Here is a 43,086-nt window from a genome sequence, read left to right on the forward strand (position 1 = left end):
CAGACGCCCACCCGCACCTCCGGGCCCACGCCCAGCCGGACCAGGTGCCGCGCCAGGCGGTTCGCCCGACCGTTCAGCTCCGCGTAGGTGAGCGGCACCCCGCCCGACACCACGGCTACGGCGTCCGGCGTCCGCGCCGCCCGCGCTTCGACCAGCGTGTGGACGCACGCGTCCGCGGGGTACGCCGCTTCCGTGCGGTTCCACGCCTCCACCACCGTCCGCCGCTCCTCGTCCCCCAGCAGCTCCAGCCGGCTGACGGCGAGATCCGCGTCCACAGACACCTGCTCCAGCACCCGCACAAAGTGCCGAATCATCCGCTGCACGGTGCCGCGCTCGAACAGGTCCGTGCTGTACTCCAGCGACCCCGTCACCCCGCTCGCGTCACCCGCCAGCGCCAGCGCCAGGTCGAACTTGGCGGTGGTGCCGCCTGCGTGGGCGTGCTGCACCCGCACCGGGCCCAGGCGCGGCGCCGGGGCGGCGGGGACCAGGGTGAACAGCACCTGGAATAGAGGGGCGTGGCTCAGGCTGCGCTCCGGCTGCAGTTCCTCCACCAGCCGCTCGAACGGCACGTCCTGGTGCTCGTACGCGCCCAGCGTGGCGGCGCGCACCCGGCGCAGCACCTCGCGGAACCCCGGATCGCCGGACAGGTCCGTCCGCATCACCAGCGTGTTGACGAAAAAGCCGATCAGCCCCTCTACCTCGGGGCGCGTGCGCCCGGCGATGGGGCTGCCCACCACCACGTCGTCGCCGCCGGAGTAGCGGGCCAGCAGCGTCTGAAAGGCGGCCAGCACCACCATGTACAGCGTGGCGCCCTCCGCGCGGGCAAGGGCCTGCAGCGGCGCCAGCAGCTCCGTCGGCAGCGCCACGGGCTCTTCGGCGCCGCGGCTGGACTGCACCGCCGGGCGCGGATGGTCGGTGGGCAGCTCCAGCAGCGCGGGCGCGCCGGAAAGCCGGCCCTTCCAGTAGCCGATCTGCCGCTCCAGCACCTCGCCCCGCAGCTGCTCGCGCTGCCACACGGCGTAGTCCGCGTACTGCACCGCCGGCTCCGCCAGCGGCGACGCGCGATGGTCCGCGTACGCCTCGTACAGCGCCGACAGCTCGCGGTACAGCACGCCCATGCTCCACCCGTCGGTCGCGGCGTGGTGCAGGGTCAGCAGCAGCACGTGCGCGTCCGCCGCCAGCCGCAGCAGCCGCGCGCGAAAGAGCGGGCCCGCCGCCAGGTCGAACGGGCGCGCCGCCTCGTCCGCCACGCGGCGCGACGCCTCCCCCTCGCGCTCCGCCGCGCCCAGCGCGGACAGGTCCTCCACCGGCAGCGCAAAGCCCAGGGGAAGGGCCAGGCCAAAGGGCGCGATCACCTGCACGGCGCGGCCGTCGCGCTGGCGCAGGGTGGTGCGCAGCACCTCGTGGCGGCGCACGATCTCGCCCAGGGCGCGCTCCAGCGCCGGCACGTTCAGCGCGCCGGAAAGCCGCAGCGCCTCGGCGACGTTGTAGAAGGCGCTGCCGGGCTGCATCTGGTCCAGAAACCACAGCCGCTCCTGCGCAAAGGACAGCGGCATGGCGTCCTTGCGCTGCACCCGGACCACCGGCGCCATCCGCGGCGCGTCCGTCCCGCGCGACCGCTCCACCCGCTCCGCCAGCCGGGCAATGGTGGGCGCCTCCAGCACCGCGCGCACCGACACCCCGGTGCCGAACACGTCACCCATGCGCCACGCCAGGCGCGTCGCCAGCAGCGAATGCCCGCCCAGGGCAAAGAAGTCGTCGTGAACGCCCACACGCTCCAGGCGCAGCATCTCGGCCCAGATCCCCGCCAGCACCTCTTCGGTCACGGTGCGGGGCGCGACGTAGCACGCCTCCGCGGCGGCGTACTCGGGCGCGGGGAGCGCCTTGCGGTCCAGCTTGCCGTTGGCGTTCAGCGGCAGCGTGTCGAGGGCGACGAACGCCGCCGGCACCATGTACTCGGGGAGGCTCAGCCGCAGGTGCGCGCGCAGCGCCTCCGCGCCGGCGTCGGCCGCCACGTAGGCCACCAGGCGGCGGTCGCCGGGCACGTCCTCGCGCGCCACCACGGCGCAGTCGCGCACGGCGGGGTGGCGGCGCAGGGTGGCGTCGATCTCGCCCAGCTCGATGCGGTAGCCGCGGATCTTGACCTGCGCGTCCAGGCGGCCCAGGTACTCCAGCGTGCCGTCCGCCAGCCAGCGGACGCGGTCGCCCGTGCGGTACAGCCGCGCGCCGGGCTCGCCGCCCAGCGCGTCGGGGACAAAGCACCGGGCCGTGAGCGACGGGCGGCCCAGGTAGCCGCGCGCCAGCTGCACGCCGCCCACGTACAGCTCGCCCGGCACACCCACCGGCGACGGCGTGCCCGCGGCGTCCAGCACGTACAGCCGCGTGTTCGCCATCGGCCGGCCGATCGCCGGCTTGCCCTGCCCCGGCGCACACACGGCGGCGCTCACGCGCACCGTGGCTTCCGTGGGCCCGTAGACGTTCACGAAGCGCCGGTCCCCGCCCCAGCGCGACACCAGGTCGGCCGTGCACGCCTCGCCGCCCACGACCAGCGTGGCCAGCGCGGGAAGCTCGGCCGCCGGCAGCGCGGCGAGGGCGGAGGGGGTGAACTTGGTGTGGGTGATGCACTCGCGGCGCAGCAGTTCCAGCATCTCCGGCCCCGGCACCGCCTCGGCGGGGTCGGGCAGGTAGAGCGCGGCACCGGCGGCCAGCGCGGCAAAGATCTCCGCCACCGACGCGTCAAAGTGCAGCGGCGCCAGCAGCAGCGAGCGCGAGCCCGGTTCCAGCGACAGGATGCGCACCAGCTCGGGGACCAGGTTGCAGGCGGAGCGGTGCTCCACGCCCACGCCCTTGGGGACGCCGGTGCTGCCGGAGGTGTAGATGACGTACGCCAGCGAGCGCGGCCCCGCGCCGCCGTCCACACGCGCCGCGGATTCCACGGCGATCTCCGCCGCCTCGCCGTCCACGGCCACCACGCGCACGCCCCCGGGCACGGGGAGCGTGCCGCGCAGCGCGTCCTGCGTAAGCACCGCCGCCACGCCGGAATCCCGCAGCATCATCCGCAGCCGCTCCACCGGCGAGCCGGGGTCCAGCGGCACGTACGCGCCGCCCGCCTTGAGCACGGCCAGAACGGAGACGATCATCTCCGCGCCGGGGTGCAGGCAGATCGCCACCCGCACTTCGGGGGCGATCCCCATCCGCACCAGGTGGTTCGCCAGGCGGTTGGCCCGCGCGTCCAGCTGCGCGTACGTCACCGTCCCGGCCCCGTAAACCACCGCCGCCGCGTCGGGCGTGCGCTCCGCCTGCGCCTCGAACCATCGGTGGAGGGCCGATTCCGCCGGATACGCCGCCTCCGTGCGGTTCCACTCGCCCACGACCCGCGCGCGCTCGTCGTCGTCCAGCAGCCGCACGCGGGACAGGGTGAGGCCGGGATCCGTCGACACCTGCTCCAGCAGGGTGCGCAGGTGGCCCACCATCCGCCGCGCGGTGGCCGCGTGAAACAGGTCGGTGCCGTACTCCAGGTAGCCGCTCAGCCCGTCCGCCTCGCGGGTGATGGAGAGCGTCAGGTCCAGCTTGGAGGTGCCCGGATGGGTCTCGCTGATGCGCGCTGCGACGCCGGGGAGCCGCGGCCCCGCCCCGCCCGTCTGCAGCACGAACATCACCTGGAACACGGGGGCGTGGGCCAGCGAGCGGCCGGGGTGCACCGCGCGCACCACCTGCTCCAGCGGCACGTCCTGGTGCTCGTACGCGTCGAGCGTGACCTCGCGCACCCGCCGCAGCAGCTCGCCAAAGCGGGGGTCGCCGGACAGGTCGGTGCGCAGGACCAGCGTGTTGGTAAAGAAGCCGATGACGTCCTGCACCTCGCCGCGCGTGCGCCCCGCGATGGGGCTGGCGACCACCACGTCGTCCGTGCCGGCGTAGCGGCCCAGCAGGGCCTGAAAGGCGGCCAGCAGCACCATGTACAGCGACCCGCCCTCGCGGCGCGCCAGCGTCTCCAGCCGCTCCGCCAGCTCCAGCGGAAAGGCGATCGTCTCGCGGGCGCCCGCGTACGTCTGCACGGCGGGGCGCGAACAATCGGTGGGCAGCTCCAGCAGCGCGGGCGCGCCGGCCAGCCGCTCCTTCCACCACGCCACACCCTCCCGCAGCCAGGGGCCGCGCAGGTGCGCCTGCTGCCAGGCCGCGTAATCGGCGTACTGCAGCGCGGGCTCCGCCAGCGGCGACTCGCGCCCCTCCACGAAGGCCGTGTAGATCTCCCCCAGCTCGCGGTACAGCACGTCCATGCTCCACCCGTCGCTCAGGGCGTGGTGCATGCTCATCATCAGCACGTGCTCGCCGTCCGCCAGCCGCAGCAGCCGCGGACGGAAGAGCGGCCCGGCGGCCAGGTCGAACGGCAGCGCCGCCTCGGCCTCCACGCGGCGCGCGGCCTCGGCCTCGGCGGCGTCCATCGCCAGCGAGGACAGGTCCTCCAACGGCAGGGCAAGGCCGGTGAACGGCGCGATCGCCTGCACCGCCCCGCCGTCGCGCTCGCGGAACGTGGTGCGCAGCGCCTGGTGGCGGCGCTGGATCTCGCCCAGCGCGCGCTCCAGCGCGGGAACGTCCAGCGGGCCGGACAGCCGGGCGACGGCGGCCACGTTGTAGGCGGCCTTGCCGGGCTCCACCCGGTCCAGGTACCACAGCCGCTCCTGACCAAAGGAGAGCGGCGCTTCGCCCGTGCGCGGCAGGGGAACGATCGGGGGCAGCGCGGGGCGCCCCGCATGGCGGGCGGCCTCTACCCGCTCCGCCTGCTCCGCCACCGTGCGCGCCTCGAACATCGTGCGCACCGACAGTTCCACACCGAACGCCTGGCGAATGGCGGACGCGGCGCGCGTGGCCACCAGCGACTCCGCGCCCAGGGCGAACACGTTGTCGGTAATGCCGACGCGCTCCAGCCCCAGCGCCTGCGCCCAGATCCCCGCCAGCACCTCTTCCGCGGGGGTGCGCGGGGCCTCGTACGCCTCCCGCGCCGCGCTCAGGTCGGGCGCGGGCAGGGCCTTGCGGTCCAGCTTGCCGTTGGGCGTCAGCGGCATCTCGTCCAGCGTGACGAACGCCGCGGGAACAAAGTGCTCCGGCAGCGTGCGGCGCAGGTGCGCGCGCAGCGCCTCCGCGTCGCCGTCGCCGCCCACAAGGTACGCGGCCAGGCGCTTTTCGCCCGGCACGTCCTCGCGCGCCACCACCACGCAGTCGCGTACGCCGGGATAGCCGCGCAGCGCGCTCTCGATCTCGCCCAGCTCCACGCGAAAGCCCCGGATCTTTACCTGGTGGTCGAAGCGACCCAGGTACTCCAGGTTTCCCTCGGCATTCCACCGCACGCGGTCGCCGGTGCGGTACATCCGCCCGCCCGCCACCGCGCCAAAGGGATCGGGGATAAAGCGGTCGGCCGTGAGCCCCGGGCGCCCCAGGTAGCCGCGGGCCAGGCCCAGCCCGGCCAGGTACAGCTCGCCGATCACGCCTACGCCGACGGGCCGCATGCGCTCGTCCAGCACGTACGCCCGCGTGTTGCTGATCGGCCGGCCGATGGTGGGGGGCGCGCCGGCGCGGCGCAGGGTGTACGTGCTGTAGGTGGTGTCTTCGGAAGGGCCGTACAGGTCGTACACGCGCCCGACGCCCCCGGCGTAGAGCGCGTCCACCAGCTCGGTGCGCAGCGGCTCGCCGGCCAGGTTCACCGTCGTCACCCCTGCGGGGATGCCGCCGGTCTTGACCAGCGCCCAGGCCGCGGAAGGGACGGAGTTGATCAGCCGCACCTGGTCCGCCGCCCTGGACGCGGGCAGGGCCAGCGCGTTGTCGACGATGATCATCCGTCCGCCCCGGGAGAGGGGGAGAAAGATCTCGTAGATGGACAGGTCGAAGCAGATGGAGGTGGAGGCCAGCATCCCCCCCAGCTCCTCGGCCGTGTGCAAATCGGCCGCCCAGCACAGCAGGACGACGGCGCTCTCGTGCTCGATGGCGACGCCCTTGGGGACGCCGGTCGATCCCGAGGTGTAGATCAGGTAGCCCAGGTTGCGGGCCGACACGCCGCTGCGCGGATCGTCCGCCCGCTCGCGCGCGATCCGGTCCGCGGCCTCGTCCACGCATACCACCTGCACGCCGTCGGGAACGGGCACCAGGCCGCGCAGCGCGGTGTCGGTCAGCAGCACCGCCACCCGCGCGTCGCGCAGGGTGAACGCCAGGCGGTCGGCGGGATAGGCGGGGTCCAGCGGCACGTAGGCGCCGCCGGCCTTGAGCACGGCCAGCAGCGAGACCAGCAGCTCCAGCCCGCGCGTCTGGCAGATCCCCACGCGCACCTCGGGGCCCACGCCCACGGCGCGCAGGTGGTGCGCCAGTCGGTTGGCCGCCGCGTTGAGCCCGGCGTAGGTGAGCGTGCGGTCCTCGCAGGTGGCGGCGGGGGCGTCGGGCGTGCGCGCCACCTGCTCCTCGAACAGCTGGTGCATGCACACGCCCGCGCGGAACGGGGCGTCCGTGCGGTTGAACTCCACCATCACCAGGCGGCGGTCGGCCTCGCTCAACGGCAACGGCTCCGGCGCGGCCGGCGGGCCGGAGAACACCGCGTCAACGGGCATGATCATCCGGCGTCCTCCACCGTCCGCTCCGCGTCGCGGTTAAAGCACAGCACGCAGCAAACCCGCGCGCCGGCGGCGTCGGCCAGGGGCTCCGCGGCCGCGCGCGTTTCGGCGTGGCGCCGGCGCTCGCGGCCGATCAGCTCGCCCAGGCTCGCCGAGCCCGCGTCCTGGTCCTCCGGCGCGGCGTCCACCGCCGCGGACGGTTGGCCGCCGTCCGCCGGGGTCACGATCCCGCCGGGAAGGTAGATACGGGCCGTCGAGACGGTGGCCGGGTCTGCCGCGGCTGCGCCGCGATCGTTGGAGCTGACCATACGGTTTTCCTCACCTTCGTTGGATTGCGCGGGCCTGCTCAGGCCCGCGCCGAAACGCGCCATCCCGGTGCTGCCCGTCCTTCCCGCTCCGCCCGGGGCGAATCCGCGCCCCACGCCCCAGCCGACGCAGCGCCACGCGCCGTCACGCGCCGTCACGCGCCGTCACGCGAAGCGTAGTACCTGGTCCGCAAATCCACTCCGTATTCCCCAACTGCAGGTTGTCACGCAGCGGGAGCAGAGGAAGCAGAGGTTTCTACCTGCAGTTCTCTGCTTCCTCCGCTTCCTCTGCGTGCCCAATCTTTTTGCGGATTCGGTACAAGACCAGCAGTGCACGCGGCGGGCTTTCCATCCAGCAAATCAAACAAAGTTCGTCCCGGCGCCCCTCGCCCAGCGGTGGTTCCCGCGCAGCCCCGGGCAAACCGTTCCGGACAACACGGGGCCCCGGACCACGGGATCGGGGAAACGGCCGCACGCCGGCCGAATGCCACGCGATCGTGGTTCGGGAACAGCCGGCCCGCGCCGCGCCTCACGGACGCGCACGGGCCGGAGCACCGATGATCTTGGGGGAGATGGTGCACGCGAGCTGCCGCGCGGGGCTGCCGAGGTGCCAGTGCCCCGGCGTTCAGCGGCCCTTCGACCCCTGTTCCTCCACACCTCCACACCTTCACACCTCCACACCTCCACACCTCCACACCTTCACGGCACGGCGATGAGCGGCGTCGTGGTTCACCGCGGCTGGCTACGAACCCGGTCGGGAGCGACATCCGCCGCCGCCGCGATCCCGGAACGGGCCCGCTCACGGGCGTGCACTACTCCTGATCGACATGAATGAAACAATCACACGGCCCGTGTCGCGGCGCCGCGCGAGGGCTGATCCACCCGGACCAGCCCTCCCCCGGATTCATGGGCGGCACGCCTGCCGCCGTGCGGCGTGGGGCTCTGCCGAAAACCCTGAGCCGCGTACTGCGGCGGGTAAACTTCCCCCGCCGCGGCACCGTCCACGGCCCCGCGACCGGGCCGCGCCATCCCGTCCGTCAGACCCCGGCGGGCACCTCCAGGCGCGCCCGCACTTCGGCCACCGCTTCGGCCATGTGCTGCGCGAGCACGCGGACGTGCGGCTCCGAGCCCAGGCTGGCGTGGTTCCCGGGCACGGGAAACACCTGCACGGGGGTGGACGCGTGCCGGCACCACCCCATCGTCGACCGCTCCTCGGGCGTGAAGGGGGCGAAGTACGCGTCCCAGCGCTCGCGGTCGAAGGTCGCGCGGAAGAGCGTGATGGTGCATGCGAGCTTGCGGGGGACGTTCCCCTTGAGCGACTGCGCCCGGTCGCGGATGATCTGGTACAGCTCGCGGAACAGGTCCACCGTAAAGCTGGCCGGGGCGGCGTTCTGGGCGTGAAGCTCCTCCACCGCGCGGTCCAGCGCCTGGTCCAGGCTCAGCCCCTCGAACATCTCGAGTGTGGCCGTGAACGGGCGCTCCATGCGCCAGGCGACGTTCAGCGAAAGCGAATGGACGAGCTCCGCGTCCGGAGGCGACGGGCGCAGCTGCGCGATATCCACCGACATCGCGTCCATCAGCCCCAGGAACGCCACCGTTTCCCCGGCCGCTTCCAGCTGCAGCGCCATCTCCGACGCCACGTGCCCGCCAAAGCACCAGCCCACCAGGTAATACGGACCCTCGGGCTGCACGGTCCGGATCGTCTCGATGTGCTCGGACGCGATCTGCGCCAGCGGGCGGGCGGTATCGCCCACGTCGCGCAGCCCGTACGCCGGCTGCGCGCTGCCCAGGTGGCGCACGATGTTCACGTAGCCCATGACGTTGCGGTCCGCCGAGTGGACAAAGAAGATCGGCGCCACGTCACCCAGCGGCTGCAGCGGCACGAGCGACGCGGGGCCGCCGGACGCCGAGTTGCGCTGCTCCTCGATGGCGTTGGCCATCTCCCGCACGGTGGCACCCGTGAACAGGATGGACAGGGGCAGGTCGCACTCGAACCGCTTGTTGACGTCCGCGAACAGGCGCAGGGCCAGCAGCGAGTTGCCGCCCAGGTCAAAGAAGTTCTGCGTGGGCCCGATCCCCTGGATCTCCAGGTGCTCCTCCCAGATCTGGATCAGCTGCACCTCCACGTAGTTGCACGGCTCGCTGTCCTCCGGCTCGGCAAGGGTAAACTGCGGCGCGGGGAGCGCGCGGCGGTCCAGCTTGCCGTTGGTCGTCAGGGGAATACGGTCGATGGGGACCACCGCCACGGGCACCATGTGCTCGGGCAGGTGCTGCCGCAGCGCGTCGCGCAGCCCCGACGGCGTGGCGGCGTCGGCCGTGGCCACCACGTAGCCCACCAGCGCCGCCGACTCGCCCTCGCCGCGTACGATCACCGCCGCCGCCGTCACGCCCGGCTGGGCCAGCAGCACCGACTCGATCTCGCCCAGCTCGATCCGGAAGCCGCGCACCTTGACCTGCTGGTCGATGCGGCCCAGGTACTCCAGCGTCCCGTCCGCAAGCCAGCGGGCCCGGTCGCCCGAGCGGTACAGCCGGGCGCCCGCCTCGCCGGAGAACGCATCCGGAACAAAGCGCTGCGCCGTGAGCGCCGCGCGGCCCAGGTAGCCGCGGGCCAGGCCGGCGCCGCCCACGTACAGCTCTCCGGGAATGCCGATGGGCGCGGGCCTGCCCGTGGGGTCCACCACGTACGCGCGCAGGTCGGGGATGGCCACGCCCACGCGGCTTCCCGCGTGCTCCCGCCGCAGCTCGGCGCCCGTCACCGTGTGCCAGGTCACGTGCACCGTGGTTTCGGTGATGCCGTACATGTTCACCAGCCGCGGACGCTGGGGGCCGTAGCGGTCCAGCCACCCGCGCAGCGAACCGAACTGCAGCGCCTCGCCGCCAAAGACCACCACGCGCAGCGCGTCCAGCGGCTCGCCGGCCGCCTCGTCCACGGTCGAAAGCGCGCGAAAGGCCGAGGGCGTCTGGTTCAGCACCGTCACCCCCTCGCGGCGCAGCAGCGCATGGAAGGCCGCGGGGTCGCGCGACACGGGGAACGGCACCACCACCAGGCGCCCGCCGTACAGCAGCGCGCCCCAGATCTCCCAGACGGAAAAGTCAAAGGCGTAGGAGTGGAAGAGCGTCCACACGTCCGTCTCGCCAAAGCCGAACGACTCGGCCGTGCCTTCGAACAGGCGCAGCACGTTGTCGTGCGTCACGCCCACGCCCTTGGGCCGGCCGGTGGATCCGGACGTGTAGATGACGTACGCCAGCTGGCCGGGGTGCACGGCCGTGCCCAGATCGTCCGCGATCTCGTCGGCGGGCACGTCGTTGAGCGAAACCAGCTCGATCCCGTCCGCCTGCACCGCGTCGCGCAGCGCCCGCTGCACCAGCATCACCCGGACGCCGGAGTCCGCCGCCATGAACGCCAGGCGATCGGGCGGATACGCCGGATCCAGCGGGACGTACGCGCCGCCGGCCTTGAGGATGGCCAGGATCCCCGTGATCAGCTCCGGCGACCGCTCGGAGCACAGGCCCACCCGCGACTCGGGACCCACGCCCAGGGCACGAAGGCGCCGGGCCAGCCGGTTCGCCCGCGCGTTCAGCTCGCCGTACGTGAGCGCCTGGTCGCCGCACACCACGGCCACGGCGCCGGGCGTGCGCGCCGCCTGCGCCTCGAAGCGCTGGTGCAGCGAGCCCGCCACGGGAACGGTGACCGCCCGGTTCCACTCCCCCACCACGCACGCGCGCTCCTCGGCGCCCATCAGCTCCAGCGCCGACAGGCGCAGGTCGGGGCTGGCGGCCACCTGCTCCAGCACGCGCTCCAGGTGCCCGACCATCCGCTCCGCCGTGGCCCGGTCGTACAGGTCCGAGCTGTACGTCAGCCCCCCGTCAAGCCAGCCGCCGCGGTCGGTGAGCGAAAGGCTGAGGTCGAACTTGGTGAAGCCCATCGCGCGATCGTCCCCGCGCGCCTCCGGCCGTTCACCACCGGCCTCGGGGCGGTCGGCGGTGTCGAGCTTGAACACGACCTGGAACAGCGGGGGGTGGCTCAGCGAGCGCTCGGGCTGAAGCTCAGCGACCAGTTGCTCGAACGGCATGTCCTGGTGCTCGTAGGCGCCCAGCGCCACCTCGCGCACCCGCCCCAGCAGGGTGCGGAACGTGGGATCGCCCGAGGCGTCGGTGCGCAGCACCAGCATGTTGACGAACAGGCCGATCAGCCCTTCCATCTCCGCGCGGGTGCGCCCGGCGACGGGCGTGCCCACGACGACGTCGCCGCCGCCGCTGTGGCGCGCGAGCAGCACCTGAAAGGCCGCCAGCACCAGCATGTACAGGGTCACGCCCTCGTCCCGCGCCATCTCGCGCAGCCGCTCCAGCAGCTCGGCGCGGACGCGCACCGGCACCACGCCGCCACGGAACGAAGGCACCGCCGGACGCGGGCGGTCGGTCGCCAGCTCCATCACCGCCGGCGCGTCCGCCAGCCGGTTCGTCCAGTACGCCAGCTTGCGGGCCGCTTCGCCGCCCTGCCACTGCTCGCGCTGCCACACCGCCACGTCCGCGTATTGAACCGAAGGCTCCGCCAGCGGCGACTCCCCGCCCTCCAGGAACGCCTGGTACAGGGCCGAGATCTCGCCGAGCAGCACCTTCAGGCTCCACCCGTCGCTCACGATGTGGTGCATGCACAGCAGCAGCGCGTGCGCGTCGCTTCCCAGCCGCAGCAGCTTCGCGCGAAAGAGGGGACCCTCCACCAGGTCGAACGGCTGCGCCGCGTCTTCCGAGGCGCGCCGGGCCACCAGCGCCTCGCGCGCCACCGCGTCCAGCCCGGACAGGTCCTCTACCTGCAGCGAAAAGCCGGCGTAGTCGGCGATGCGCTGCACGGGCGTGCCGTTTTCTTCGTTGAACGTGGTGCGCAGCACCTCGTGGCGGCGCACCACCTCGCCCAGGGCGCGCTCCAGCACCGCCGCGTCAACGACGCCCAGCCGGTGCACGGTGGGAATGTTGTACACGGCGCCACCCTGCTGCACCCGCTCCATGAACCAGAGCCGCTCCTGGCCAAACGATACGGGCGCTTCCTTCCGGGCAACGCGCTCGATCGGCTGCGGGCGGTTCAGACCCTTCAGGCGCGCCTCCAGCAGCACGCGCTTGGCTGGAGACAGATCCGGACCGGTGGGATCGACGTTCTGCGTGCTCAAGTGTCCTCTGTTCTGGTAAGTTGGGTTGGATACAGCTTGTCGCGGGAGCGCGTCCGGGGACCTTGGCACGTGTCCGGTCCGGTCCGCTCGCGACCTCCTTTTCGGGTGCTCCGGGCGTGCCGTGGAGGTGCCGGGCCCTGCCGCGGCACCCCGCGCGGATCCCTGGGGATCGGACGCACACGTCCATTCAGCCAGGCGTGCCGCCGGCCCCCGCACGGAAGCGGGCGCCGGAGCGCTGCGCCGCCGGGCTACCGCGCCGCCTGCTCCATCCGGGCGCGCAGGCTGGCGGGACGCATGTCGGTCCACACCGTCTCCACGTGGGCCAGGCACGCCTCGCGGGTGCCGGTCACCCCGGCGTCGCGCCACCCGGCCGGCAGCTCACGGTCGGCGGCGTAGATGGAGTACTGCTCCTCGTGGTTCACCACCACGCGGTACGTTGCTTCGTGCGTCTGGGCGTTGGACATCGGGCTTCTCGTTCGGTTGGGATGGGGACGGCACCGCCGTTCATGATTTCACGTGTGTGTGCGCACGCAACGCCCTCCGCCCCACGGGCGGGGAAGCCTCGCCACCCGCCGCGCGCGCGCGTGCGGCGGGGGCGTTCCACGTGCGGCGTCGGGCTGGACGCGCCGGCGGGTCAGTCGCCCGCGGCGAACGCCAGCTCGCGGCCCGACTCCCGCTCGGCCAGGTCGGCGTAGGCGCGGGGCGTGGCGTCGATCAGGTCCTTGATGGCGCGGAACGCGGCCCGGGTGCGCTCCATGCTCTCGGTGCCCACGGCCACCCGCACAAATCCGTCGCACGACGCGCCGTACCCAAGCCCCGGGACAATGCACACCTTCTGCTCCGAGAGCAGCCGCTGGCAGAACTCCTCGGACGAAAGGGCGGAGTCCTCGATGCTCACGAACAGGTAGAAGGTGGCCGTGCCCTCCATGTAGCGAAGCCCCAGCTCGCGCGCGTAGTCGGCGAGCGCGGTGCGCTTCTTCACGATGTCCAGGATCTGCGGCTTGGTGATCTCCAGGATCTCGTCAAAGTGGCGCTCCAGGTACTGCTCCAGGATGGTGGGCGGGCACGTCATCAGGTGCTGGCTGATCTTGAGCAGCTGCTCCATCATCCGGGGGTTGGAGATGAGGTAGCCGATGCGCCAGCCCGACATGCCGTAGTTCTTCGACATGGTGTTGCAGAGGATCGTGTGCTCCTTGTCGGGGTCGTCCACGCCCACCGACACGTACTCGCCCTCCGCCAGGAACTCGCTGTACGCCTCGTCGGCGATCAGGTACACGTCGTGCTGCTGTGCCATCGCGTGCAGGGCGCGCAGCTCGTCGCGCGTGTACACCCGGCCGGTGGGGTTCTGCGGCGAGCAGACCACGATGGCCCGGGTGCGCGGGGTGACCCACTCGCCCAGCTCCTCCACCGGCACGTCAAACGGCACCATGACGGGGTTGCCGTGGCACAGCCGGACCTGCTCGCTGTAGCTCACCCACGCCGGCTCCGGCACCACCACCTCGTCGCCGGGCTCCAGCAGCGCCATGAAGCTCATGTGCAGGCCGATCTTGGATCCGGCCGTGACGATGATCTCGTTGGCGGCGTTCACCGGCACGCCGTACTGGCCGTGGTAGTAGGCCGCCAGCTTCTGGCGCAGCCCCACCAGACCCCGCGAATCGGAGTAGTGGTACAGCTCGGGAAACGGCAGGGTGTCGAATCGGTACAGCGGAATGTCGAAGAACGCCTCGCCAAAGGAGAGGATGGTCACGTCCTCACCGCGTGCCTTCATCTCGTTGGCGTAGCCGTTGAACCGCATCGACATCGCCGGTACCACGTCTTTCACGTATTTCGCGGGCCGGGCCATGAGCTTCTCCTTGGATGGCTGACAGGTTTTTTCTCGTAAGATCCGCGCGAGCGTTCACGTGCTCCGCGGGCGAAACGGCGGCGAGCCGCGGACGTCGCCGCGAAGGGTCAGAGCGTGAGCTTCGCGCCGGACCCCACGAACCGCTGGAACCCCGCCGTGTCGGCCGCCGCCGCGCCAATGCGGCGCACCGACTCGGCCAGGTCCTCGTCCGAGGTGGCGGTAGAGATCCGCAGGTGGTGCTGGCCCTCGCTGCCCAGCACGCTGAACGAGCGCCGGTCCATGGTGGCCACCCGGTACTCGTGCAGCAGAAAGAGCTGAAAGAGCGTCGCGGGGCTGGAGTCGCGCCGCACCTCTTCGGGAAGGCGCGCGTGGGCTTCCACGGCGCCCAGCGTGTCCAGCGCCTCGCCCACGTTGGGAAACACGTAGAACCCGCCCCGCGGCGTGTGGCAGCGGATCTCGTCGATGGCGTTGAGCCCGGCGACCACCAGGTCGCGCCGGCGCTTGAACCCCCGCACCATCTCCGCGACGGCGGGGGCGCTCAGCGGCGAGGTGAGCGCCTCTACGGCGGCCCACTGGTTGTACGGCGAGATGGAGGCAAAGTGGTTGATGGCCAGCCGCCGGTGCATCTGGGCCTCGCGCGCGGTGGGGTACACGGCCCATCCCACCCGGCCGCCCGTCCACGAGAACGTCTTGCTGCACCCCGAGGCGATGATCGTCCGGCTCTCCATCCCGGGGATGGAGGCGATGGACACGTGCTCGTGCCCGTCGAAGGTGATCGCCTCGTACGACTCGTCGGAGTAGACGCGCGTGTGGGGGCCGGTGCGCTCCAGGATGAGCTCGGCCACCTCCCGCAGCTGCGCGCGGGTGGCCACGCCCCCCGTGGGGTTGGACGGAAAGTTCAGAAAGATCAGCGCGGTGCGGTCGCCCAGCAGCGGCTCCAGCACCTCGCGCGTGAGCCCGAACCCGTCTTCCTCGCGCAGGACCGCGGGGACCGGCGTGGAACCGAAGTACGGGATGAACGACTCGTACAGCGGGTAGCCGGGTGAGGGATACACGACCTCCTGCCCCGCCTCCACGTACGCCAGGTGCGCGAACCCGATGGAGGGGCGGTGGCCGGGATACACCACCACCCGGCCCGGATCGATGTCCAGCCCGTGCCGCTCGCCCAGGGTGCGGGCGATGGCGCCGCGCAGCTCCGGGATCCCCTGCGGATCACAGTAGGTGGTGTGGCCGCCGTCGATCGCCCGCTTGAGCGCCTCGGCGATGTGCGCGGGGAGCGGGTAGTCCGGCTGCCCGATGTTGCAGCGGATCACCCGCTCGCCGAGCGCCTCCACCTCCGCGACGCGCGCGCCCAGGCCGAACGCCGCCTCGGTGCCAATGCGGTTCGCGCGCTCCGCAAAAAGCCCGCGCCCCCTGGGAAAGAGCTGGATCTTGGCCGGGTGCGGGCGCTCCGTGACCGCCCTGGGCGCGGGCGGGATGAGCTGGATCATGGGTGCGAAATCCTGTGGCGTGGAAAGGGCGAGTCGAAGCGTCCCGCCCGAACGTCCGTCGATCGGCTCCAGGCAGTGCCCGGGCGTGAAGCCGCGCCGCGTCCGTCCCGTGGACGGCGGCGCGGGTTCATCCGTTGTCGATGTTCCTGGCGCGGTCACGCGCTGCGGTACCATGCCACCGTGTCAGGTACACAAAGTGTGCACGAATAGACCTCAAACGAGTCAGACACCCTCGATCCCGCCACGATGACGCGAATCCCGCGCGGCCGGCGGGTCCCACGCTCATGGGGTGTCCCACGCTCCAGCCGACCCCCGCCGGACACGATGCCACCGCGCGCGTGGTCGGCTCCCCCACGCGGAGCGCGGAGAGTGGATGATCGGCCTGCGTAGTGGCGGATGGAGACCGGTGGGCCCGCGGTTGTGCGCCCGGGTGGCGGACCGGAGCGCAAGGCTCCGGGGCCTCCAGGATGGCCTCCGCTGACGTTTCAGGACACTTGATTTATGAATGGATCAGAAAAGCCCCCCGCGCATCGGCGCCATTGCGGCATTTCTTCCGATCCTCCACTCACCGTGTCCGCATCTCCGCGTTTCAGACACCGTCTTCCGCATAAACGTGCGGATTGCGAGTGCAATGCAGCCCGCGCCGACCCATGGCCCGCACGCACGAACGCCGCGGTGGGCAGCGTCGCAACGCCGCGCCGAGCCGCCGGCTCTGACCGTGATCGGGGTACAGGCTTCGTCTTTCAGCGTGCGTGCGTCAGCGAAAACGCCCAGCGGAGACCAGGAACCCGTGAGGTCCCGGAGCAGGAGGCGGATCGGAGCAAACTGCGGAAAGAGGCGAATAATGTGCGTCCTTCGCGGTAAACATATAGGAGACTCCGCGAACACGCAACAGGTGTTTATACGGAAAATCCCTGTTCCACGCGGCGCAATTGCGCCGGAGAGCAGATTTTCCTCAAAAGATCGTCCATTGCCGGCGAGGCCATTTTCCCTCAAATCATTGCGGCGCAGAAGATTACGTGAAATGGATGTCGTTGAAGGTTTCCGGGAGAGCAACGCCAATGGATCACGCCCTTACACACTCGCGGACGTGCCGAATCCCCCTCTCAACCGGCGGCGAGGTGTCATCGCGAGGGAGCGCCGCGCGGGCCGCCGTCCGCTCGTGCGCACTGCATCCTCCGTCGGCTCGCATCCCGGCGCACAACCACGCAGCGGATTGCGACGAACGCGGACGTACAGCGCCAGCTCGTCACCGGGGACCACGTCCGCCGTTCGCCGAAGCGGGTGTCGCGCACCTCGGGAGGGGCACGCGGCGCAGGCGCTGGCCTCTTCTCCCGACACCGGGGGACAACCCTCGCGCCGCTGGTACCGTGATCGATCGGCCCGTCGTGTGAAAGTCCGTTTGGGGCCAGACCGGCGCCGCCGCCCATTTCCTTTTCCCGCAACAAAGTACCGCTGGGCAGAACGCAGGTTCAGGGGGAGTATCTCGCCCCACACCGGGCCCATGCCGCCATGCGCACGTGAGCGCGCCGGCCCGTTGCGTGTGCGCATGCGCGCACGCGGACCGACCCGGGAGGGTGGTGCGGGGGCACGGTTCCGCCCTCTCCAGGGACGCCTCCCGCCGCACCGAGCACCCCTTGCGTGGATCCGTGTGTCGCCATATGTTTTCGGCCACGAACTCACGTTAATCGCCTTTTTACGCAGCAATGGCCTGCCCCGTGGGGCCGGCGGCGCGTCGCTTCCGGCCTTTGCGTGCGCCGTATCCCATGGCCCCGCCCCGCGTTCACGCCCCTCGTTCCGGGGACGCCGTTCGCCTTTTCCGCCAGGGCAGGTGATCGGCGAGTTCTCTGGTGCAACGCTGCCCGCGGTCCCCGGCCGCGGCATCGCTCCGCACGCTCTCATTTCCCAGTCGTGAATCCCTCAGGGAACCAGTGATGGAACACCTCGCCACGTGGGCGGCCACCGGTCTCGCCGCCAAGATCCTTGCCGATGTGCTGCGTCGTGCCTACGGCTTCGACCGGCCCGGCCGCATCGCGAGCGCCACCCGATCCATCGAAACCGACTTCGCCTACGCCCTCGCGTTCGGTGCCGCCATGCTGGTGGTGCGCCAGATCGGGCTGGACGCCGCGCTGCTCGTGGCCATCGTGCTGCGCAGTTCCGCCATCATCTCCGAACGCGTGCTACTGCCGGGAAACCACACCTTCCTGGAGCTGTACCTTGCGGTGGTGTGTCTGCAATTGCACGAAACGCCCGTCGCGCTCGCGGCGGTGCTGCAAGTCATGGCCGTGTCGATGTGGGCGTACGCCGCGTACCAGAAGGCGTACCAGCGTGAGTATCTGAACGGCACCTATTTCTACCTGACGATGCGCAGCGAGGGATGGCGGCTCGGCACGTGGACGTCGCCGATCCGGCAGGCGCCGAAGATCGAAGGCGACTACGGCCCTATCGATCCAGCGGCCCAGTCGGTCTACAGGTGGATGGCGGTGATGGTGCTGGTGGGCGAAACCGTGCCTCCGATCCTGGCGTTCGCCGTGAACGGGACGATCTGGAGCGTGCTGCTGCTGTTGACCGTGGCCCTGCCGGTGGGGCTGTCCAGCAAAGAAACCAACTTCATGATCACCAACCTGCTGGTGGCGGCGGCATTCCTTGTCCCGTTCGAGGGGCAGGCGTTCCTGGGCGCGCTGAACGACCCTGTGGTGGCCGTGGTGGTCGTGGGGCTGTGCCTGGTGTGGCCGCCGGTACACGCCGCGCTTGCCCGCCACCTCCGGGTGAGTCCGTGGAAGCTGGCCGGCTGGGGCATGTATTCGACGCACAAGCCACGGATCAACGTGGTGGTTCCCGGCGGCGAGCTGCGCCCACTGCGGGGCTCCATCCCCGGCCGCATCATGATCGAGTTCGGCGCCTGCCGCATCGCCTGGGTGCGGGACGCCATCCGCCGGTACTACTTCCGCTGGGACTGGACGGAACCGGCCACGGGAATGGTGTTTCGCTGGTACCGCTTTGACGGCGGCCGATACGTAACGCACTGCGTCGTCTACGAGAACACACCCGGCGCGCCCGTGCAGACGTTCGACATCACCGACGAGGCCGGCACCCAGGCCTTTCACCGGCACCTGCGGTCGCTGACGCTGGAGCCCGAGCTGGCGCTGGTTCCGCGCGGCGCCGTGGCCGTCGCGGCGGCGGGGTGATGTCCGCCGCGCCACGGGCCGTCCCGCCGCGCGCCGCGCTGGACGTGGACGGTCCGATCGTGCTGTACGATGGCGTGTGCGGGCTGTGCGACCGCTCGGTGCAGCTCATCCTGCGCAACGACCGGCGCGGCCGCTTTCGCTTTGCCGCCCTGCAGTCGGACCCGGGCCGGGCGCTGCTGCACGCGTTCGGGCTTTCCACCGAGACGCTGGACAGCATCGTCCTGGTCGAAGGCGGCCGCGCGTGGCGCAAGTCGGCCGCCGCGCTGCGCATTGCCCGGCGAATGGACGCACCCTGGCCGCTGCTCTGGCCGCTGGCCCTCGTCCCCCGCGTGGTGGCCGACGTGTTCTACGACCTGGTGGCAAGGAACCGCTACCGCATCTTCGGAAAGCTGGACGCCTGCATGATTCCGCCGCCCGAGGTGCGGGCGCGGTTCCTGGGCTGACGCACTCGTTTCCCTGACGCGCGGCCGGGACGGGAACGCCGATGGCGACCCGAACCGGTCCGCCGCCCTCGCGCCCCGGACGGAGACCATCGTTTCTCCCGCCGCGGCGCACACGTCCGCCGCCGTCCGGACGGAAAATCGCCATCGGCCCCGCGAGTGCGGGACCGGCCAAACACCCTGGAGTATCAAGATGAGCATTGTGACTGAAGCCGCCGAGCCCGGCACCACGCCGTCGCACGACCACCGTGTGCGCACCGGCCGCCTGGACGGCTTTCCCGCCGCGCCCGTGGTGGTGTACGCCGCCCAGCCCGGGCTGGTGCTGGCCGACTGGGCCGGCGAAAACCGTCCCTGGCTGGAATCCGCGCTGCACGAAGCCGGTGCCATCCTGTTTCGCGGCTTTGGCGTGGACGACGTGGACGAGTTCCAGCGCTTCATGCAGTCGGCGTCGGGCGAGCTGCTGCCCTACAACTACCGCTCGTCGCCGCGCACCAAGGTCAAGGGCAACGTCTACACCTCCACCGAGTACCCGGCCGACCAGCAGATCCCGTTTCACACGGAGATGTCGTACACCCGCTCGTGGCCCATGAAGATCGGCTTTCTTTCGCTGATCGTCGCCGCCACCCAGGGCGAAACCCCCATCGCCGACAGCCGCCGCGTCTACGAGCGCATCCCGGCCCAGATCCGCGAGCGCTTCGAGCGCCTGGGCGTGATGTACGTGCGCAACTACACCCCGTGGCTGGACCTGCCCTGGCAGAACGTCTTTCAGGTGGACACGCGAGAAGAGGTGGACGAGTTCTGCCGTGAGTCGGGGATCGAGGCCGAGTGGATCGACGAAGACCACCTGCGCACCCGCCAGGTGTGCCAGGGCGTGGCCACCCACCCGGTAACCGGCGAAAAGGTGTGGATGAACCAGGCGCACCTTTTCCACGTCAGCAGCCAGGACCCCGAGGTGGTGGAGATGCTGATGGAGGACGGCGAAGAGAACCTTCCGCGCAACACCTACTACGGCGACGGCTCGCCCATCGACCCCGAGGCATTCGACGCCATCCGCGACGCGTACGCCGCCGAGGCGCTGGTCTTTCCGTGGGAAAAGGGCGACGTGCTGCTGCTGGACAACATGCTCATGGCGCACTCCCGCTCCCCGTTCACGGGCGAGCGCAAGGTGGTCGTCGGCATGGCCGAGGCGTTCACCTCGGACTTCGTCCCGAGCTGATTGCCGGCCGCGGCGAGGCGGTTCTGGCGCCGCGATAACAGACGGAAGCAAGGGCGGTTCGCCGGGACCGCCCTTGCTGTATCTGGAAGCGAGCACCGCGCCGGGTACTCCCCCCACCGCCGTCGCCTGGTGTCCGTGGCTCCGCTACCTCGCCTACCAAACCCGTCGGATCAATTCTTCCAGCACGTTCTTCGCACCCCCGGAGCGCATCCGCGTGCGCGGGTAGTAGAAGAGCGGGTTCTCTACGCCGGAGTGCCCCACCCCCCTCCTCCGCTTCATCACCATCACCCGCCTGGCCCTGCGGACGTCGATGATCGGCATGCAGGACGATCAAGCGACATCGTGAATCCGCCGGCAATCGACGAGTTAGGCTTGCCGATCCCGGCGGCGCCCGACGCAATCCGCCCCGCCGGACGAGGTCCGGCGGGGCGGCAGCAGTCAGACGATCGGGATCATCCGAGCGCGATCAGGAGTGGCCGCGGGCCTGCTCCAGGCGCTTGTTGACGAAGTCCCAGTTGACCGTGTTGAACCAGGCTTCCAGGTAGTCCGGGCGCCGGTTCTGGTAGTTCAGGTAGTACGCGTGCTCCCACACGTCGATGCCCAGCAGCGGGGTCTGGCCGTTCATCAGCGGGCTGTCCTGGTTGGGCGAGTCCGTCACCACCAGCTTGCCGCCCTCGTCCACCAGCCAGCTCCATCCGCTGCCAAAGCGGCCCTTGCCGGTGTCCACCAGCTTCTGCTTGAGCGCGTCCCAGCCCCCAAAGGTGCTGTTGATCTCGTCGGCGATCACACCGGTGGGCGCGCCGCCGCCGCCGGGGCCCATCACCTGCCAGAACAGGCTGTGATTGGCGTGGCCGCCGCCGTTGTTGCGCACGGCGGTCTTGATGGCCTCGGGCACCTCGTCAAAGCGGCGCATCAGCGCCTCGATGTCGTCGCCGGCGTTGAAGTCGGGGTGCTTCTCCAGCGCGGCGTTCAGGTTGTCTACGTAGGTCTTGTGGTGCTTGCCGTGATGGATCTCCATCGTGCGGGCATCGATGTGCGGCTCCAGCGCATCGTACGCGTACGGCAATTCCGGCAGCGTGAACGGCATCCTCCACCTCCCTCAGGGTTACGGTACAGCCGCGGGGCGCCCTGTCCCCTCGCCCCGCCGAACAAGGGCAATCTACGAGGCAACGTCCGTTCCGCTACCCGCAGGACCGTTACGCACAGGACCGTTCTGGGGTGAGCCAAAGCGGCGACGACGCTTACGTTTGTGCGTCTTACCTCCAGGCATGATGCGCAGCTTGCGGTGGAAGCCGTAATGGACAATCACCTTCATATTCGCGTTCCACACAAGATCATCGTCCTTGTATTTGAACAGCCACCGCCCGCCGTCATCGAGGTTTCCGATGATCCCGAAATCAAACAAGGCGCGCATGATGTCCTCATGGTCAAAGCCACCGTTGGCCAGCCACTTCCTGATCGTGTTCTCCTTCTCGAATTGCTCCTTCAACTCCGCAATGGTGATGACACCCCGCCCTACGCGCGTGATGCATTGCAAAGCCTCTCTCCAAACGGGAAGATGGCTATGAATTTCATCTCGGAGTTCGTTGTACAGCCATTCGGAGTATCGATGTTCAGCCTCTTTAACCTGTGCGAATGTGAGGCGTCCAGAAGGCTGCTCTTTTGCGCAGAATTTTAAAAATTTAATGAGATCCCGAGGACGTTCCAACGTTCGGGTGGTGATATAACGCCAGAGATTCTCAACGCCTTCTGGCAGGTCCGAATCATCGTCGACCGCGATAGACGACCAAGGACGTCGATCATTCACATCACGAACGGACGCACGGATCCGCGCATCAACGATTCGACGAAGGCTGTATCCTGCCGTCGCGTTGGCATGCCATTTCAACCGGACTGTATGATCGTCCAGCTTGTTGAGATCATTATCCTCAAGGCGGTCAAAAATATCCGACCGGAGCACGAGTACTGGGCGGAAGCTCAGCTTCGTTTCAGTGAGGTCTAAGAACACATCTTCAGTCGCTCGAATCAACGCCAGCAGCAGTAAGCGTAGACTCTCGTCACCTGCCTGATAGCCCTCATCTAGTTCATCCATAAAAATGAAATAAGTCGAGGGGGTATTAACCTCCCGAATTTTCTCCAGAAGCAACTCAGTTGCCACTTGGTAGTCAACAGTGGTCGTCCTCTCGCTCCCCTTCTCATTTCCGCCTTCAATTCGGAGCCACTTTGCCAGAAGGCGGATCTTGGAGTTCGTCTTCTCCAAGGTCTTCAGTGTTTCGGCAAAGCCCAGCCCATGGCGAGGAAAGTTCGTCGAAAGAAATTCCTGGATATCTTTAACTGCCTCATCAGTACGAGCACCATTGTCTTTAGTGATAAGTTTAGCCATTTCGACAAGTATTAAGAACTTCCAGACCGGCACAAACTGCGATTTGTCCGCCAAACTCCGGTCGCGCAACGCCCTGACGAGAGGAAGAGGAAAGTTTCTCAGCGAAAGAGATGAGGTGAAGCACAGTGCATTCTGTTCTGCATAGAGACGGATTCTCTCGCAAATTGCAGTTTTTCCGGTGCCTTTTCTACCGATGACGTACCGATATTGTCCTGCAATGATTCCGTGATACTCAGGAATCGGAACGAAATAATCGGGGAGATGACGATCACCTTTTGCTTCATCAGGGCCCCACTGCACGTCTAGAAATTTGAGTGACATGTGGATACGACGGGGGTAAAATGTGAATCACACGATAGCGGCGAATCTACTAGAGAACGACCTATGGAACAACCTCATTAGGTTCAAGATCGTCAACTACGCGACCGGATTCCAACCGAACAAGCATACATCCGCTCTTGATCACCAAGATTCCGTAATCCGCAGCGCTGGCTCATGCGTTCTGCTCTACTCCCTAACGTCCTCGTTCCACATTGCCCGATGATCCCAATGAATGCTTCTCAGCGCAATGCAGGCGGGGCCTGCAGCAACTGCCTATCCACGCCGAACGAGCGGCGCAGCCCCTCCTTGCCCAGTGCCACTGCGCGATCTGGTGCAGTGCGATCCCGTCCGCAAAACCCGCCCAGGCCAATCCCCAGCACCACGCCGGCGAACCTGCGGCCCGACTGGCGGTGGGAGGGTGAAGGCGGATTCATGCGTGGCTCGCGCGCGGGGATCCGGGAAGGTGGATGTCGTCGCGCAGAGCAAGGGCCGCGACCGATCCGCCACGTCCGCCCCCGGCGCGGACGTGTGTGCGCGGCGGGGCGATGGCGGCGCGACGGCGTCAGGCCTCATCCAGCCACTGCTCGGCCTGCGCGATGTGCGTAAAGACGCGCACCTCCATCTGCACGCGCAGGTCGGCCAGCGTGGCCAGCATCCCCATCATCGCGTACGACGCCGGCCGATGGGTGACGATCGCCCAGCGCATGTTCAGAAAACGCTCGCGCGACGCACGCATGAAGGCCAGCATGTCTTCCACGTCGTGCACGGTCGCGGGACGCTCTACGCCCCGGTGGTCCGACAGCACCTGAAAGCCCGGCCCGAACTCCGGCAGCGCCAGCACGGACGTCAGGTTGTCGATGATGTCCTGCAGCGTGAACGTGCCTTCGATGATGAAGTGCACCCGCCGCTTTGCAGCGTCCAGCGTAAAGCTGATCGGCATCGTTCCCTCCGGAAGAGCGAGATCCCGCCGTGGATCACGCTTCGCAGCCTCCCCGGCTCCCGCTACCGCGCCGGCGCCCGCGTCACCACCTCGATGGCCTTTTCCAGCAGCTCGTCGCGGCCGGCGGCCACCCCCGCGCGCGTGCGCCGGGCGGGAACCGTGGGCAGAATGCCGACGCCGTGGTGCCGCGAGCCGTCGTGCTTCAGCACCCGCATTCCGGTCCACCGCAGCGAGTAGCCGCCGGGCAGCTCCATGGGGTTTACGTTGCCGTTGGTGCCCGCCGTGGGTTCGCCCACGATCTCGCCCAGCCGGTACGCCTCGACAATCCCCATCACCGACTCGGCGTAGCTGATGGCGCGGCCGTCGGTGATGAACACGCGCGGCGCGGCCAGGTACCGCGCCCCCGGCCGCAGTTCCCACCGCCCCGAAGCGTGGTAGCGCTGGCCCGGGTTGTCCGGCCGCGTCACCACGGGAATCTGCCACTGTGCACTGGCCCCCGGCTCGCGAATCAGGTGCGCAAAGAACTGGATGGCGTTCAGCCCGTCCGGATAGCCGCGCATGTCGAAAACCAGCCCCGACGCGCGCTCCAGGCTGGGCAGCGCCGCCTGGAACTGCGCGGGCGTCACGCGGTCCAGGTCGACGTACCAGATGCCGGGGCGCACCTCCGCCACCGGCTCCGGCTTTCCTTCGTCCACCGGCCGCGGCGGCACGGGCCGGGGGAGCACCACGGTAGCCGTGTCGCCGTCCACGTGCTGCACCGTCACGCGCACCTCCGGCTCATGGCCCGTCAGCAGTTGCGCGTGCGCCCGGTAGGCGCGCCAGCCCGCCGTGGCCGCGGAAATCAGCTCGCCGCGCGCCGCGACCAGCGAATCGGCGGAGTGGCCGTCCACGCGCAGCACCACGTCACCCGGGCGCACGCCCTGCACCTCCGCGCCCGCCGCCACCACCGTCGGGCGCCCCTCCACGGCCTCCACGACCACGGCGGGCGTGCGCCGCTGGCCTTCGCAGCCGTGCGCCACGTGCCCGTGACCATCGTCCAGCGCGGCCACCAGGCGGCGCAGGGTGGTCAGGAACGCGCACTCGCCCGCGTCCGTCGCCGCGGAGCGAAGCGCGCGCGGCAGCTCGGCCGGCCAGTCCGCGTCGACCACGTCAAAGTAGGGATAGAAGTGCTGAAACACGTTCCACGCGACCAGCACGTTCGCCAGCCGGGTGGCGCGGTCGTCCCCCGTCCCGGGCGCGATGGGAATGGCGGGCGACCCGGCGGCGCGGGGAAGCGTGCCGCCCGCATCCGCGTACAGGGCTGTGGGGATGACGGCGCTCACCCCGCCGCCCAGCCGCACCCGCAGCGGCTCCGCGGGGTTGGGCACCGAGTCCGGCAGCGCCCCGCCCATGGGGATGGAGGCACGCGCGCTTCGGTAAAGCCCTTGCGTGCCCCCGCTCAAGCCGACGCCGTAGTGGCGCCACCAGACCACGCGCACCGAATCGCCGGCCGGGGGCGTGGCCGCGGCGGCCGCCGCGCCGGGCTCTCCCGCGCGGATCGAGATCGACGGGGCGAGCGGGCGAAAGAGCGAGTCCAGCACCGCCGCCAGCCGCGCCGCGTCCGGCGCCCGTTCCACCGCCCGCACCCCCGCCCAGGCGAACGCGTTCCAGTCCGTCGCCGCCGACGCGTCGCTGGGATGAAAGTATCGCACGTAGCCCAGCAGCCGCCCGAACGCCACCAGGTTCTCCTCCCCGCGCGGAGAAAGCGGCCGCGCCTCTTCGGGCGGGGGCACGTCGCCCAGCACCTCCAGCGACGCCTCGTCCAGCCACGCCTGACCCTCCCCCGCCAGCAGCAGCCCCAGCTCCACGGCCTGCGCATCGGCCGCCACGTTCCCCGCAATCTCGTACCGGCGCCACCCGGTGCGGCCCACGATCGGCCGCTCCCCCATGCTGCCGAAGAAGCCTGGAACCCCGTTCGGGCGGTCCACGCGCATCCAGAGCCCGGCACGATTTGCCCCCGGCGCCAGCTCCGTCCGCACCCACGCCTGAAAGCGCACCCGCTTGCCGCGCAGGGGCGCCGCGTCCAGCCGCTGCAGCAGGCTGCCCAGTTCGCCGGGCCCGCCGCCGCCCTGCCCCGCCACGCGCGCGGACCAGCGCCCCCCGTGCGCATCGGCCGAATCCAGCGTGGCCGCGTACCGTTCAGCGGGGACGAAGGTCCACCCGGCCAGCGCGGGCGCGCCCTGCTCGAACCCCGGATTGACGAGGGCCTGCGCCGCTGAATCCGCCGCGGCGGCCATGGCGCCCGCCAGCGACAGCGCGGCGATCCGTGAAAAGCGGAGAATGGGCATGAATGCAGGCTGGTGGGCTCGAGGGATGGGTGAATGGAACAGCATTACGTTCCCGACGCTAACGCGCCCGCCGCCGCACCGGCAAGCCTGCGCTCGCGCTACCGTGTTCCCTCGCGAAAGAGCCGCCCTGGCGTACCGGGACGGCTCTCGTGGAACGGGATGGGCATCCGCGGCCCTACCTGCCCTCGCCGGCTCCGCGGCGGCGCGCGCCCTCCGGCCGCGTCTGCACGCGGCTCATCAGCGCTTCGGGGTGGTTCTCGGCCACCTCCAGCAGGGTGAGCGCCATGCCGTCGGGCTGGCGCTTGCCCTGCTCCCACGCCTTGACCGTCTCGGCGCTGGCGTTCAGCACCTGCGCAAACACGCTCTGCGACAGGCCCAGCCGCTCGCGAACGCGCTGAACCCCCGCGCCCTCGTAGCTGCGCGGCGGCTGCACCACGGCGTCGCGCGCGCTCAGGCGCCGGACGCGCCGGGCCGGCTGCGCGTTGCCGCGGCGCACCTCAAGCGCCTCGTGCAGCCCCTCGATGAGCAGGTCGCCGAAGTTCTGATCGGTTACCTGAATCGCGTCGTCGTTCTTGCCAGCCATGTTCAGCTCCCGGGTTGTTACGCGCCGCTGGTCACTCTGCGCGGCCAGTCCTCGTCCCTGATCTGCTCCACTACGCCCCGCACCTGCTTTTTCTGCGCGTCGGTCAGGTTGCCCTGCACGTTCTTGGGAAACGCGACAATAAAGTAGACCGTGGCCTGCTCCTCGACGTACAGGTACGCCACACGCGCGCTTCCGCTTTTACCGCGTTGCTCCTGCGCCGCGCGAATCTTTCGCACGCCGCCCGTGTTCACCATGACCGCGCCCGCCCGCGGGTTTGCGAGGAGTTCATCCTCCACCTGCTTCATCTCGGCATCCGTAAGCACTCCCTTGCGGGTACGCTCGAACAGGCCCAGGTATACGAACTCCAGCAAAACTACCTCGCGTTGCTCTTCATTGTAGTACACAGTACCCCACTTCGTCAAGAGGCAACGAAAACCCTGCCCACGCTCGCGCGCAGGCGGCTGATCCACACAGGTTTGTGCTTGGCGGATTATGTGATGCGGAGGCCCCTTACGCGCGCCAACGCTGTGCGCCCACTGTAAACTTGCGGACAGCTGCTGTCAAGTTTGATGATCCCGACGCTGCTCTGGGGACGTAAAAATCAGCGCCGGGCCACGCTTCGCCGCCGCGCGTACCAGAGGGCGGCAACGAGAATGGCGACCTCCAGAACGAAGGTCCAGTGCAGGACGAAGTTTAGATACCACGGCTGATACCGCGCCTCCACGTGCGACATCACGAACTCGGCGCGGGAGAACGGCCAGAGCCAGCGAATGCCGCCCGCGGTGGTGTCCATCACCTGGTGCAGCAGGATGTTGGCGGCAACGACCCACATCCCCAGCCACGCTGGCCGGCCGGCGCGCCGGATCCACAGCACCAGCACGGCCGCGGCAAACACGGGAATCCAGGCGAGCGGCAGATGGGGAAGGTAGGCGTGGTGCACCTGCTGGCGGTCGCTGACAAAGTAGAACCAGAGCAGGTCCAGGTCTGGCACCACGCTGGCGATCATCCCCAGCGCCAGCAGCCTGCCCCGCAGCAGCTCCGGAGGGGAAGGACGGTCGATGATCAGCCGCGTGGCCAGGTAGCCCGCCGGCAGGTGGGCGATGAACACGTCAACGGTCTTCGTGGCGCGGCTCAGCCGGGGAGCTGAAAGGTCACCGTCGCCTGCCGGCACGAGGGACCGCAGCGGCGCCCGTTGGGATACAGATCCTCGTACCGCGGCTGAAAGCTCTGCGTCAGCGTCCCCTCCGCCGTGGTCAGGCGCAGCGTGACCTGCTCGGCGATCAGGTCGCGGAAGGTCAGATCGCAGCTGGATGCATCCGTGCACTCGATGGGCTGCACCGCAGTGCCGTTGGCGACGGTGGCTTCGATGCGGAAAGGCCCCGCGGGCGGGCGGCTGAACTCCACCGACAACCCGTCGAAGCAGCCGATGAGGGTGCAGGCGCCGGTCGGGATGCAGCCGGCGAGCAGGGCAGCGAGTGCGCTGAACAGGAGCGAGCGGATGCGCATGGAAGATCGGTGTGCGATGTGTCGTCGTAGGCGGGTTGGTCGGAGAACGTGCGGATCATCGCCGGGGTGACAGGCGCCGCCGTAACGGACTGCCGCCGGCATCAAACGCCCTGCTCGGTGCGGCTTTACCAATCCGCCTGACCACCAGCCCGAGAAGGAATCGCCACTGAGCCCGAGGATGAGAGTGTTGCCAAACCGCACCCTGCTTCCTGGACGTGCGGTATCATCCTGAGGGAGCGCACGCCTGTAAACATCATACCCACAGAAGCTTGCGCGCGACCGAAGGATCTTTGTCGGGTCGCGCGAGGTTCAGCCCCCAGGAGCTGTTCAAGTCATACCGTTTATGCTAGTTCGCTGTGCGTTCTGGCCTTTACAACTACACCTCACGCGGAGGCGCGGAGTACGCGGAGGCGCGGAGAAGCGTGATTTTCTCCGCGTCTCCGCGCCCTCCGCGTCTCCGCGTGAGCCCGGCAGTAGAACTCGGAGTGCACGTCGAATCATGAAAATCGGTATCAGTCAGGCAGACAACACCCGTCGGTCGGCGCCAACCCTTTGCTTGAAAGCAGTTTGCGCAGCGGCGCCTCGCCCGGTACGCCAACGGTTGTGAACGGTCTCGCACCAGCCTTTGAGTGAAAAGAGCCGCCCCGAAGCGATTCCGGGGCGGCTCTTTCGTCCTGGCGATCGCGTCGGCGGTCAGGACCGGGCCAGCGCGTCCACCTGCTCCTCGACCCGGCGGAACTTGCGGCCGATGAACACCACGTAGCCAAACAGGAGCACCCACGCGAGCGCGAACGCCACGAACACGTGCGTGTACGCCCGCATCGTGCGCTGCGGCGTGTAGCTGGACAGCGCGGAGCCCGGCTGCGGCGCGCCGGCGGCGGGCGGCGCGGCGGTGGGTGCGGCGCTCTCCGTGGCGGCGGGAGCCTGCGCGATGAGCGACGGACCCACGGCTGGGGCGGCCAGCAGGGCGAACAGCGCGAGCAGAACGATCCGGATCGGGCGCATCAGACGGAAACTCCCTGGGTAAGGGGCGTGCCGGGGCGCAGGGTGGCGGCGACCCTGGCGGCATCCAGGCGCCGGCTCAGCTTCTCCACGACCATGCGGGCCAGCAGCAGCGAAAAGAAGAGCAGCGTAAATCCAAGCATGCTCACCAGCAGCGTCTGCACCATCTCGGGCGCGGCGGTGGGGCCTTCGGGCTTGAGCACCACCGGCTTGGGATGCTGGGTGCGGAACCACTGCACGCTCATGTGGATGAGCGGGATGTCCGCCGCGCCCACGACGCCCAGGATGGCGGCGAAGCGCTTGCCCCGCTCCGGGCTTTCCGTGGCGCTGCGCAGGATGAAGTATCCCACGTAGATGAACCACAGCAGCAGCGTGAGCGAGGTGCGCGCGTCCCACACCCACCATGCGCCCCAGGCGATCTTGCCCCACAGCGGCCCCGTCAGCAGCACGATGGTGGCGAAGATCACGCCGAGCTCCGCCGCGCAGACGGCGACGGTGTCCAGGCGCTCGTCACGCAGCCACAGGTAGCCAAGCGAGCACAGCGCCACGATACCAAAGGCCAGGTACGCCACCAGCGCCGATGGCACGTGCACGTAAAAGATGCGCTGCACGATCCCCATCTCACGCTCGGTGGGCGCGTAGAAGAAGATCATCCAGAAGCTCGCGACCAGCGTGGCCGCCGCCAGCAGGCCCAGCCCCACCGACCAGCGGCGCAGCCCCTGCAGCGGCCCGGTGTCCGCCGGAACGTTGTTGTTGATGCCGTTCATCTCGATCTACATCCCTCAGGCTGCGGAGCGACCCTGGGGGGCCTCCCCCCCACGCGTGGGCGCGCACCCTCTCCCGCAAGCGGGAGAGGGTATAAACGTCACAACCACCGGTCGCGCATTCCCGCGCGGCCACGACAGGGCCCGTCGAAACGCGCCGTGGTTTCGGCTGCAGTCCGCGCAGGCGGACTTTGCGCATTTCCAGCGGCGAATTCATTCGCTCCTGGAGGCGGACGCCGCACCGAACTCATCGGCCTCACATGGGCGCCGCACCCTTTTCCTCACACGGGCGCCGCACCCATCTCGTCGGTTTCGTGCGGACGCCCGCGCCGAACTCCTTCGTCCTCGCGCGATGCCGCGCTGAACGCATCCGCCCGGCTCGCCGACCTGCGAACTCGTCGCCTCCGCCTCGCAACGCCGCTCGTCCGGCCCGATCGCCCGATCCGCCGCCGACCCTACTCCTCTACCGCAAACCCGAAGATGGAGGTGCAGACGAAGACGAACACCAGGTCGAACGCCAGCAGCACCCGCAGATTGCCGCCGATCTCCGCCAGCGGGCGGCCGGCCAGCAGCAACTGCGTGGCGCTGGCGGCAAAGATCACCACCGGGATCATCAACGGCAGCAGCAGGATGGGGAGCAGCGACTCGCCGTGGCGCGTGTGCGCCGTCATGGCGCTCAGCAGCGTTCCCAGCGCCATGAAGCCCACCGTCGCCAGCACCACCACCAGCGCCAGTCCGCCCAGCGCCCCCGCGAACCGCAGCCCGAAGAACAGCGCGTACACGGGAAAGATCACCGCCTCCACCGCCAGAACCACCAGCAGGTTCGCCAGAAACTTGCCCAGAAACAGCGCCCCGCGCGGCACCGGCGACACCAGCACGCCCGTAAGCGCGTCCGCCTCGCGCTCCAGCGCGAAGCTGCGGCCCAGCCCCAGCGTTCCCGCGAACAGCACCGTCACCCACAGCATGGCGCCCGCGATCTCCTGCGCGCGCACCGTGGGGTCCAGCGCAAAGCTGAACACCACGGCCACCAGCATGGCGAATGTGGCCATGGAAACGAAGCGCTCGCGGCTGCGCGCCTCCAGCAGCAGGTCCTTGCGGGCCACGGCCCACGCCTGCGCAAGGTAGCGGAGCATCGTCAGACCGCCGCCGCCACCCGCTCGGTGTAGTCCTGCTCCCACCGCGCCGCGTCGATCTGCCCGCGGCGCTCGTCGCTCACCCAGCGGCCGCCCACCTGCACCGCCACGCGGTCCGCCTGCTCCAGCCCCTGCGACAGGTTGTGCGTCACCAGCACCACCGTGCGACGCCCGTCCTTCAGCCGGTCCAGCACCGCGCGCAGCATGGCCGACGCGTGCGGATCCAGTCCGGTGTAGGGCTCATCCAGGAACACGACCTCGGGCTCGTGCAGCAGGGTGCGGGCGAGCGCCAGGCGCTGCTGCATCCCGCGCGAGAAGGTCCGCACCTTGTCGCCCGCGCGCTCCAGCAGGCCCACGCCGCGCAACGCCTCCGCCACCTGGTTCTTTCGATCCGGCAGCGCGTACAGGCGGGCGTAGAAGTCCAGGTTCTCCGCCGCGCCCAGCCCGGGGTACAGAAAGGTCTGGTGGGAGAGAAGGCCGATCTTGCGCCGCCAGCCCTCCTCGTCCCCGCCCACGTCTTCGCCGGCGATGCGGACGGTGCCGCGGGTGGGGCGAACGGCGCCGCACAGCATGCGCAGCAGCGTGCTCTTCCCCGCCCCGTTGGGCCCGAAGACCGTCAGAAACTCGCCGCGCGCCAGCGCCAGGTCGATCCCCCGCACCGCCGGCTGCGGGCCGTACCACTTCTCCACCCCCAGCGCCTCCACCGCGGGCGCCTCCGCGAGCACCACCGGCGCCGCGCTCAATTCAGCCGCGCCCCGCACTCCGCGCAAAAGCGGCTGAGCGGCGGGTTCAGGAACCCGCAGGCGTGCCGGTCCGGCCCCGCCACCGTGCGCCCGGACTCGATCCCTACCGCCTCGGCCGCGCGCATGGCCACCAGCGCCTCCACGGACAATCGCTCCTTCTGCGAGCGGTAGTCGGCGTCGTCAAGCTTGCCGCCCAGGTAGTCGTACTCCAGCTCCTTGAGCGCCACCAGCGACACGCGGCGCCGGGCCTCGGCGTCCAGCACCTCGCCGGACGCCAGGTCCACCAGCAGCGCGTCGCGCCGGGCCACCAGCGGGCGCACGACGAATGCGGCCGCCAGCAGCGCCACCAGCAGCGAAAACGCCAGCAGCGTCATACCGCCTGCTCCGCCGTTTCAAACTCGCGCAGCGCGGCGGCCAGCCTTGTCCGCTCCTCCTCGCTCATCGCCCCGCCCACCGCGGCGGGAGCGGGGCCCTGGCTGCGCATCACCTTGACGCGTCCCCACAGCACCAGCCCGCCCACCACCAGCGCCAGCGGAAGGATGAGCCACGCCAGCAGCCCCGCGCCGCTGCGTTTGGGCACCGCGCGCCACTCCTCGCCGTGGCGGGCCAGCACGTCCTCCACGATGGCTTCGGCGCTACGCCCCTGCGCCGCCATCACGCGAATGGAATCGCGCAGCGCCTCGGCCGGCGAGCTGGGGCACACCTCCAGCATGAGCCCCGGGCAGTACGGCGACCGCAGGCGCGAGATCGCCGCGTCCGCCGTCTTTCGCGCCTGGTCCTCCGTCGCCTGCCCCGCCAGCGGCGCGGCCACCACCAACATCAGCGCGACGGCAAGGAACCCGAGGCCCCGGAGTCCGCGCAGGCGGACTTTGCGCCCTTCCAGCGGCGAATTCATTCGCTCCTGGAGGCGGGCTCCGCGATCCTCGATTCGCGTATTGCCGCGCTCCTGGATTCGCTGCCGACGCCCCCGTCCGATGCGCATCGTCGTCATCCTCACGCCTCCACCAGTTCGTGCTCCGGCTCCGCCACCCTAGGCGTGCGGGCAACTTTCTGCCGCATGACGGGGCGCGCGGGCTCGGCGCCGGGCCACAGGGCCACCAGCGTGCCGATCGCCATGATCAGCCCGCCGATCCAGATCCACGGCACCAGCGGCTGCACCAGCACGCGGAAGGTGGCCAGCGGACGCGGGTTGCTGCCGCGGATCACGCCGTTCACGTCGTCGATGCCGGCCAGGATCAGGTACAGGTCCTCGTTCCACGCGCGGCGAATGCCCACCTCCGACGCCACTTCCTCACGCTGCTTGTACGCGCGCTTTTCCGCCGTAAGCACGTCGACGCGGCGTCCGTTCTTCGCCACGTCCATCGACGCGATCACCTTGGTCATGTTGGTCGCGGGGTACGCGGACATGGCCTGGTACGTCAACCGATACGTGTGTCCGAAGGGGGACGGGATGTCCATCGACTCGCCGGGGCGCAGCGACACCTGCCGCTCCACGTCGTACGCGCTGCCGGCAAAGCCCATGAAGATGACCACGAAGCCGGCGTGCACCACGTATCCACCGTAGCGGCGCCGGTTGCGCTCCATCAGGTGGATGAAGGCGGAGAACACGCCCTCGCCCTCGATGCGCGCCCGGGCCCGCGTCCCCTTCCAGAACTCCACCACGATCGTCGTCATGGTGAAGCTGCCCAGCACGAAGGTCAGCAGCGCGTAGGTGTTGCGCACGCCGGTGATCCACAGGATGACGCCGACCGCCAGCGCCACGCCCACGGGCACGGAGAAGTTGCGGATCAGGTTGCGCCCCGTCGCCTTGCGCCACGCGATCACCGGGCCCACGCCCAGCAGACCCAGCAGGAACAGCCCCAGCGGGATGTTCACGCGGTTGAAGAAGGGCGGGCCCACGCTGATCTTCTGCCCCGTAAAGCCCTCGGAGATGAGGGGGAACATGGTCCCCCACAGCACCGTGAACATCGCCGCGACAAACACCAGGTTGTTCAGCAGGAACGCCGCCTCGCGCGAGATCACGCTTTCCAGCCGGTTTTCCGGCGCGAACGAGCTTCGCCGCCACCACACCAGCGCCGCCGAGCTGACGATCAGGAACGACAGGAAGCCCAGGAAGATCCAGGAGATGGTCAGGTTCTGCGCGAACGAGTGCACCGACTCGATCAGCCCCGAGCGCGTCAGGAAGGTGGCGAAGACGCTCAGCAGAAAGGTGCTCAGGATCAGCAGCACGTTCCACATCTTGAGCATGCCGCGCTTTTCCTGAATCATCACCGAGTGCAGGAACGCCGTCCCGGTAAGCCAGGGGAGCAGCGACGCGTTCTCCACCGGGTCCCAGAACCAGTATCCGCCCCACCCCAGCTCCACGTACGCCCACATCATCCCGAAGATGATGCCGTTGGTGAGGAAGAACCACGCGAGCAGCGTCCACCGCCGCGTCGTGGTGATCCACCGCGTGTCCAGCCGCCCGGAAAGGAGGGCCGACACGGCAAAGGCGAACGGGATGGTGAACGCGGTAAAGCCCAGGTACAGCGTGGGCGGGTGGATGGTCATCCAGTAGTTCTGCAGCTGCGGATTGAGACCCCGGCCGTCGGCGGGGGTAAAGTCCATCAGCTGGAACGGGTTGGACGCAAAGAGAACGACCGCCAGAAAGAACGAGATCACCAGCAGCAGCGTGCCGCTTACGTACGGCATGAACTCGCGGTTGCGCCGCCGGTTCTGGAAGACCGCGATGGACGAGAACAGGGCCAGCAGGAGCGCCCAGAACACCAGCGACCCCGTCTGGCCCGCCCACAGGCCGGTGATCTTGTAGAAGAGCGAGAGCTCGCGGTTGCTGTACCCCGCGACGTACTTGTAGCCGTACTGGTTGCCCACGAAGGCCGCGATGATGGCGCCGGACGCCACGATCAGCAGGCCGAAGGTGGCGTACACGGACCGCTCGGCGCTGAGCACCCAGTCGCCGCGGCCGCGGCGGCCGCCGGCAAAGCCCAGCACCATGCCCCACAGGGCCAGGATGAACGCGACCCAGAGGGCGACTTCCCCGATCTGCGTCACGCCTTGAAGTCCTCTTCGGCGGCCTCGTAGCGAGAGCCGCACTTGGTGAGCACCGTGGTGGCCTCGAAGGTCCCGGCCTCGGTCAGCTTGCCCTCCACCACCACGTCACGCCCTTCCTCGAAGGTGTCGGGGAGCGGGCCGTTGTAGTGCACGGGAAAGCTGGTCTTGCCGCTGGCGATGTCGACCACGTTGAAGCGCAGGTCCAGCGTGCGCGGGTCAAACTGTACGGTGCCGGGCACCACGCGGCCGCCCACCTTGGCGCCCAGGGCGTGCGCGGTGGGGTCGGCGGTGACCTTGGCGGCCAGCTCGTCGGGCGTGTAGTAGTACATCATGGAGTCCTTCATGCCGGTAACGGCCAGGTACCCCACGACGCCGACCAGCACCAGCGCGCCGGCCATGAACCTGCTCTGCTTCTTCACGGTGGATTTGCCTCCGCGTACGGTGCCGCCTCCGAAGGCCGGGAATATACTGCCGAAGCGGGTGCGGTGAAAGGGGTTGCGCGTGGTGGAAAGCCGCAGGCGGCGTAGGGATTTGCCTTACGCGCGGTGGATCAAGCGCACGGAGCCCTCACCCGCTCGCTGATGCTCGCACCCTCTCCCGCAAGCGGGAGAGGGTATAAACGTCGCAAATGCCTGCGGTGCGCACCGCTGTCGCGGTGCCTGTTGACGCTTCCGCACCCGCGCCGCGCGCAGACCCCTGCTGACAGGAGCGGGTGAAGCCCCGCCGGGCGAGCTCCGCGAGCCCAGGGCGGGGCTTATGGCGTTCGCAGCAGCGGGTTTACCCGCCCGTACGCGAGGTTTGCCGGTCGGGATCGCTTCCTGACGGAGAACCCGCCTGGCCCGCCCCTACGTCGCCGCGCCGGGAAGGGGCACATCCACGCGCAGCTCCCACCGACAGTTCGAGCAGTGGACGGCATGCGGATTCCTCATCCGGCCCAACTCGCGAAACTCCTGCTCGGTGCCGCACTTGGGGCAGGGCCCGCGCAGCGACACCAGCGTGCGGTGCTCGCGAAAGCGGTTGAGCGCGCGCATGGCGCCCACGCCCAGCACCAGCAGCACCCACGGGATGTGCGGCGGAATCCAGAACACCACCGGCGCCAGCAGCCACAACCCCAGCTGCGCAAGCGCCGACGTGCGCCGCCACGACGCGGTCCGCTCGATCACCCGCGCCCGCCCCTCGCTCCACTCCCCGCCCGCGAACACCAGCCGCGCCGGCACCTCGGGGACGTCGAGTGCCGTCATCGTCCGCCCGATGCCGTCACTGCGACCGCGAGGCGACCGCCGCCGCCGCGCCCACGCCGGCCAGGTCCCACACGATGTCGTTGAACGACGCGGTAGCATCCTCGCGGCCCAGGTCGCGGATCTCCTTGGCGATCCCCACCGCCGCGCCGGTCCCCGCGCCCACGATCAGCGCGCCGTCGTGGTCCAGCCCCGCCGCGCGCGCGCCGCTGGCCGCCAGGCTGGTGACGATGAACGAGGTGACGAAGTGCTTGAACTTGTCCTCGCCAAAGAACGGGTCCGGCGGCCGCGGCGCGTCGGGTCGGCCCAGGGAAAAGCAGAGAAACAGGATGCACGTGTTCACGGGCGCTCCGGGCTTTGATGGCGTCGGGCAGGTCAGGCTGCATCCGAAAGATGCTGCGCGGCGCCGCCGATGCAAGCACGACGCCCGGGCGGCGGGGCCGCGACGGATCGGATGCAGCGCCGCAGCAAAAGGATGACGCTCCAACCATTCACCTTCTCCGCCAACAATCATATATTACGGAACGAGCGGGCGTGCGAATACGCCGTGGACGCCGGACACCGCCGCTCCCGGATCGCCACGTCCGCGCAGATTGCCGCGACCGGCCGGACTGGCCTCCGCGCCGCCGCGGCGAAAACCCGGACCCCCCAGAGGACACCATGGCCCGCCTGAACGTCGAAGCCGTCGCCGAGGACACCCTCACCGCGCCGGAGGAGCGCCCCACCAACCGCATCGTCGCCTCGGTCACGGACCCGAACGGCGAGCCGGTGACGGGGCTGACCGCCGCCAACTTCCGCATCGATCCCATGGCGTCGGGCAACGGCACCAACGTACACGTGGCGCAGGTGAGTGCGGCGCGGCTGCCGGGTTTCTACCACATCCACGTGGTGCCCAGCGGCAGCAGCGGTGCCCGCGGGGTGCACGTGTTCGCCATCGCCGCCTCGCGCGGCACCGACAAGGGCCAGACCCTCGCCACCGTGGCCGTCGACTGAGTCCGCGAAACGATTCTCACGCGGAGCCGCGGAGGAATGAAGAGAGGACGCGGAGGGTGACCTCCGGGTCCTCTTTTTTCCGCTGATACCAGATCCGGAAAAACACCTCACCTCAACTCGCACTACGGGAAACAGAGGCCAGGGTACAGAGGAACAGACAACAGCCAGAGGAACAGAGGACGGAAGGATCACCTCTGTTCCTCTGGCTGTTCTTGGTCCCTCTGTACCTTCGATGTTGTTTTTCCGGATTCCGTATGAGCAGGTGTTCCGACCGGCCCAAACCCGTCATTCCGTGAGGGAGGCGCCGCACCGCACATTCCGCTGCGATGAACGGCGACGCCGACCGAAGGATCTCGCCGGCTGCACCGTGGAACTGGCGTCTACGCGACGATCGTAGCCCTGCGCGGCGGCAAACGAGGTCCTTCGGTCGCGCGCAAGTGACTGCGTGGGTCGGGTTTCGCGTGTGCGCTCCCTCAGGAAGTCAACGGTTTGGGGGACGCGAATCCATCACACCATCACACCATCACACCATCACACCATCACACCATCACACCATCACACCATCACACCATCACACCCGTTCACCCGTTCACCTTCCCCGCGACGCTGGCGGCGATCAGCGGGCCGTGCAGCTTGCCGTTCTCGATGAAGATCTTGTTCGCGTCGTGGCCGCTGACCACGACGCCCGCGACGTAGATGCCGGGAACGTTGGTTTCCATCGTCGCGGGATCGTGGCGGGGGATGGCGGTCACGGGGTCCACCTCCACACCCAGGCGGGTGAGCGGCGACGGGTCGGGTTCGAAGCCCGTCATCGCCAGCACCCAGTCGTTGGCCAGCGTCTGCCGCGCCCCCGTCTCCAGGTGCTCCACCACCACCTCGCGCGGACGGATTTCGGCGATGCGGTGGCGCCAGAGCGCGGGGATGGCGCCCTCGGCGATGCGGTTGTCGATGTCGGGGCGCACCCACGGCTTTACGCCGCGGTCCAGCTGGTCGAACAGGTGCACCACCGTCACGCGCGCCCCCTCGCGCCAGCAGAGCAGCGCCGCGTCCGCCGCCGAGTTGCCGCCGCCGACGACAATCACGTCCTGGTCCCAGTACGGATACGGCTCGGTGAAGTAGTACTGCACCTTGGGCAGGTCCGCGCCCGGCGCGTCCAGCCGCCGCGGCGTGTCGTAGTAGCCGGTGGCCACCACCACGCTGCGCGCCCGCTGTACGTTTTCCTCGCCCATGCGCGTCCGCGTGCGCAGCACGAAGTCGCCCTCGCCCCCCTCCACCGCCGTCACCTCCTCGTACTGCCGCACGTCCAGCGCGTAGTACGCGGCCACCTTGCGATAGTAGCGCAGCGCCTCGCGCCGCGTGGGCTTGTCGCCCGCGGTGGTGAACGGCAGGTCGGCGATCTCCAGCTTTTCGGGGCCGCTAAAGTAGGTGACGTACGTGGGATGGTCCATCATGGCCTGCGTGATGGCGCCGCGGTCAAAGAGCGCGCAGCTCACCCCCGCCTCCCGCGCCGCCACCCCCCCCGCGATCCCGCACGGCCCCGCGCCGATCACCGCTACGTCCACGATCTCCAGTTTATCCGTCATCTGCCACAGCTTCTTTCGGTCGATTGCACGCGGGTCGCCGCATTCGGCAGCCGCGCTTCCAATTTCGCGCGAACGGCCAGCGCGCGCGAGGGGGAGGGGGTTCGGCAGGTTGCGCGCCGAGCGGGTGAACGGGTGAACGGGTGAACGGGTGAACGGGTGAACGGGTGAACGGGTGAACGGGTGAACGGGTGAACGGGTGAACGGGTGAAGATGCTTGTCGGGATGATCGGCGCACCCGATGTTGTGCGCAGGGATCGTCCTCTGCCTCCCGCCTGTATCCGCATGCGCCATCCCATCGCCATCCTCGTCCTGCTGCTCGCCGCCTGCTCCCGTCCCGACGCCGCGGAAAAGGCGCCCGCCGCCGGTGCGGAAGCCGCGACAGCATCAGCCGGGCCGCCACGGCAGCCGGCGGCGGCTACGGAGGATGTCGATCCGCCGGACTTTGCCGATCCCAGGCTGTTCCTGAACCTGGACAGCCTGCGCTGGGCGGAATGGGAGACGGACGTGCCGGCGGACCGCGATGCGCGGTTGCGCCAACTGGGCATCACCCCCGTCCGCGCGGACAGCATCGTGGAGTTTGATCCAGAGGACGGGTATGATCCCAACGGCGAGCGTGCGCGGGACTTTCACTTCGTCGACTTCAGCGGCGACGGGGTGACGGACGTGATCTACGACGGCGCCTGGTTTGTGCGCAACGAGAACGGCTTCGGGGCGATGGAGGGGAGCCACATCAAGCTCTACCAGGTCATCGGCGGGCGCGGCGTGGAGGTGATGGATCACCACGGAACCGTGCAGCGCATCTGGAAGGGCGCCGCCGGGCAGCCGGTCTCGTTCCGCACGGTGCACTACGGGTGCTGCTCGGATCCGGCGTGGTCCATCGAGTACTTTCGCCCCGTGCGCGCCGGCGACACGGTGCGCTATGAGCGGCGCCACGGCGTGCTGGGGCGCGCGGAGATGGTGATCCCCACGAAGTTCCTCCCGGCGCTCCGCCGCTTTACCGTGGCAAACGACCGCTACCTGCTGCGCGGCTCGCCCCAGGTGCAGGACGCCAGGACGGGCGAGCACCCGGAATGGTACGAGTGGGACGATCGCGGCAACGTGATGGCGGAGTACGGCCGTGGCGCGCGCGGAACCGCCATCGCTGAACGCACCGACAGCACGGGCCGCGTCTGGTGGTTCGTGCGGATGGACGGCGCCACCCCGCCGCGCGCCGCCCAGATCGACGCGCCCGTGGACCACGCGGATCGAGTGCTCCCCATCGACCGGCTGGGATGGATGAGCAACCGGTTCCTCACGCCGGCTCCCTGAAGCGCGGATGCGCGTAAGAGCCCCGCCGCGAGCGTCGCGGCGGGGCTACTTATCGTTACGCCAAGACCCGTTTCGTTACATGTCCCGCCAGTCTTGCTACGCGATCCCACACTCGCGCCCTGATGGAACGGGAGACAAAACATGAGCTATTCCGCGGATAATTTCTGCCTCTGCCCAACCGGGAATGATCGGAAGGGAACTGGTGTGGATCTGGCCTTCTCTCGCCTGCACCTCAATGGGTTCACCTTTTCCCCACGGTCACGTATGCACAGATCCCCCAGAGCCGCCGTTCCGATCCTGTTGTCCGTCATCCTCGCCGGCGCTGCGGTTGCGGGCTGCTCCGGGGACACTGACGGGGACGGTGCAAAGAGCCCGGAACAGGCCGCGATCGCCGCGGGCGCCATCATCCCCCAGCCGCTGGCGTACGCGGATTTCCCGGTGGACAGCACCACCATCCTGCGCTGGGTCTCCACCGCCGACTCGGCCCAGGCGCGCCAGCACGCCTGGAACCTGTGGGCGGGGCTTACGGCGATGACCAGCCAGACCTCCAACGGCGCCACGCTCCCCGTGTACGAGACGTGGCTGTCGCGCTACGAGGTGTACAACCCCGGCGCCGCGTCGGCAAAGCAGGTGCTGGCGGCGCGCGGCCGGCCCCTGGACCGCGGCTTCCACTCCCCCGTACAGTTTCACCACCCGGGCATCTTCCAGGCGGGAAGCGGCGCCGGCAACGAGCGCGTGGTGGCGGGCGTGAAGTACAACAACGCTTCGGCGCGGCACGTGTGGACGCACAATTACACGGACTCGGCCACGCTTGACTCGCTTAACACGGGCTTCGCCTCGGCCAGCACGCCCATCGCGGACCGCAACATCATCCCCTTCCCCGACTCCGCGATCGCCACCAAGCCCGTCTACTGGATCGTGAACCAGACCGGGCTCACCATCATGCCGTACTGGGCCGGCCCCACGGCGACGACCACGGACAGCACGCCCACCCCCAGCACCTGGACGCAGTTCGTGGCCATCGACCCCACCAATCAGGCCGCGGCGGATTCGGTGATTCAGGTGCAGGAGTACGGGCAGACGTACACGGTCCAGGTGATCGGCCTGAACCAGTTCTACTCGTTCGCGCTCACGCAGGACGAGGTAAACGACATCGTGAATCCCGACAGCAACCAGGCGCTGGACACCGAGATCGCCAACGACTTCATCGACGTGATGATGAATGGAACACAGTCGCTGCAGCCCGTGAACGTGGGCGACTTCGGGGTGCTGGTGGCGATGCACGTGGCCACCAAGGAGATCGGCAACTGGACGTGGCAGACCTTCTGGTGGAGCCGCGATCCGGCGAACGATCCCCTGGCCAAAGACCAGCCCGCCAGCGTGGAGGGGCCGTTCAAGCATTTCGCCATGCAGCAGGCGTACTGGATGACGGTGCCCAACACCTCGCCGGTGCAGAACCAGGTGACCTTCAACCCGTACCTGGAGACGGCCTTCGCCGACTCGGGTGTGGTGTCCAACTGCATGAGCTGCCACCGCATGGCCAACTGGCCGGGGACCAGCGCCGGATACCACTTCTACGGCGACGTCGATCCGGGCAACGCCGCGCTGTTCGGCGACAACAGCACCAAACTGGACTTTCTGTGGAGCGTGCAGGCGGGCGCCAGCACCGCGCAGGCCAGCCTGCTGCGCCGCATCCGCTCCAGTTCGCGCGCCCAGCCGCAAGCGGGCACCGCCGCGCCGCCGCAGACCGGGAGCGCCGCGCCCGCGGCGAAGTCCGCCCCGTAGCAAGCGGGCAGGTGGCGTAATGGTAATCCCGCATCCCTAAAAAAGACTTGGCACGCAGAGGGAGCAGAGGAAGCAGAGAACTGCCCGAAGGATTGCGGCTTTTCTCTGCTTCCTCTGCTCCCTCTGCGTGAGAACCTGCAGTTGGGAATAGGGAGTGTATGTGCGGATTCGGTATTGACGTTCGCCTGACCGTCGGGCGAGGATGCCGGAAATCGGACAGCCTGGAGCGTGTCTAGCTCCAGGCTGTCCTGTTTCGACGGACGCGGGCGACCAACGACGGTCAGCAGCCGGCGGCGTCGCAGGTGGGGAGGTTGCCGGTGTGCAGGCATTCCATGTTCGGATCGCAGCTGCCGTAGTTGAGGCAGGTGTACCCGCCGCATCCCGTCATGCACATCGACCAGCCGCTTCCGCAATCGGCGCCCGTATGCGCGCGCACCGTCCCGCGCGGGGCGTCGTCGCCGTCCGCCGTGCGGAACGTCTCCACGCGCAGCGCATCCACATTCAGCCTGATCTTCTTCATCACCCATCTCCGCGAACGGGGAACACGAGTTACGACCCCTTGGCCGTAATCAGCAGACGTCATAGTTACAGGTGGGCAGATTGCCGGTGTGTTCGCATTCCATGTACGGATCGCAGCTGCCGTAGTAGCGGCAGGTATACGCGCCCCATCCGGTCATGCAATTCGACACGTCGCTCCCGCAATCGCTGCCGCTCTCGTGCGCGCGCACCGTCCCGGCCGGGTCGCCATTTCCGGCCTCCGTGCGGAACGACTCCACGCGCAGCGCATCCACGTTCAGCCGAATCTTCTTCATCAGCAATCTCCTCGAGTGGGGAAGGAAACAGTCAGCCTGCTCTGGAAGAGTTTGGGTCAGCCGGCGCATCCGCAAGGGATGGATCGACGGCGCGCGAAGCGTTGTCCGCGCCGTGTGATATGATACCGTATCCGCTGCTCAATGTGCATTCGATCTCGGATCATGGAAAAGACTTGTCTCATACCGAATCCGGCAAAACACCTCACTTCAAGTCGGACTACTGAAAACAGAGGTCAGGGTACAGAGGAACAGAGAACAGCCAGAGGAACAGAGTGGAATTGCCCCGATTGCAAGGACACCGGGTTAGTGGGGATCAAGCGGCTTTGGGAAGCGACGCGCGCGGCGCTTACCAAACCCGCATGTCGAACACC

General features: G+C 69.1%; 34 protein-coding genes. 6 read left to right on the plus strand and 28 right to left on the minus strand.

Going from position 1 to position 43,086, the window contains the following annotated elements; genetic code table 11:
• The 6 genes from ACOJUJ_RS27570 to ACOJUJ_RS27595 form a co-directional block, all read right to left on the minus strand.
• The coding region (locus ACOJUJ_RS27570; protein WP_420130151.1) for an amino acid adenylation domain-containing protein at nt 1–6,599 on the minus strand (6,599 nt) is incomplete at its 3' end.
• The gene (locus ACOJUJ_RS27575; protein ID WP_420130152.1) at nt 6,596–6,904 is read right to left on the minus strand and encodes a hypothetical protein; all 309 of its coding nucleotides are present in this window, start codon (nt 6,902–6,904) and stop codon (nt 6,596–6,598) included. The genes ACOJUJ_RS27575 and ACOJUJ_RS27570, both read right to left, overlap by 4 nt.
• Before the next feature lie 1,034 nt (nt 6,905–7,938).
• The gene (locus ACOJUJ_RS27580) at nt 7,939–12,066 is read right to left on the minus strand and encodes a non-ribosomal peptide synthetase (RefSeq protein ID WP_420130153.1); all 4,128 of its coding nucleotides are present in this window, start codon (nt 12,064–12,066) and stop codon (nt 7,939–7,941) included.
• Nucleotides 12,067–12,314: 248 nt separating this feature from the next.
• Nucleotides 12,315–12,530: an MbtH family protein gene (locus ACOJUJ_RS27585; RefSeq protein WP_420130154.1), complete on the minus strand. Its 216-nt coding sequence runs from the start codon at nt 12,528–12,530 to the stop codon at nt 12,315–12,317.
• A gap of 170 nt (nt 12,531–12,700) precedes the next feature.
• Nucleotides 12,701–13,909, minus strand: a complete 1,209-nt coding sequence (locus tag ACOJUJ_RS27590) for a pyridoxal phosphate-dependent aminotransferase (RefSeq protein ID WP_420130155.1) — start codon at nt 13,907–13,909, stop codon at nt 12,701–12,703.
• 107 nt (nt 13,910–14,016) lie between these two features.
• On the minus strand, nt 14,017–15,399 hold the full coding sequence (locus tag ACOJUJ_RS27595; RefSeq protein ID WP_420130156.1) for a pyridoxal phosphate-dependent aminotransferase: 1,383 nt from the start codon (nt 15,397–15,399) through the stop codon (nt 14,017–14,019).
• A gap of 1,934 nt (nt 15,400–17,333) precedes the next feature.
• On the opposite strand from ACOJUJ_RS27595, the gene ACOJUJ_RS27600 reads away from it, so the two are divergent.
• The 3 genes from ACOJUJ_RS27600 to ACOJUJ_RS27610 all read left to right on the plus strand — a co-directional run bounded on the left by ACOJUJ_RS27600 (nt 17,334) and on the right by ACOJUJ_RS27610 (nt 20,243).
• Nucleotides 17,334–18,587, plus strand: coding sequence for a hypothetical protein (locus ACOJUJ_RS27600; protein ID WP_420130157.1), 1,254 nt, complete (start codon nt 17,334–17,336; stop codon nt 18,585–18,587).
• Nucleotides 18,587–19,030, plus strand: a complete 444-nt coding sequence (locus ACOJUJ_RS27605; RefSeq protein ID WP_420130158.1) for a thiol-disulfide oxidoreductase DCC family protein — start codon at nt 18,587–18,589, stop codon at nt 19,028–19,030. Before ACOJUJ_RS27600 ends, ACOJUJ_RS27605 begins: the two co-directional genes overlap by 1 nt.
• 190 nt (nt 19,031–19,220) lie before the next feature.
• Entirely contained in the window at nt 19,221–20,243 is a 1,023-nt protein-coding gene (locus ACOJUJ_RS27610; protein WP_420130159.1) for a TauD/TfdA family dioxygenase, read from the plus strand.
• Nucleotides 20,244–20,396: 153 nt separating this feature from the next.
• Here ACOJUJ_RS27610 and ACOJUJ_RS27615 read toward each other — a convergent pair whose 3' ends face one another.
• The 19 genes from ACOJUJ_RS27615 to ACOJUJ_RS27705 form a co-directional block, all read right to left on the minus strand.
• A complete protein-coding gene (locus ACOJUJ_RS27615; RefSeq protein ID WP_420130160.1) occupies nt 20,397–20,564 on the minus strand; it encodes an NAD(P)(+) transhydrogenase (Re/Si-specific) subunit beta in 168 nt (55 codons plus the stop codon).
• Nucleotides 20,565–20,709: 145 nt separating this feature from the next.
• Nucleotides 20,710–21,330 (minus strand): superoxide dismutase, encoded by a 621-nt coding sequence (locus ACOJUJ_RS27620; RefSeq protein ID WP_420130161.1) that lies wholly within the window; start codon nt 21,328–21,330, stop codon nt 20,710–20,712.
• Between the two features lie 72 nt (nt 21,331–21,402).
• Nucleotides 21,403–22,947, minus strand: a complete 1,545-nt coding sequence (locus ACOJUJ_RS27625) for a P-loop ATPase, Sll1717 family (RefSeq protein ID WP_420130162.1) — start codon at nt 22,945–22,947, stop codon at nt 21,403–21,405.
• Nucleotides 22,948–23,509: 562 nt separating this feature from the next.
• Complete coding sequence (locus ACOJUJ_RS27630; RefSeq protein ID WP_420130163.1) at nt 23,510–23,887, minus strand: STAS/SEC14 domain-containing protein; 378 nt, start codon at nt 23,885–23,887, stop codon at nt 23,510–23,512.
• A 62-nt stretch (nt 23,888–23,949) separates the two neighbouring features.
• Nucleotides 23,950–26,214 (minus strand): S41 family peptidase, encoded by a 2,265-nt coding sequence (locus ACOJUJ_RS27635; RefSeq protein WP_420130164.1) that lies wholly within the window; start codon nt 26,212–26,214, stop codon nt 23,950–23,952.
• A gap of 175 nt (nt 26,215–26,389) precedes the next feature.
• Nucleotides 26,390–26,797, minus strand: a complete 408-nt coding sequence (locus tag ACOJUJ_RS27640) for a helix-turn-helix domain-containing protein (protein ID WP_420130165.1) — start codon at nt 26,795–26,797, stop codon at nt 26,390–26,392.
• 17 nt (nt 26,798–26,814) lie between these two features.
• Entirely contained in the window at nt 26,815–27,168 is a 354-nt protein-coding gene (locus ACOJUJ_RS27645; RefSeq protein WP_420130166.1) for a type II toxin-antitoxin system RelE/ParE family toxin, read from the minus strand.
• Nucleotides 27,169–27,398: 230 nt separating this feature from the next.
• On the minus strand, nt 27,399–27,905 hold the full coding sequence (locus tag ACOJUJ_RS27650; protein WP_420130167.1) for a metal-dependent hydrolase: 507 nt from the start codon (nt 27,903–27,905) through the stop codon (nt 27,399–27,401).
• A 23-nt stretch (nt 27,906–27,928) separates the two neighbouring features.
• Nucleotides 27,929–28,303: a hypothetical protein gene (locus ACOJUJ_RS27655; protein ID WP_420130168.1), complete on the minus strand. Its 375-nt coding sequence runs from the start codon at nt 28,301–28,303 to the stop codon at nt 27,929–27,931.
• A 693-nt stretch (nt 28,304–28,996) separates the two neighbouring features.
• A complete protein-coding gene (locus ACOJUJ_RS27660) occupies nt 28,997–29,308 on the minus strand; it encodes a CcmD family protein (protein WP_420130169.1) in 312 nt (103 codons plus the stop codon).
• On the minus strand, nt 29,308–30,072 hold the full coding sequence (gene ccsA, locus ACOJUJ_RS27665) for a cytochrome c biogenesis protein CcsA (protein ID WP_420130170.1): 765 nt from the start codon (nt 30,070–30,072) through the stop codon (nt 29,308–29,310). The genes ACOJUJ_RS27660 and ccsA overlap by 1 nt, the downstream gene beginning before the upstream one ends.
• 452 nt (nt 30,073–30,524) lie before the next feature.
• A complete protein-coding gene (locus tag ACOJUJ_RS27670) occupies nt 30,525–31,202 on the minus strand; it encodes a heme exporter protein CcmB (protein ID WP_420130171.1) in 678 nt (225 codons plus the stop codon).
• A gap of 2 nt (nt 31,203–31,204) precedes the next feature.
• Nucleotides 31,205–31,945, minus strand: coding sequence for a heme ABC exporter ATP-binding protein CcmA (gene ccmA, locus ACOJUJ_RS27675; protein ID WP_420130172.1), 741 nt, complete (start codon nt 31,943–31,945; stop codon nt 31,205–31,207).
• Nucleotides 31,942–32,319 (minus strand): hypothetical protein, encoded by a 378-nt coding sequence (locus ACOJUJ_RS27680; protein ID WP_420130173.1) that lies wholly within the window; start codon nt 32,317–32,319, stop codon nt 31,942–31,944. Before ACOJUJ_RS27680 ends, ccmA begins: the two co-directional genes overlap by 4 nt.
• Nucleotides 32,316–32,840 (minus strand): cytochrome c-type biogenesis protein CcmH, encoded by a 525-nt coding sequence (locus tag ACOJUJ_RS27685; protein WP_420130174.1) that lies wholly within the window; start codon nt 32,838–32,840, stop codon nt 32,316–32,318. Before ACOJUJ_RS27685 ends, ACOJUJ_RS27680 begins: the two co-directional genes overlap by 4 nt.
• A gap of 98 nt (nt 32,841–32,938) precedes the next feature.
• Nucleotides 32,939–34,996, minus strand: a complete 2,058-nt coding sequence (locus ACOJUJ_RS27690) for a heme lyase CcmF/NrfE family subunit (RefSeq protein WP_420130175.1) — start codon at nt 34,994–34,996, stop codon at nt 32,939–32,941.
• Complete coding sequence (locus ACOJUJ_RS27695) at nt 34,993–35,415, minus strand: cytochrome c maturation protein CcmE (RefSeq protein ID WP_420130176.1); 423 nt, start codon at nt 35,413–35,415, stop codon at nt 34,993–34,995. Before ACOJUJ_RS27695 ends, ACOJUJ_RS27690 begins: the two co-directional genes overlap by 4 nt.
• 426 nt (nt 35,416–35,841) lie before the next feature.
• On the minus strand, nt 35,842–36,237 hold the full coding sequence (locus ACOJUJ_RS27700; RefSeq protein ID WP_420130177.1) for a hypothetical protein: 396 nt from the start codon (nt 36,235–36,237) through the stop codon (nt 35,842–35,844).
• Between the two features lie 16 nt (nt 36,238–36,253).
• On the minus strand, nt 36,254–36,577 hold the full coding sequence (locus tag ACOJUJ_RS27705; protein WP_420130178.1) for a hypothetical protein: 324 nt from the start codon (nt 36,575–36,577) through the stop codon (nt 36,254–36,256).
• 317 nt (nt 36,578–36,894) lie between these two features.
• Here ACOJUJ_RS27705 and ACOJUJ_RS27710 point away from each other — a divergent pair, with 317 nt between their 5' ends.
• A complete protein-coding gene (locus ACOJUJ_RS27710) occupies nt 36,895–37,227 on the plus strand; it encodes a hypothetical protein (protein ID WP_420130179.1) in 333 nt (110 codons plus the stop codon).
• Between the two features lie 581 nt (nt 37,228–37,808).
• Here the strand turns inward: ACOJUJ_RS27710 and ACOJUJ_RS27715 are convergent.
• Entirely contained in the window at nt 37,809–38,810 is a 1,002-nt protein-coding gene (locus tag ACOJUJ_RS27715; protein WP_420130180.1) for a YpdA family putative bacillithiol disulfide reductase, read from the minus strand.
• A 282-nt stretch (nt 38,811–39,092) separates the two neighbouring features.
• On the opposite strand from ACOJUJ_RS27715, the gene ACOJUJ_RS27720 reads away from it, so the two are divergent.
• Nucleotides 39,093–40,118: a hypothetical protein gene (locus tag ACOJUJ_RS27720; protein ID WP_420130181.1), complete on the plus strand. Its 1,026-nt coding sequence runs from the start codon at nt 39,093–39,095 to the stop codon at nt 40,116–40,118.
• A gap of 300 nt (nt 40,119–40,418) precedes the next feature.
• Nucleotides 40,419–41,903: a hypothetical protein gene (locus ACOJUJ_RS27725; protein ID WP_420130182.1), complete on the plus strand. Its 1,485-nt coding sequence runs from the start codon at nt 40,419–40,421 to the stop codon at nt 41,901–41,903.
• A 280-nt stretch (nt 41,904–42,183) separates the two neighbouring features.
• On the opposite strand, the gene ACOJUJ_RS27730 is transcribed toward ACOJUJ_RS27725, so the two are convergent.
• Both ACOJUJ_RS27730 and ACOJUJ_RS27735 read right to left on the minus strand, forming a co-directional pair.
• Nucleotides 42,184–42,423, minus strand: a complete 240-nt coding sequence (locus ACOJUJ_RS27730) for a hypothetical protein (protein ID WP_420130183.1) — start codon at nt 42,421–42,423, stop codon at nt 42,184–42,186.
• A 49-nt stretch (nt 42,424–42,472) separates the two neighbouring features.
• Nucleotides 42,473–42,715: a hypothetical protein gene (locus tag ACOJUJ_RS27735; RefSeq protein ID WP_420130184.1), complete on the minus strand. Its 243-nt coding sequence runs from the start codon at nt 42,713–42,715 to the stop codon at nt 42,473–42,475.
• Nucleotides 42,716–43,086: the final 371 nt, after the last annotated feature.

The sequence above is a fragment of the Longimicrobium sp. genome (assembly GCF_048594345.1).
Classification (GTDB): Bacteria; Gemmatimonadota; Gemmatimonadetes; order Longimicrobiales; family Longimicrobiaceae; genus Longimicrobium.

Coding starts and splice junctions, on each gene's coding strand:
- ACOJUJ_RS27595 (WP_420130156.1), bottom strand. CDS start 15,399: ATGATCCAGCTCATCCCGCCCGCGCCCAGGGCGGTCACGGAGCGCCCG.
- ACOJUJ_RS27575 (WP_420130152.1), bottom strand. CDS start 6,904: ATGGTCAGCTCCAACGATCGCGGCGCAGCCGCGGCAGACCCGGCCACC.
- ACOJUJ_RS27610 (WP_420130159.1), top strand. CDS start 19,221: ATGAGCATTGTGACTGAAGCCGCCGAGCCCGGCACCACGCCGTCGCAC.
- ACOJUJ_RS27590 (WP_420130155.1), bottom strand. CDS start 13,909: ATGGCCCGGCCCGCGAAATACGTGAAAGACGTGGTACCGGCGATGTCG.
- ACOJUJ_RS27710 (WP_420130179.1), top strand. CDS start 36,895: ATGGCCCGCCTGAACGTCGAAGCCGTCGCCGAGGACACCCTCACCGCG.
- ACOJUJ_RS27585 (WP_420130154.1), bottom strand. CDS start 12,530: ATGTCCAACGCCCAGACGCACGAAGCAACGTACCGCGTGGTGGTGAAC.
- ACOJUJ_RS27600 (WP_420130157.1), top strand. CDS start 17,334: ATGGAACACCTCGCCACGTGGGCGGCCACCGGTCTCGCCGCCAAGATC.
- ACOJUJ_RS27630 (WP_420130163.1), bottom strand. CDS start 23,887: ATGCCGATCAGCTTTACGCTGGACGCTGCAAAGCGGCGGGTGCACTTC.
- ACOJUJ_RS27640 (WP_420130165.1), bottom strand. CDS start 26,797: ATGGCTGGCAAGAACGACGACGCGATTCAGGTAACCGATCAGAACTTC.
- ACOJUJ_RS27730 (WP_420130183.1), bottom strand. CDS start 42,423: ATGAAGAAGATCAGGCTGAATGTGGATGCGCTGCGCGTGGAGACGTTC.
- ACOJUJ_RS27605 (WP_420130158.1), top strand. CDS start 18,587: ATGTCCGCCGCGCCACGGGCCGTCCCGCCGCGCGCCGCGCTGGACGTG.
- ccsA (WP_420130170.1), bottom strand. CDS start 30,072: ATGAACGGCATCAACAACAACGTTCCGGCGGACACCGGGCCGCTGCAG.
- ACOJUJ_RS27655 (WP_420130168.1), bottom strand. CDS start 28,303: ATGCGCATCCGCTCGCTCCTGTTCAGCGCACTCGCTGCCCTGCTCGCC.
- ACOJUJ_RS27700 (WP_420130177.1), bottom strand. CDS start 36,237: ATGACGGCACTCGACGTCCCCGAGGTGCCGGCGCGGCTGGTGTTCGCG.
- ACOJUJ_RS27715 (WP_420130180.1), bottom strand. CDS start 38,810: ATGACGGATAAACTGGAGATCGTGGACGTAGCGGTGATCGGCGCGGGG.
- ACOJUJ_RS27685 (WP_420130174.1), bottom strand. CDS start 32,840: ATGAATTCGCCGCTGGAAGGGCGCAAAGTCCGCCTGCGCGGACTCCGG.
- ACOJUJ_RS27680 (WP_420130173.1), bottom strand. CDS start 32,319: ATGACGCTGCTGGCGTTTTCGCTGCTGGTGGCGCTGCTGGCGGCCGCA.
- ACOJUJ_RS27635 (WP_420130164.1), bottom strand. CDS start 26,214: ATGCCCATTCTCCGCTTTTCACGGATCGCCGCGCTGTCGCTGGCGGGC.
- ACOJUJ_RS27670 (WP_420130171.1), bottom strand. CDS start 31,202: ATGCTCCGCTACCTTGCGCAGGCGTGGGCCGTGGCCCGCAAGGACCTG.
- ACOJUJ_RS27620 (WP_420130161.1), bottom strand. CDS start 21,330: ATGCCGTTCACGCTGCCGGAATTGCCGTACGCGTACGATGCGCTGGAG.
- ACOJUJ_RS27735 (WP_420130184.1), bottom strand. CDS start 42,715: ATGAAGAAGATTCGGCTGAACGTGGATGCGCTGCGCGTGGAGTCGTTC.
- ACOJUJ_RS27615 (WP_420130160.1), bottom strand. CDS start 20,564: ATGCCGATCATCGACGTCCGCAGGGCCAGGCGGGTGATGGTGATGAAG.
- ACOJUJ_RS27625 (WP_420130162.1), bottom strand. CDS start 22,947: ATGTCACTCAAATTTCTAGACGTGCAGTGGGGCCCTGATGAAGCAAAA.
- ACOJUJ_RS27720 (WP_420130181.1), top strand. CDS start 39,093: ATGCGCCATCCCATCGCCATCCTCGTCCTGCTGCTCGCCGCCTGCTCC.
- ACOJUJ_RS27660 (WP_420130169.1), bottom strand. CDS start 29,308: ATGCGCCCGATCCGGATCGTTCTGCTCGCGCTGTTCGCCCTGCTGGCC.